A 55,371-nucleotide genomic window follows, 5' to 3' on the forward strand; every position below is an offset into this window, starting at 1 on the left:
AGTTAAAATAAAGAAATCCTTAACAAAAAGAACTTATCGTGAGAAGGTTATTGCATCTGGTGGAAAAGATCCCATGAGGTGCTCTTGTTGTGATAACTTTTATGAGCTGCGTCAAAATGATTCGCTTTCCGCAGGCACGGCGCGGGCTTCCCCAAACGCACTCCCGTTCGTTTGGCGTGATTTTCAGCTCGTGCTGTTCTGCGACGATCTGGACGATCTAGTGTCGGCGTTGGCCACAGGACGTGGCCGACCTTAGCCGACCAGGAGTCTTGCATTTTGACTACGCTAACAACACTCAATATTCGTTTATAGAAAAGCTATATTACTTTTGTTCTAACCTCTTTTATATTTGTGGAAACAAAGACTTTTATGGCTACCAGATAGCACGCCAATATCAGATATTAAGCCTACCAACGAGCTTTATGGTCTTCTGCCCAGCCAAATATCTTATTAACTTCAATACTGTGGCCCAGATCGGTTTCAATGGTTCCATGATAATAACCAAACATCTGGTGGACTTCTGATTGTATAATCAAGGCATTGGTTCTCGAAACGCGTTCAAAAATCGGTTCGAACATGAGTTTTACTTGATGACTATTTGGAGTTTGAATAATCCAAGGTTTCATATAGTTCTGTTGGTCATAGATCCAATCTAATTCATCATGAACTTTATGTAATCGATGATCGATGGTTATACCATTTTCTGTTTGCCCAGTACCTTCAGTCCACTGGCCACCAAGGTTCAATCCAACTTTATGATTATCTGAGTAACCTGAAGCGGCTCCCCAATTCCAAGTTGAACGGTAAGGCCATTTGCCTCTGCCGAAATCTAGCGTTGCAAATGACTGATTAGAATTAAAAACATATTCTCCTTGTGACCAATTTACTTTACCTTGTACGGGCAGTCCCACTTGTTTTGACGTGAATTGAAACTGATTTTTGCCCCAAGGTATGACGACGTTTAACGATTCTTGCTCGGGTTCTTTTTTAATCGAAAATTGGGCCTGTAATGGCTTGCTTTCATAAAAATTCGGCCAGTATACGTTTATATTGGTATCTTGAAGACTCACGCGAATTCCTTTATGTTCAACGTAAATAGGATCATTAACATTATCTGGCATATTAACAAAACGTCCAAAAGGGATTAGGACGGATTGCTCATTAAACTTCATCGTTTTAAGGTCAAATACATAAACAAATATAACGGCTACATAGTCTAGGTGTGAAACGGTAATGGAAAATAACGCATCCGGACTTGTCATACACCAATAATTCCATTTCTTTTTACGTAAAAAGCTTCCTTGAACATTACAATAAACGATGGGATGACGAGCCCATCCAATGCTGTTAGAGTTTAACTCACCATTCCCATCACAAAGCTTTACCACTTTAGTTAACTCTCTACCTCGCATGAGCAGCATCTCCTTTATATTAAATATACGAGATAGAACGTCAAACATCCTTCAATTGAATAGAATGGTAGAATAGAGATAAGTAGACGAGGAGGGGTTTTATGGCGAAGAATCCAATATACGTTGAAATTCCTATTAAGTCAGAGATGGACAAGCTTTGGCGCGTGACGCAAACACCTGACGAGCATGAGAAATGGGATTTAAGATTTTCTTCAATAACCTATTTACCTAAACAAGATGACAAACCGCAACTCTTTACATATAAGACGAATATAGGATTTGGCCTTGCTATAAAAGGGTGGGGGAAGAGTATTGGAACACATGATGCAGATGCAAAAGATGGCTCCAAAACATCTTCACTACATTTCGGAACGAAGCAAAAGTTATCATTGATCAAGGAAGGAAGAGGCTACTGGAAGTACAATCCTCAGCCTAATGGAACAATCCAATTTTTAACTCAGTATCAGTACAGCACAAACTGGGGAAAAGTAGGTAACTTAATTGATTTATTCTTTCGCCCTATGATGGGCTGGGCAACAGCACTTAGCTTTGACGTAGCCCGGCGATGGCTTGAAACAGGAGAAACACCTTCAGTACAGTATGTTCGGTTTTTTAGTACATGGCTTATTGCTATTTTATTTTTTATCGTCTGGACGTATCACGGGCTTGTCCCTAAAATCTTATTCATGCACCCAACAGAGGTCTCAATGACAACAGGTGCTTTGCCGATATCAGAATCTCAGGCGATTTGGTTAAATTATGTTGTCGGCGCTGGTGAAATAATTATCGGGTTAAGTTGGCTGTTCTATCCTAAAAAAGAACATTTATTAAAGTTGCAATTAATCGTTTTTCCTTTACTGGCTTTATCAGCTGCCATTGCAGAACCAGCTAACTTAATACATCCGTTTAATCCGCTGACGTTTAATTTCGCTTTAGTTGTCTTTTCTGCCATTGGGTTATTAGTCAGTAAAGATGTACCAACAGCAAAGAATTGCAAAAGAAAACCGGATTGAGGAGTCCATATGTCGATTTATAAGCAAGTTTTAGGAGATGAATTTAATCAGCTTCACTCTATGCTACAAAAAAGATATGCCTTGATGTCTACGAAACCTGTGACTGGTAAAGGAGTTATGCTTGACATCAAAGGAGCGCCATGGTTTTTAAAACCTATGATGAAGCTCTTAACAAAGCGCAAGCTTCTTTTCCCTGAACAAGGTAGTCAAGTTCCGTTTATGATTAACAATACACCACGCTCAAACGGTAAGCAGATTTACTGGGAGCGGGCATTTTATTTTCCTCATCAGACAAGGTATTTTAACGCGCTGATGAGCCTCGATGAAGAACGTCTTGTAATTAAGGATTATTTGGGGGAACCACCTTTGATGTATTCTGATTTAGTCTTTAGTGTTGAAGATGGAGCGTTACTCATCCGTTCATTAAAACAACGACTCGTCATAGGATCCATTGAGGTTCCATTACCGAAATGGTTTCAAGGGGTGGCAACTGTCAAAGAAGATTATCATGATGAAAAAGAGAAGTTTGGGATCTCCGTTCAGGTAAATAACCCAATCCTTGGACAACTTTTTCATTATAAAGGGGAATTTACAAGTGAAGACCTTACATAAATTAGGACTCATCAATATTGTTGTGTTGGGAGTTATCGCCCTGATCACACCACATGAGTGGTATTATTTAATCCTAACAACAGCTCAGCTAGTATTTGTGCCAATCGTTCTTGCATCAATCGGACAATCTAGCAAAATCGTTATTTGGATAGCGATGCTTGCGTATTTATCCGTTATACTCATTCAGGTCACACCTGATACTCATTGGCACGCATTTTTGGCGGCAGTTTACTTATTGTATACTATTTTAATTGCTTTCAAGGGCTTCAATCGATTTTTACATAGAGGATTTACTCATATTGAAGAAATTTTAATAGATGTCGCCATGGTGTTTCTTGCGATTGGAGGTATATGGTTTTTAGCTTATGAAGCGGGAATTAATACTGGTTTTAGTCCAATCATTACTTGGTTAACAGCTATTCACTTTCACTATGCTGGATTTCTACTTCCTATTTTTACGGGGCTATTAGGCAGGTTGGGTAAGCCTAAGTTATATAAGTGGGCAGCATGGTCGGTCATAGTAGCCATTGTATTAGTCGCTCTAGGTATTACGTTTTCAACAACACTTGAGCTTTTATCTGTTTTAGTTTATATCTTTGCGATTTATAGTTTAATAGGTCTTACTTTTTTTATAAAATTTATAGGACCAGCTCAAAAGTGGCTTTTTCGGATCACGTTTATCGCAATTGGCGTGTCGATTATCTTTTCTCTTTTATATGCGTACGGGAATTGGTCAGGCAATTCAACGGTTACGATTGACTTTATGCTTAAATTTCATGGTGTGACGAATGCCGTATTATTTGCAGGTGCTGGCACAATTATGACATCAATGTTTACGCCAAAGCAAGCTGATCAAAAGTCCAGGTTTCCAGTGAGTGAACTTCGCGGGGAATTTATGATAGGAGAAGACTTTTTAAAGGGGAAAATCACAAGTGAGTCATCAGTTAATGGTCTTGTAGATCATATGGATATTTACCAACTAAACCTTGCTCCTACGATTAAAGATTTTTATGAAAATACATCAGATTACCGGCTTTGGGCTAAAGTTAAATGGCATTCTTGGTTTAAACCATTTGCAGCGATTTATAAGATGCTAAGCCGTCACACACAACAAATCAATTTACCTCTATCTAGTAAAAGGGTTGAGATGGATGGTGGTATTCATCTATTAAAACCTGAACTAGATTCAAGAAAACGTGTTAGGGCTTGGGTTAGAAAGATTAAAGGGGATACAACATTCGTTGCTTTATATTCAGAGCACACAGATGGTGAAAACACCTATATGAATATTGCCTTGCCACTACCTTGGTCTACCATGATTGGTATATTGAATCTTCACCAGCATGAAGGTCGCCTCATTTTATCAAGTGAAGAAGTAGGGATTTACCTCGCTTTTCGAGAATATGTTATGAAACTACCTATAAACGAACGGTTTGAAGTATGGGAAATTAAACGAGGAAAGCTTAAAGCTGTACACCGCATGTGGTTGTTTGGATTACCATTTCTAAAAATCGATTATGACATTGAAAGGAAGTAATACATGCGCAACGAAACAGAAATGATGGATTTAATTCTAGGGACAGCTCAAGAAGACGATCGAATTCGAGCGGTTTGGATGAATGGTTCACGCGTCAATCCAAATGTTAAGCGTGACATCATGCAGGACTTTGATGTCGTTTTTGCAGTAAAAGAGATCGATAGTTTTCAAGAAGATACTGACTGGATCGATCGTTTTGGTGAGAGAGTCATTATGCAAAAACCAAGCCCATCACCATGGCAAAATGAAAATCATGCCCTAACTTACTTAATGCAATTTCAAGATGGTAACAGGATTGATCTAAATCTCGTACCTACTAACAAAGTATCTGGCATTATGAAAGCGACTGAAAGTTTAACAGAAATTTTACTAGATAAGGATGGCTTGACGCCTGAACTACCACCACCATCTGATCGTGACTATCATGTTCCGAAGCCTAGTGAAAAAGAGTTTCAAGCAACTTGTAATGAATTTTGGTGGGTTACGCCTTATGTGGCCAAAGGGCTTTGGCGAGAGGAAGTACTCTATGCAAAAGGTGTTTTAGAAGGACCTCTCCGTCACGCATTAATGAACATGCTAGACTGGTCGATTGCGATTGATTACGATTTTAAGATCAGTACAGGTAAATTCAGTAAAGATCTAAAGGATTTATTAGATGAACCGACGTGGAATAGATTAATAGACACTTTTCCAAAAGCTCATTTAGAAGAGATTTGGCAAGCACTAGAAATGATGGGAGACCTGTTTCACGACACCGCTGTTTCCTGTGCAGAGCGCTTAGGTTTCATCTATAATGAAAGTGAAGAACAGCACGTGCGTGAATATATAAAACGTATTCGAAATAACGACATGTAGGAGTTGTACATATGAACTTTATTGATCTTCTTTTGATTTTTTCAGCCTTATTTATATCAGCGTTTATCGTAGAAATGATTTTAACTAAAATGTTTAAAATCGAAATACGTAAAGAACGCTTTATTAACGATCAACATAAAAAACGGTATAGACAGTTTTTAATGATATATCTAATAATTTTAGTGATTTTATTTAGTCTTTATATCGTTGGGTTTTTAATAGTATTCATTCCGATTACTCTAATCATTTTATATCCAATTTTAAGCTCGACCATTGATTTACTTATGGAATGGAAGTACGCACGGGAATCTAAACGGTTTATCGTCTCGATCTCAAATATTACTGTTTATATTACGTTTATCGTACTTTTGTTTGCTACAGACTTTTTTGGAATTTATTCATAAGGAGTGATTAGATGTCGCATATCCAAGCCGTCCATCGTTTGATTGAGGAAAAAAGTGACCTGTTCACTGACATGAGTGATCGAATTTGGGAGTTCGCGGAAACGGCTTTTTTAGAAAAGCATTCCTCAGAATACATTATCTCTAAACTCGAGGAACAAGGCTTTGAAGTTGAACGTGGTGTGTGTGGGATTGAGACTGCTTTTGTTGCCACATTTGGTAGCGCAAAACCTATTGTTGGTTTTCTAGGAGAGTATGATGCGCTTCCTAGTCTTAGCCAGGAAAAAGGAATAGCTGAATATAAACCAATTGCCTCAGGTGGAAATGGTCATGGATGTGGCCATAACTTGCTTGGAACTGGTTCGTTTGCTGCAGCGGTCGCAGTCAAAGATTATATGGAAGAAAACAATGTGATTGGTACAGTAAAATATTTCGGTTGCCCTGCTGAAGAGTTTGGGGACGGAAAAGCTTTTATGGCAAAAGCGGGCATCTTTGATGATTTAGACTTTGCATTATGTTGGCATCCAGCTCCAATTAATTCTGTTTTTAAGATGGATGTATTAGCTATAAATCAAGTTTATTTTAGATTTAAAGGCCGATCGGCTCATGCTGCAGCGAGCCCGCATTTAGGAAGAAGTGCGCTTGATGCCGTTGAGCTTATGAATATCGGGGTGAATTATCTTAGAGAGCATATTATTCCTGAAGCTCGCGTTCACTATGCTGTAACAAACACAGGTGGTGATGCGCCGAACGTCGTTCAATCTAACGCTGAGGTTCTTTATTTAATTAGAGCACCAAGAGTTTCTCAAGTTCAGAGTATTTACGAACGCGTATGTAAAATCGCTGAAGGTGCAGCATTAATGACTGAAACGGAACTAGAGATTGTTTTTGATAGTGGCTCTTCAGACATGATAGAGAATCATACATTAGATGCAGTGTTAGATGAAAACCTGCGCAAACTAGATCCACCGAAGTTTTCTAAAGATGAGACAGCTTTTGCGGTAGCAATCCGTCAAACGTTATCCGAAGAAGAGAAGAACACCTTATGGGCGAAAGGGATTGAAGGATTAGCATTAACAGATGAGGTTATCGGTCTAGAAGATCAAGATTCTTCAACAGGATCGACAGATGTATCGGACGTCAGCTGGATTGCCCCAACCACTCAAGTTTTAACGACATGCTTTGCTAATGGAACGGCACTTCATTCTTGGCAAGCCGTATCTCAAGTGGGCACTTCAATTGGTCATAAAGGGATGTTGTATGCAGGTAAAATTATGGCAGCCACAGCACTAGATGTTATGAAGGATCCAGAGCTTTTAAAAAAGGCAAAAGAAGAACACGGCAAAATCGCGGGAAAAGAAAAATATGTGAGTCCAATACCTGATGGAGTACAACCAGGATTGACAGAATAAACTAGGGTGAAAAGAACCAATTCAATGGGATTGGTTCTTTTTTTATTAGCTAGACTTGTATTTTCCTTTATATCAGTTTAGTCGGCCCAGTGTTTTCTCACGGATGCGGACAGTTTTCTCTCGAATGCGAACACTTCAGCTTCGAATGCGGACAGTTCGTCGGCTGACGCGAACAAATCCCCCTCGGATGCGAACACTTTGGCTTCAAATATGAACAGTAAGGCTTCGAATACGAACAAATTGCACTCGGATATGAACAGTTCACCAGCTGAGGCATTATTTTATACAATATATCTTCCCTTATCTACATAATATATATTGGAAATAGTTTAAGATTGCTTTATATGGAAAAGCGTTGTAAGATTAACTCGCCAGAACAAACTCTTAGTAGTTTAACCTGAACCTGATAGATAGAGAGAAAAGGGAGGGTTTTACGATGAGAATGAATCAAACGATCGCTTATGGCATGGTGGTACTAGGTGCGTCATTTTGGGGATTAACTGGATTGTTCGTGCAAAATCTATATGCCTTTGGTTTTTCTCCTTGGCAAGTCGTCACCCTACGCTTAACTATGTCGAGTCTCATCTTATTGATCTTGTTGTGGACCATGGCAAGAAGTTATTTAAAGATTAGACTAATAGACTTACCTTATTTTATAGGTTTGGGTCTCTTTAGTATCAGCTTCTTCAATTGGTTCTATTTTCAAGTCATGGAATTATCATCACTTTCAGTTGCAGTCGTCTTTGTCTACACCTCTCCAGTCTTCGCAGCTATCATCGCAAAAATTCTTTTCAAAGAATCTTTAACTCTAGCTAAAATTTCAGCGATTATACTAACTATCATAGGAAGTGCATTTGCAATCAAATTCATACCGCTTGGTGAATTTTCCTTAACATTAAAAACAGTTATGTTCGGGTTGTTAGCTGGCTTTTTCTGTTCAACTTATAGTTTGTTAGGGAAAAATGTAAGCAGGTGGTATCATCCGTTTACGATTACGTTTTATGCGATGCTATGTGGGAGCGTATTTTTACTGCCAACTAGTCAAATTTGGCAGCACAAGCATCAATTCTTAAATGGAGACGTTTGGTTGAATTTATTTGGTATTGTGATTATTTCAACAGTACTTGCTTATTTGATTTACACAATTGGTTTATCCTATATTGAATCAAGTAAAGCAACGATCCTGTCTTCTATTGAAATTGTAGTTGCGGTATTAGTTGGAGTGGTCGTATTCGAGGAGGCTCTAACTGGATGGCAAACATTAGGCTTTGGACTAGTGTTTGTATCATTGTTTTTAACCGTTTTCTCATTTAAAAAAAGAGAACATTTAAAGAGGTGAGATGACCTCGAGCTACCGATTTATTTCGGTAGCTTTTTTTATGTTAACTACTTAACAATCATAACTGGACATTTTGCGCGCTTTGCCACTTTGTGACTGACACTACCCAAAACCATTTCTTGTAGCACGTTTAAGCCACGGCTTCCGATAATAACTAAATCAAAATTATGTTCGTTAGCAAACTTTACAATCGTAGGTCCAGGTTCCCCTTTTGTTATTTCAACTTCATAGTCAACGTGCGCTTGCTCTAAAATATCCTCGATCGGTTTTAAACGGCTTTGTCTTTTTGCTTCAACAGTTTGTTGATCACCGACCTCTAACACATCATGTTTAGAAGTATCACTATCAATCACGTAAATAACGGTGATTTGAGCTTTTTCTTGTAAACTAGCTAATTCAACTGCATGTTTTGCCGTTCGGATCGAGTGTTCTGAACCATCAGCGGCTAATAGTATTTGCTTGTACACTTTCATGTCCCCTTTTTATTTATTGTCTTTATTTTATCATTCTAAAGATATATAGGTATACGTTTATATTAATATCTTAAATTGGGTAGTAAATAGTAGAATATTAAAGTAAATAGGAGTATTTCAATAAAGCATACGCTTACATGCGATTATGATTACAATCAATCACGTGGTATAATCACTTTCGTTCTTGTCGTAAGCACTGTTATGGACAGTGCACAAGTTTTAGAATAATAGAAAAGAGGTGCACGATTGAACATCCAAACAATCAAAAATAATTGGTTTGGAAACGTGAAGAATGATGTATTAGCAGGGATGGTTGTTGCCATGGCATTAATCCCTGAAGCCATTGCATTCTCAATTATTGCGGGTGTTGACCCGATGGTTGGGCTTTACGCTTCCTTTTGTATAGCTGTGGTCATTGCATTTTTAGGCGGACGTCCCGGTATGATCTCCGCTGCCACAGGCGCCATGGCGTTATTAATGGTGACGTTAGTCGCTGAATACGGTTTGCAGTATTTATTAGCGGCCACGATTTTAACGGGTATCTTGCAAATCATATTAGGTTATTTAAAAGTCGGCCAAATTATGAAGTTTATTCCCCGTTCGGTTATGTTAGGCTTTGTGAACGCGCTTGCGATTTTAATTTTCACATCACAGCTGACGCACTTTTCAGGCGAAAGTTGGCCGATGTATTTATTAGTGATTGGGTCACTGGCGATTATTTATCTATTCCCGCGCATCACTCGCGCCGTACCAGCGCCTTTAGTCGCTATTGTTGTCATGACCATCATTGTGATGACAACAGGTCTTAATGTTAAAACAGTAGGAGATATGGGAGAGCTTACGAGCACGTTACCAATCTTCTTAATTCCTGATATTCCGTTAACATTTGAAACCTTACAAATCATCTTCCCGGTATCTTTAGCGTTAGCTTTTGTAGGACTACTTGAATCATTACTCACAAGTCAAATCGTTGATGATATGACGGATACACCTAGTGATAAAAATAAGGAAGCGCGCGGACAAGGGATGGCTAATGTTGTCTCAGGATTTTTCGGTGGAATGGCTGGTTGTGCCATGATTGGTCAGTCTGTCATTAACGTTAAATCAGGTGGACGAGGAAGGTTATCAGCACTTACAGCTGGTGTGTTCCTAATGTTACTGATCATTGTTTTTCAAGACTTGCTTGTACAGATTCCAATGGCTGTACTGGTTGGTGTGATGATCATGGTTTCAATTGGAACATTTGACTGGGCTTCACTTAAGAATATCCATGTCATGCCAAAAACAGACGCAGCGGTCATGATCGTCACTGTCGTTACAGTGGTTAAAACCCATGATTTATCTAAAGGTGTCTTAGCAGGTGTTATATTAAGTGCTATATTCTTTGTTGCCAAAATTTCTTCTATAAAAGTAGAGAAATTTATTAATGAAGAAACGGAAACATTAGTCTACCGAATTAAAGGTCAAGTGTTCTTTGCCTCTGTAGAAAATCTTTTAAAGCAAGTTGATTACAAAGCAGATGTTAAGAACGTTCAAATTGATTTTACTCAGGCTCATATTTGGGACGATTCTGCTGTTGCCACTATAGATAAAATAGTGTTGAAGCATCGAGAACATGGTAAACAAGTAGATATTACTGGTCTTAACGAGGATAGTTCAAAGCTTGTTGAGCGATTAGCTGTTCATAATAAACCTAATGCGAGTCTATCGAATCATTAATAGATTAACCTAGAAAGTCCAAATAAGGACTTTCTTTTTTTATTATAAGTAAATCTATTACTAATATTTCCATGTTACAATATCTCTTAGAATACAAATTTTAGTGATACAAAAGTAGGGATTTGATGCGAGGAATTTGGTGGTTATTAATCTTATTGTTAGGATTTATGGGCTGTGCTGAAGATGAAGGGGCTATTACGTTTCAAGACGATACGAAAGTCACGTCATGGTTAGACGATTTAACCTTAAGGTTATACATAGAAAACCATACAAACGAACCGATTATGGCTGAATTTGAAGTTGATATACATAATGAGTGGCTTGCAAATCAAATAGATGGTGAACCAACTATTTATGGGGGCTACCCTGGTAGTGATGAAGTAGCAAAGGAGTTTGTTGAAATAGATCATCAGGCTGAAAGCTTTTATTCAGTTTCATATCAACTAAAAAGTACTATTGATAAACAACAATTTATTACAGCCATTGATCAAGGTGCTGTTGAAGTAAAACTACATTCTGAATCAGGTAAATTGCTAGCTAATGATACTATAGATAATCTATATATTTATGACCTGGATCGAATCAGAAATGGGAATCAGCTGTTTATTTTTATCTTCATAGTCACTGTCATTGGGATTGTGCTGATTGATAAATTCGTGAGGTATTGGACGGGGATACCTAAAGTTGAACGAGAAGAATTACCCAAGCCTTATAAAATTATGACGAATGTCTTAAGTGTGGGCGTAACTATTTTTACGACTTTTTTTATGCAGAGCATTTCTTTAGGAGATTTTTGGAAAGTTTTAGCTTTATTCGTTTTATTCTATTTCCTAGCACAAATCATTCTACAATTCATCTATTTAAGAAGTGCGAAAGAGTATCGGGTTTCCTTAATTAACCTTGTAATCATTCTATTAACGATTACCGTTTTATCTTATCAATTCCCTTACCCGCTTCATTAAAAGCTACTCACTCGTCGATATGTTAGAATAGTTAGTAAATATGAAGATGGGGATGTTATTTTGGATATTGCAATTAGGCAAGAGCACCCGAATGACTATATGGAAACTGAAAATGTCGTAAAAGATGCATTTCTTGATGCAGAAAATAGTGATCATGATGAACATGAACTCGTTAATCGTTTGCGTAAATCGAATGCTTTTGTACCAGAACTATCTCTGGTAGCAATCGATCAGAAGCTTAATAAAATAGTAGGTCATATCCTTTTTACAAAAGTCAAAATAAAAGGGAAACAGGAACATGATTCGCTAGCTTTGGCACCAGTGTCCGTATTACCTGATTATCAGAAAAACGGAATAGGCAATCAATTGTGTCTTGAAGGACTAAGGTTGTCCAAAGCCCACGGTTATAAATCGGTCATTGTTCTAGGGCACCCAGAGTATTACCCTAAATTTGGCTTTGAAAAAGCATCTGACTATGAGATATATCCACCGTTTGATGTGCCTGACGAGGCGTTCATGGTATTAGAGTTAGAAGAAGGAGCATTAACGAATGTATCAGGTGTTGTGGAGTATTCAAATGCTTTTAATGGTTAATTGAATTCAACTTGTTAAAATAGAAGAAAAGTGATGAAGGAGTTAGTGCCATGAAATTTGATGGGAAGAAAATGGTGTTTCTCATTATAATCATTATCGCTATTATGGCGGTTGTAACGTATGCGATATTTACATTTATGGATCGTAATCAATATATTGAAGATATGAGTTTAAGTTTACTCAAAGGAGTGATATGAAATGGATATTAAACGTGATGATCAAGGCTTTTATGTAGGAACTGCAGACAGTAAAGATGCTATGATAACGTTTGAAGACAAAGGTAATCAGACAATTGATATTGACCATACTGAGGTATCGGAAAAATTAAGAGGGACAGGCATGGCAGGGAAACTTGTTAAAGCAGTCGTGGAATATGCACGTGAAAACGACCTTAAGGTCACTGCTTCATGTCCCTATGCGAAGAAAAAACTTAGCAGTAAAGAAGAGTATCAAGACGTTTATGTAGGTGAATAAAATATAGGAGGTCTTCTTCATGGCATATGAACTGAAGACGAAACAAAATGATAATAGTGTTATTGAGTTTATTGAAAGCGTAGATCAACCTAAAAAACGCGAAGATGCATACAAGTTATTGGACTTGTTTAGTGAGACAACTGGATATGAAGCTAAAATGTGGGGAAGCAGCATTATTGGATTTGGAAAGTATCAGTATAAATACAAATCAGGCCACGAAGGCGAATGGATGCTAGTAGGATTTTCCCCTCGCAAACAAAATTTCAGTCTATATTTAATGTCAGGAATAGAAAAAATGGAAGACCTCTTAGAGAAATTTGGAAAGTATAAAACGGGAAAAGCTTGTATTTACATCAATAAATTAGATGATGTTGATGAAGCTGTTCTACGTGACATGATTCAACGATCGATTAACGAGCTAACGAAATAGGGGGCGGTTTGGATGGAACATGAGAAGTATTTAAGCCAGGCAATTGAGTTAGCACAAAATAATGTTAAAAATGGTGGGAGACCATTTGGAGCTGTCTTAGTAAAAGATGGCGAGGTCATCTCTACAGGTGTAAATGAGACGAATGAAACATGTGACATTACAGCCCATGCAGAATTGCTAGTCATTAGACGAGCTAATGAGAAACTTAAATCACCATTTTTAGAAGGAACCGTTATGTACGCAAGTGGACAACCTTGCCCAATGTGTATGGCGGCTATGCATTCAGCGAAAATAGACAAGATTTATTTTGCCTATTCATATGAACAAGGGCAGCCGTATGGATTATCGTCCACTGACATACTTGAAGAGCTTAAGAAACCCATTGAAGATCAGTCAATCGAGATTAAACATATAACGCCAGATGGAATTGACCAACATCCGTACGAAATGTGGTCTAATCAAAATTGATAGATTGGCTTAATTAAAATAGCCCGTATTATGATTTCAAAAGAATCATAATACGGGTGTTTTAAATTCCTTATAATGATGCTTGCCAACCACCATCAACATAGATGGTATGTCCATTGACATAATTTGATGCGTCCGAAGCTAAATAAATGGCTGTTCCAATTAACTCTTCTGGAACTCCCCAGCGTTGTAATGGGACTTCGCTTTTCACCCACTGATTAAAGTCTGGATCTTGTACAAGTTTTTCAGTCATATCCGTTTGGAAATATCCTGGACCAATGGCATTTGTTTGAATGTTATACGGTCCCCATTCTGTCGCCATTGATTTTGTTAACATTTTAAGTCCGCCTTTCGCGGCAGAATAGTTTGCAATATTTGGCCTTGCTTTCTCTGCATTTAGAGAAGTTATATTAATAATTTTACCGTGGTTACGTTCCTTCATATAAGGAAAGACGGCTTGCGAAAGATTAAATGCTGATGTTAGATTCACATCTAAAACTGTTTGCCAATCATCCAAGCTTAGCTCCTCAAGTGGATTGCGTCTATGTATTCCAGCGTTATTAATTAGAACGCTAATAGGTCCAACCTCACTTTCGATTTTATTAACATTATTTATGACATCTTCTTTTGCCGTAACATCGAAAGCATACCCCTTAGCTTGATTTCCCTGTTCTTTAAGTTCATGAACAACTGAATCAACATCACTTTGTTTCCGTCCATTAATAATAACTATAGCGCCGTTGTCAGCGAAGCCTTGAGCGACACTTAAACCTAATCCTCTAGTTGAACCGGAAATTAAAACTACTTTGTCTTTAACATTAAATAAGTCCATTTAATCACTTCCTATCTCTGTAGTCTTCATAAACTTATCAAAGATTTAGAAAAATTAAAAGCTACTATTTTGGAATAGAATGTGTAATTATAAACAGGCTATTTGATAATGAGTTAATTCAAGCGTTATAATTATCTTGAATTCAAGATAAATTGAAAGGAGTCATCCTTATGACAGATAAACATACAGCTGGCGTGCATCATATTACCGCGATTGCTGGTCCATCCCAAGAGAATATTGACTTTTATGTAGGGGTCCTTGGCTTAAGATTAGTGAAGAAAACGGTAAACTTTGATGATCCTGGCACATACCATTTTTACTTTGGTGATGAACGAGGGAACCCTGGTACGATTTTGACATTTTTCCCTTGGAAGAACATCCCACAAGGGCGAGTTGGTTCTGGTCAAGTTGGATATACCACATTCGCTATTCCAAAAGGGGCTATGCCATTTTGGGAAAAGCGCTTTAACCAGTTTCATATAGAAACTGAGAAAGAAACACGGTTCAATGAAGAATATTTAAAATTTGAAGATCCACATGGTCTTAAATTAGAGCTAGTTGAAAGAGAAGAAGGCCCGTTAAATACATTTGAATTTAATGGTGTAACGAAAGATGTTGCCATAAAAGGTTTTGGAGGGGCTGTTCTATACTCAGGTTCACCTCGTAAAACAGCTGATCTTTTAGAGTCAGGTTTAGGTTTTGAAAAGATAGCTGAGGAGGATATGTACTTAAGGTACCGTTCAAAAAGTGATATTGGTAATAAAATCGACGTTCCTGTTAAAGCTTTTCCGAGAGGTGAGATGGGAGCTGGCACTGTTCACCATATCGCTTTTCGTGCTGATGACTACGATGATCAGCAAGACTGGCGGACTTATATTTCAGATAAAGGGCTTCAGCCGACTGATATTTTAGACCGTCAGTATTTTACATCGATTTACTTCCGTGAATGGGGCGGTATTTTGTTTGAAATAGCTACAGATGTCCCAGGGTTTGATACTGATGAATCACTTGAACACCTTGGAGAGGAATTAAAACTCCCTAATTGGTTAGAACAGCATCGTAATCAAATTGAGCAAATAGTTGATCCTATTGAAGTAAGGGAAGTAAAACCTAAATAGCATTGTAGGCCTCACTATCCAAGTTAGTGGGGTTTTTCTTATTAATTTTTAAAAACGTTAATAGATTATTTAAAAAAGTAGTTTAAATCCTAAAACTTGTGCAAAACAATAGTATACAAAAAAATAGAAGAAGGTGTATGCAGATGAGCAGTTCCTACAGAAGAGTGAAATTAATTACAGCTCCAGGGTTTGCGAATGAGGTTATATGTGAATTAGAGGACGAACTGCCTTCTTTATTAAAGCAATATGTTAATGATCAGTGGGAGTGGGAAGTTGAACAGGAAGAAGATGCATTGACAGGTTCGACTGGTGATACTCGAGAAATTTTGGAGACAATCCTAAGTAATATTAAAGAAAGCGATGTTGACTACCTAATTTGTCTCACCGATTTACCTTTATTTCATGATGGTAGAGTGGTTGTTTCGGAAGCATATGAAGAAGAAAATGTGGCGATTATTAGTATTCCTGGACTTGGGTCTACTCCTATGAGGAAAAGAATTAAATCCTCCATTATTCAATTAGTGAATGAAATGTATTATGAAAGCTCTGAGGAAGGTTATGAGAGGCTTAGAGATAAAATAAAAGAAGCTGGTAAAGATGGTTTAAGAGTCATTGATGGCCGGATCTTAGTAGGCCGGAAAGGTTTTGAGAAGTTTTCGCCTATAAAAAGGGAAGTTCCTAAAGATGGTGAACATAACATTGATGTTCGTTTCACAGTCCCTTCTAAAATTTGGGGTGGCGTTAGAATATTAACAGGTATGGTTCGAGCGAATCAACCATGGAGAATGTTCCCTGCATTTGTAAAAGTTTTAGTTGTGGCTTTCGCAACAGGTGCATATGCACTCGTTTTCCCGACTTTATGGACTTTAACAAGTGATTATGAAATTTGGCGGTTAGCGATGTTAAGTGTTGTTTCGATTTTTGCCATGGTTACTTGGATTATGTTAGCGCATAATCTTTGGGAATCACCTAGACATGACACACATAACCGAAAAAGATGGCTTTACAATATAGCAACAGCATTCACCTTATTAATTTCTGTTACATTATTTTATATAAACTTATATTTGATGTTTTTAATCTCAGTGTTCATATTTATACCATTACCATCATTAGAATCTCAGGTAGGATCTAGCTCATCTTATGTTGACTACTTTTTCATAGCTTGGCTTATCTCTAGTTTTGCTACTATTATCGGAGCACTTGGAACTGCTTTAGAAAGTGAAGAAACAATCTTATCAGCAACTTATGGTTATAGACAGAAGCAACGTTACGAACAATTAAAGAAAAGAAAAGAGGAAGAAAAACAAGAAGAGAAATCATGAAACTCGGTGTAATCCGGGTTTTTTATTTGAAACTTATAATGTTTTGGTTATGTCTTTTCCTAGAAATAGCTTGCAAGCTATCAGAATGTTAATGTATAAAGTATTTTCTCTTTAGTTAAATTAAACTTGTTACAATTTAGTTAAATCCTTCGACTTACGAAAGAATTTTTGCTAAGATAGAATGTTGCGACTGAAAAATAGAAAGAAGGATTTAGTATGGCAAAAAATTATGAACAACGAGGAAGCAATATAAAAAGAGGGCCGTTAATGCTTGTCTTAATCTCGGGAGCATTTGTGGCAATATTAAACCAAACATTATTAGGAACTGCGCTGCCTAGAATTGCGGAAGCACTAGAAATCAATTATGCGTCTGCTCAATGGTTACAATCGATCTTTATGTTAGTTAACGGAATTATGATCCCGATTACCGCATTTCTGATCGGTCGATTTACATCTCGAGGGTTGTTTTTAACCGCTATGGGATCTTTTGCTGTTGGAACATTAATTTGTGCGATTTCTCCAAACTTTGAGATTCTGATGGTTGGACGTGTCCTGCAGGCAGCAGGGGCTGGTATTATGCTACCGCTTATGCAGACAATTATGTTTTTAGTCTATCCACTTGAAAAACGTGGATCTGCCATGGGGATGTTTGGTTTAGTAATTGCGTTTGCGCCAGCGATTGGACCTACACTCTCAGGTTATTTAGTAGAGCACTTCGTTTGGAGAAGTGTGTTCTATGTGGTGTTACCAATTGCTATTATAGATATACTTGTCGCTTATTTCATATTGAAGAATGTGACTGAACGTACATTCCCTAAACTTGACATGCTATCCATCATTTTATCTACATTAGGTTTTGGTGGTTTACTATACGGATTTAGTATTGCGGGAAATCCAGAGACAGGGTTTGCGAGTCAGAATGTCATTATTTCTTTAATTATAGGTGCCATTACGTTAACTTGGTTTATTTTAAGACAATTAAAATTAGACACGCCAATTTTAGAGTTTAGAATCTTTAAATACAGTATTTTTACTCTTACAACGGCAATTGGTATGATTGCATTTATGTCTATGATTGGTGGGGCTGTTATTTTACCAATTATGATGCAAGACATGTTAGGCTTTTCAGCGTTAGAATCTGGTCTTATGTTACTACCTGGAGCAGCTTTGATGGGCTTTATGAACCCAATTACAGGACGGTTATTTGATAAATTCGGAGCACGCTATTTATCCATTATTGGGTTGTTTACACTTGTTGTGACCACATTTATGTTCTCGAATTTAACACCAGAGACAAGTTTTCTTTATTTAGCTGTTGTAAATGCAGCACGTATGTTAGGAATTGCGATGGTGATGATGCCTGTTACAACAGCAGGTTTAAATCAGCTTCCTAACAGTTTAATGCCTCATGGTACTGCGATGAACAATACGATGCGTCAAATGTCAGGTGCAGTTGGTACTGCCTTACTTGTCTCCATTATGACAAGTCAGACTATACCGGATGAGGGAGTTCAAGGAGCCCTACATGGTGTAAATGTGTCATTCTTTGTTGCAGGTGTATTATCTATTGCTGGCTGGGTTTTAGCATTCTTTATTAAGAAAACCAGCCCAAGAGAAGAAGCAGCTCAAGTTACAGAATAATAATCACTTAAAAACCCGCTTGACCTTAGTCAAGCGGGTTTAGCTATGTTTAAAATAACATATGAGCAATTAATATAATAATTGGTAATGTGATCAGTGTTCGTAATAAGAAAATGATTACTAATCTCCAGAAATTCACAGGCACTTTTGAAGCAAGAAGTACGCCCCCAACTTCAGATAAATAGACAAGCTGAGTGACACTTAATGCAGCGATGATGAAGCGGGTCATCTCACTAGTTACATCTGTGATCATGAGCGCTGGTAAAAACATATCCGTAAATCCAACTAAAATAGTTTCGGCTGCTGCTTGCGCTTCAGGAATCTGCAAGAATTCTAAAATAGGAACAAATGGTGCCCCTATCCAAGTGAAAAACAATGTTTCCTCAGCTACTATTAGACCAAGTGTACCAATCGCCATAACAACTGGTAAAACTCCAAACCACATATCCATTGCATTTTTAGTACCTTCTTTAAGGAAACCACTTACACCTGGTGACTTTTCAGCTCGTTCAACGGCTTGTTTATAGCCCCAAGTAAAAGAATTGTAACCTTCAGGAATCGATTCATCGAAACCTTTCTCATCAGTGTAATACGTATCCGGAATCTTCGATAATGGCGGGATACGCGGCATGATAATCGCAGCAACTAAACCAGCTGCTAAGATGGTTAAATACATGGGTAAAAACATGTGCATTAATTCAACTTGTTCCACCACAACAATCGTAAACGTAATGGAAACGACAGAGAAGGTTGTACCGATGACGGCCGCTTCACGCTTAGTATAATAACCTTCTTCGTATTGACGGCTCGTTAATAGAACCCCGATTGTTCCGTCACCTAACCATGAAGCTAAATTATCAACAGTTGAGCGTCCTGGTAAAGTAAATATAGGGCGCATGATTTTCTTAAATAAAGAACCAATGAACTCTAATAAACCGTAGTTTAATAATAATGGTAATAAGAATGATGCAATTAAGAAGACGGCAACTAGAGAGGGCATTAAGTCGCCTAGAATCATGCCTCCTGTTGCACCTGAGTAAACTTGTTCTAAACCAATTTCATATGCTGCAAAAATGATAAAAATCATCCCAGCCATTCTTACGATTGTCCAAAACCAAGATACATTAAAGACTGAACCTAAAAAGGAGTCTTCTGAAAACTTGGTTGGTAGTAATTTTGCCACAATCGACATAATGGCTGAAATAGACACGATGATCACAGCTACTAGAGTAATAGAATCACCTAGTGCGTTCTTAAATAAATCAGCTAGTATGGCAACAGGAATTGTCGTTTCGTCTTTATACTGAATTGGAACCATAAAGAAAAATAAACCAATGAATGATAATATAATAAACTTTAGCTTTGCCAAAAGTTAAACCTCCTATATTTATAAATATACAATAAGTTGAATTGACAATACGTACCTTATCATGATTGAGAACACAAATAAAGGGCTACTCAAAAATTTTAGTGAGTAATTTTTTACAATACTGCTGGTTTCAAAATCATAAGGACAAAGATGAGAACTCCCATAGATGACGCAATCCAAAACCACTGGTTAGCACGATTAAATATACTTTGATACTCTTTTGGAAGCGCATCCAATTTTGTACGGTTTGGATCTGATAAATAGGTTCTTAGTTTTCTTGTATACCTCCCAATAAATCCGATCATAAGTACTTGAATAAGAATATATAAAACTAATGAACCAAGTAGCCATAATTGCGTAATTTCTCCCCAATCACCTACAAAATATAAGATGATTCCAGTGATAACGGCTAATGAACCACCGATTTTAGGGAAGAACTCAAGCTTTTTAAATGTTTTAAGTGATATGCTTAACTCCGCGACACTTTGTTCTTTTTTAAATAAAACATGAGCAAAAAACGTCGGTCCCACTCCAATAATTGCTGACAGTACGTGAATTAACACTAATACTTTATACATGTTCGTCCTCCTCTTGTCGTTTATGACAGTGTTCCCCATTAGATTATATGGGTGTGTGGAGGCTAACATGCTATATATAATTTATCATACCTTCAATTAAAATTGATGATTTTTCTGAAAAATATTGATATGAACCTAATGCTGTTGATTAAGGCACTAGTTTAACCAATTTGTCGTTAATGCTAGATAACAGTTAATGAAATAGAATTAACTTTTGGAATAACCAATGACGGCAATAACTAAGCATGCCATACTTAAGGCCCAGAATAGTCCGGCCAGACCTATTTGTAATGAAATGTTTTCAGAAGACATAGGATGGTTTGGATCCATTTTTATAGCATTAATGGCATAAAGAATGGCTACAGATAGGACAGCTAAGTGAATTAAAGTAAATAAGTATCCGATGTGATGAGACTTCTTAAACCACCAAAATAAAGCTGTCACTAATGCTGTCACTCCTATGACGACAATAAATCCAATAGTTAATAAAGATATAACCTCTTGTTCTAAAGCCATTAGTATGCCTCCTATACTGAACTTATAAATTGTTCAACATCGTTAAATACAGCTTCTCGCTCAGGCCCTACCGTGATAATATGTCCTGATGCTTCATACCATTTTAGTTCTTTGTGGTTTGTTTGTACCTGATCATAAATTTCTTTGGCACTTTGAAGGTACATCGATTCGTCTTTAAGACCTTGCAGCACACAAGTAGGGACGTTAATGGATACCAGCTTCCCCTTTACCTCAATAATGAACTGCTGAAGGTCAGTGAGAAACGGTTTGGGTTTTTGCTTAAATTGGTTAAGTTCCTTTTCAATAAGCTCAGATGATTTTCCTTCAATCCTTTTAAAGTTGTACGCATAATCATAAATTCTTTGTGAAAGATCCCCAATGCTTTTAGCATGCATGGGTGCACTCATGGTGATCACAGCTTTAACGGGTAGCTCTAATGCCATCTTTAAGGCAAATACACCACCCATGGAAACGCCAGCTACAATGATGGATTCATAGCCTTGCGCCATAAGAGTTTGATAACCGTCCAGTGCATCTTGCCACCACTGAACAGGGCCTGTCTGTGTTAGTTCATCAGGTCCAACTCCATGACCTCGGTAAAGTGGTGCGTGAACGGTGTATCCCATTTTATGTAAGTGGCGACCAAGCTTCCTGACATCAGCTGTCGTTCCTGTAAAGCCATGCAGTAGAAGAACAGCTTGATTGCCAGCTTCATAGGTAAAAGACTTTGGTGCAACAAACTTCATATTGAATTACTCCTTCTGAACTCTATGATTCTCAAACCGGCTATTCTCTTCAACACTAGTATATAACGACCTACCTAGATAAAGCGGAATAGATAGATTCTCAAAGTTAGGTAAGCCATTATCTAAGAATTTAGCCTTGTCCATATGGAACTGAACGATGTCTCCTACAAACCAGTCATGATCACCGTAACTGTTACAGTCAATCGTCTTGCATTCATAAGCTACATAGGCATCATCTAAAATAGGGTTTCCGGTATGAGGGCCAGGATTATATGACATATAACCCTTTTTAAATTTATTTAAATCAGCGCCCGAGAGTGTTCCGACTTCTTGAATGAACTTAGCTTTTTCTAAGGGTAAAAAGTTAATCGCAAAGGTTCCTTCATTTTTTACAAGTTGGTAGGTATGACGTTCAGGGCCAATTGCGACTCCGTAAATCGGAGGTGTAAACGAGATGTATGAATGCCACCCAGCTGCCATCACATTGTCTTCACCATTATGTGATACCGTCACGATGGCGACCATTCCTGGGTAGCAGTGCATGATTTTGTGGGCAATTGCTTTAAGCATGAAAAAATCCTCCTGTGTGATCTTATTGGTTATTATGTTATCACAAAGGAGTTTTTTTGATTTGTTTTATGGTTAATAGTCTTTAGGCTTTTCCTTCAGTAGTCTTAATCTATAGGCATTCATAGCGGTTTCGCCTAAGTGATCAAGTAAATTGTAGTTGGCATAAGCACCTACAAAGGCCCCAAGACCTGGTATAAGCTGAAGCATTTTGACAAAATCAATATAATCCCGATACTCCTGCTGGAAAACATGCCAATCCATATCGGCTAAACGCTCTTTATGTTGATCCCAATGTTCAATGATTTCGAAGGTCTCACGCCTCATGTCATCATTCGAGAAGGCTAGCTGAAACACATGTAATATGAATAGTCGTTCTTCATACTGCCTTGTGTCGAACCCATAGACTGAAGCGGCATCAAACAAGAATTTCATTTTTACTTGTAAGAGTAAAGGGAAGTCTGCTAAGCCAAGTAAGATTCCTCCAGCACCTGTCCCGGCCCCTTCAGCTGCAGCTGTTTTTTTGTAATTAGATAGTTTCTCTTTTAAAAGTCGGTCTTTTTCACGTAACGATAAATGATGGTATTGATCTTTTTTAGTCGTTATATTTGAACCTATTAACGTGGCTTTTACCATGCCCTTTATGCCTTCTGTAATAACTTTGTGTGCTCGATCTGGAATCATGCTGTTGAATTTGTTCTGTGCCTTTTTCGTTAAGCCTTTAACGAAGCCAGATTTCTTTAGTAGCTTACTCCGCCAAGATTGTATTTCATCGTAAACATACAGTTCATATTCATTCATTTGCATCACCTATTAATAGTTTACCAAATCTTATTAAAGTAAATTCTTAAAGGAAAAAATTTAATTAAGTGGAAGTTCTAGAAACAGGGAGGGATTAGATGATTTTTGAATTAACCATGCAATTAAGAGTTCCTGAGTTTGATCAAGGGCTTAAGTTTTACGAGAGGATTTTCGGCAGGAAACCAGACTTTGTTCCACACGAAGGATTTGCGGAGTGGGAGGTTGTTCCCGGTGCTTGGCTTCAAATCGGAGAAGGCGAACCTACTGATAATAGACCCATTCGATTTGGCGTACAAGATCTTGAACAAGCTAAGTCTGATATAATGGCAAAATTTCCTATTTCAGATTTTGAAGTATTCTCAAGAGAAGAAGTTCCAGTAAAGTGGGGGACATTTGAAGACCCATGGGGTAATAAAATAGGTTTCTTTGAGTATTTAGATCAGGAAGAAGAAAAATCAAGAATCCAAGAAATACTAAGCAAACATTAAAAAGTAGAGAGTCATAGGCTCTCTACTTAGTGATTGGCTGCATTTCGATAATATTTAGTGCATGTCCATCTGGATCATAAACGTCAAATAAAACGTGGTGATTGTATTCAGATGTCCAGTTTTCAACTTCGGTTACATTAAAATCAGAATCTATTAATGCTGTGTGCATGGCAATGGCATCATCCGTAACTAAGTTGAAAACAGGTTCTTTAAGGACTTGTACCTCATCTTGTTCAATTAATGTTAAGAAAAGGTTTTGTTCCGTTGTTTTTAAATTAGCCTCAGGTGTCCCGTCCCATTCTTCAGTAAATGCAACTTCCATTCCTAAGAAATTCGTATAAAACTCCAGTGATTTCTCTAAGTTTGTCACTCTTAAGAATACACCGCCAACTTTTCTAATCGACATGTTCACTCACCTCTCTCCTCACTAATACTATTCGTCATATTAAGACAAATCCCTTTTAAAGTAGTTATTCAAACAGTAAATTTAGTATAATAGAATCAAATAAACTAAATCGTGTGGAGGGGTGCACCATGTTATTAAGTATTAATTGGTATGATTGGATTACACCTACAAACCCTACAGCAGCCGTTGTAATTGGAATCACGTTCTCAATTCTTATTGCGTTCATGGTTTGGTATGAGTCACGTGAGTGGAAAGTCTTTTTTGCATTCGCAGGAATCGGAGTTGGTGTTTCACTTATTGCGACTGGTATTCTTGATGTCGTTGGGTTTTTCAATTAATAATCTTTAACTAGAATGTTAGAATTCTTAACTAATAACGTATTGATAAACGTTTCTTGATCTTTTGGTGAAATAATGGCGACTCTGAAGTCATGAGCATATGAAATGGCAAGGCGATCAATGGACAATGCAGGAGCTGACCAAGGTGAGCGAGTTTTGTTGATTTTACGTATACTAGATATATCTACGGTTCGTTTAAAAGGGCCGTAATGGATGTAAAGAGTTTGCCCGTCAATTCGATATCCGGTTGTAAACCACAGCCATAATAATGCTACTGCTAAAATTATTGAGAAGATCAAGCCCTCTGTTGAATTAGTGCGAATAGCTTCAAAAATGGTTACCAAAGGCAGTCCGAAAAAAATCACTCCTAACCACCAGTCTCGCTTTGAAGGGAAATACATTACCACATAAGCTCCTCTTTATTAGATAGTTTCATAAAAAATGGAATGACGGCAAGGTATGAAAGACTTGCTAATAGAATGATGACTATGGTGATCGTCCAAGAATCAAACAAGCTGACAATCGGTAAGGCTAATAAAGGTGCCATTCCAACTAGGCTAGTACGTTTCTGTGAATCCGATGTTTGATACTGTGTGACTCCACAATATGGGCATTTCATTCCTTTTTTAAATTGAAACATCGCTTTCTGACTATCTTTCCAGCTCCATTGTTTTTGACAGTTTTGACAAGTAGGCATTCAATCACTCCTAGTTCAATCTAACTTTCATTATATCACGTTTTTCCAATAAATTTCAGTTTGAAAATCTGTACCTAAGCAGACGAATATGTTAATATAAGCTAGTTGAAATTTAACTTAAAAGGTGACGATCATGAAGGAACTTTCTTATTCTATATTATTTTATCTATTTGGTATGTTAATGCTATCATTCGGAGTTACGATGCTAATTAAATCAGGACTCGGCACAGGTGCTTGGGATGCCCTATTTTATGCTTTGTACGACTTGATTGGACTAACAGTGGGTTCTTGGATTTTTATTGTCGGTATCGCGCTTATGATTATTAATAGTTTTCTGTTAAAAGCTAGAATTGATTACGCAGCTGTCATTACAATTTTCTTAATTGGTGTATTCATCGATTTCTGGCTGTTAATTGTCTTTCCTAACTTTACTATTTCATCAGCTATTATGAGCTATGTTCTTTTAGCAATCGGCATTACGGCAATGGGTAGCGGAATCGGTATGTATTTACAATTCAATTTTGCTAAAAATCCAATAGACAATTTGATGATTGCAGTACACAAACGAACTGGGCTAAGTTTAGCTATGTCCAAATCTTCATTAGAGATTTTAATTATGATTATAGCCTTTATTCTTGGTGGACCGATTGGTATTGGAACCATTATAATCGCATTTGGCATTGGACCGTTTGTTCAATTTTTCTTTAAACGTTTTCAAAAATTAAAGACTTTATTAATCAATGGTAAGCAAGCAGCTCCTCAGACCTAAGACGCGATGTTAGTCGCGTTTTTTCTTTTGTAAATAAATGTGATAAAATCGAGAAAATTATCATTTTACTGAAAGGATTTAAATCATGATTAGACAAGCAAGAATCCACGATGTAGAGGCCATTCAAACTATTTATAATGAAGCAATATTAAAAACGACAGCTGTCTACGATTATGAACCCTATACATATGAAAATCGTAAAGAGTGGTATCTTGAAAAGATTGAAGCAGGGTACCCTGTTTTAGTTTACGAAGAGAACAACCAAGTCATCGGGTTCGCGACCTATGGACCTTTCCGTCCGCGCCCAGCATATCAGTACACCGTTGAGCATTCAGTTTATGTTAGTAAGAAGAGTTCTGGCAAGGGAACTGGTTCAGCATTACTTAGGAAGATCATTGAACTAGCAGAAGCGAATGAATATAAAATGATGATTGGTGTCATTGATGCGGCTAATAATGGTAGCATCAAACTTCATGAAAAGTTGGGGTTCGAACATGCAGGAACCATTAAAAATGCTGGTTATAAATTCGGTAAATGGCTTGATTTAGCGTTTTATCAGAAAGAACTATCTGGGCCAGGGCGCCTTGCTTAAAAGTCCTAAAGGTTCAAGGTGGTTCATATCCATATTTTAAGGGGGGATTGGATGGATCACTATTGGGTAGATGAAGAAGTGTCCATTGGTAAATGGGTCTTTATTTTAATTCTTGTGGCAATTCCAATTGTTAATATTATTACGTTACTTGTGTTAGCTATGGGTAAACATAATGAAAGCCTGAAGAATTTTGCGAAAGCCTCATTAATTTTAGCAGTGATTGGAATTATACTTGGGTTATTGTTTTCTTTTTAAAATTCAATTATCCCCATAATAAATGCATAGGGTCGTCCCTATGCATTTATTTCATTTGGTAAATTTGGCAGTAACATAATCCGATTAACATGAGGGTGCGAACCGGGTCATCAGGTATGGTTATGTAAAATCCTTCACCCCCTACATTGGGCTCATCACCATAAACAACTAAAGAGCGTTTCCGTATTGAATATTGAAGGTCCTTCTCTAAATCTTCAACGACAAAATCAATTCCACTAGATGCTCCAGTCATTTTTAGAATTAGCTCGCCTTTTGTGTTCATAAAGTTAATATTTTTGTAGGTCCAGCCAGTCTGAACATCACCGAGATGCTCTTTGTCTTCATTGAATATGTGGAAATTTTTTGGCCGGATTCCAGATGGTTTACGAATATATCCTATAATCTCTTCATCATGATTTACAATTTCTAAGTCAACCGCAACTCCAGTTGGGTAATTGGCTAAATGGTATAAAACGTTTTGTATGTAATGCGGACTTCCTTTTCGCTTGCGAAATCTGCCAATTTCCTGGTCATTAGCTAAAATTTTATTCGCATAGATAAAAATTTCTTTGTACTTCGATAGCAATTGAGCACCTCCCTTTAAACCATATTATACCAAATAAAAACACCACCTATCTGAAGGTGGTGTTACTTACAATGAATAGAGCACTCAAATTGATCGTATTCTTCTTTTAACCGCTTCATAGCAATCTCTGCATTTCGAAAGCGAATCCAACCTCCATCTCTCTTAAGTCTCCCAACACCTTTGTAAGGAGTCTCGCAAATTCGATTTGTGTAGGTGCACTCTCTGTGTAACACATATCGTTTAGTCGGCAGATCAATGTTCACCCAGACAGGATGATGACCAAACATAGCTCAGCTCCTTTGTCATTTAGTATTTATAGTTTATGTGACTAAAATGGTAAAATATGCATGCTTAAGCTAGATTATGACGCATGTTATACTAAGGAATGACATATTAGTTTCATAGAGAATATGAGCTAATATGTTTTTTTATTTTATTACATAAATTTTGGGGGATATATAGATGTTTGTTAATAAAAAATGGTTCTTACCCATATTGTTAATGGTGTTGATTACAGCTTGCAGTCCAGAATCGACTGAACCAGAAGCTGAAGATACTAGCTCGTCTCAAGAAGAAACTGATGAGACAGCAATAGAAGAAGATCAAGAAACAAAGGAAGACAATCAAGAATCTAAGCAGGAAGAAACTGAAGTTCAAGAAGAGGATCAGAATCAAGAGAAAAGTCAGAAAGCCGAGCAAGAATCGAATTCTAAAAATCAACAAAAAGGAGATTCAGCTACAGTAACAAGAGTAGTTGATGGTGATACACTAGAAGTTCAGATGAACGGTCAAAAGGAGGATGTCAGGTTATTACTCGTTGATACGCCTGAGACTAAGCACCCTTCTAAACCCGTTGAACCTTTTGGGCCTGAAGCTTCTGAATTTGTGAAGGATAAACTGAGCGGAGAAGAAGTGCGAATCGTCCCTGGTGTTGAGAAGTATGATAAATATGACCGGTTACTTGCGTACGTTTTCATAAATGGAGAAACCATTCAAGAGAAGCTTCTTAAAAATGGTCTAGCTCGAACGGCTTATCTGTATAATGACTTAACCATGCTAGATGAGTTCCACGAAGCACAAGCGACAGCACAGGAGAAAGATATCGGGGTCTGGTCAATTGAAGGATATGCACATGCCGACCATGACCATGGATATCACTATGAAGAAAACGAAACATCGTCCAATGACAGTACTGATGAAGAGTCGTCTACCGATAATTCAGGTCATGATCACTATTCTCATATGAGTGAAGATCATGATTGTGGTGATTTTAACTCAGCAGAAGAGGCTACTGAATTTATGAATAAATCAATCCAACAAGGATATGGGAATCATCGACTAGATGGTGATGGTGACGGTGTAGCTTGTGAAGGATAGGTAAAACCTTGAGCCAAATTATGAGCTCAAGGTTTTTATTATCTTAATTGATTGACTAGACCAGTTATAAAATCTCTAAAACTAATAAGATCCTTATCGTTTAATTGCTTATCAATATGATTAATAGTTTGTGCATATCTTTTTGGGAATGCTTTTATTCCCCAGTTCATAGCTTCTTGCTTTGAAGAAATTTTCCCTTCTTTCAGATACCAATAAACTCTAATCAAATTGGGCACACAATAATCAGGTTCAACTAAAATTTGATTCAAACAATCATGGTAATCTAACATAATAGAGGAAATATAATCAGCTTTAGGAACTTGAGGGAAAACTTCACTAATTGGCTTACCTTCTAAACAAATGCCTCTATGATTTAATATGGTTATATGAGCGGCTAAATCAGCATCTGTTTTGGGATCGTTATTTAGGAAATCTTGAGTGTTATTTTTTAGATCTTGCTCATATTTCTCCCGCCAATATTCACTATAATGAAAGTCAAATGGACATGGATGAGTCCATTCATTTACTTGGTATGAATTTAAAAAACTTATTTCAATGGGAAACGGTGAATTTGATCTGTTTAAGAATAATTCAGCCAGTTCTCTTTGGTGTTCTATTGATAAAACGTCTTTTGTAATGACAATTAAATCTATATCACTTCTGTTTGGTTCAAATCCTCCCATCGCTATCGACCCGTGTAAATAAATACCTACTATGTTAGGGACAATGTTATTCATTTCTTGATTCAATGAAAATACCCATTCTCTTATATCTTTTGGACAAGTGCTCCAATTATATGTCATAGCAAACTCCTATTTCTTATATGCTACTTGAGCGATTTGTTGTTCACCATTTTTCTCGAAGACTTTATATGTTTCCATACCGATTTTTTCAGCGACTTTTTGTGACGGAACATTATTTAAGGTTGTATAAGAATAAACTCTATCATAGCCTAGTTTATTAAATGCATATTGTTTACATGCCAGAGCTGCTTCTGAAGCATAACCTTTATTCCAGTAGTCCTTATGAATGTGATAACCAATTTCAGGTACTGTTTCACCGTCGATTTCCTGCATGGTAATGCCACAGTCACCGACTAATTGATCACTATTCTTAAGTGCAACCCCCCACAACCCGTGTCCGTGATGATGGTAAGACTCCATATTCCATTGAATCCAGCCTTTAACTTTTTCTTTTGAAAAAGGTTGTGGGTAATATTGCATGGTTTCAGAATCCATTAATATTTCTGATAGATCATCTAGATCTTCTATGCTCAATTCTCTTAAATATAGACGTTTAGTTTCAATCATGTTCACGTTAAATCTCCTAACTCTGGTGATTATACTCAAATTCTATCACAATTTCGTTTCATGCTTATTATTCCTTTTGGTTTTACTTTGTTTCGGTTAGAATAAAGTTATTAGGGAGAAAATGGATGATGTATAAGCGAGTGATAAAATGAGTGAAAAGGAACGAGGAATTTTGAGTCGTATCCCAGAAGATGAACGTCATGTCTATCAAAGTATGACTCAATTAAAATCGGAAGATAAACATTTACTTTGGGAGCTTATCAAAGATACAAACAAAGAAAATGTCACTCTCTATACAGGGGATTTAGAAAAGCTTCACGAATTACTAAATAAACAGCTCATACATATTAATACCGCTTATAAAACAAGAGATAAAAAAGTCAGCCTCTTTGTTCTAAACCGTGCCCCTTACTTAATACGTTTATTAAAAAGAGAGTATTTGGACTAGTCAGGAGGAACGTTAATGGAAAGTTTAATCCCGCTCGTCTTAGGTTTCATCTTAAACCTCATCATCTACAAGATGTCTACCATCCTGAATGAAAATCAAAAGCGCTCAGTCATCATTTCCTTAATTTATGGGACAAGCACAGTCATAATTGGATTACTACTCTCACTTGAAACATTATATGAGGTCGGGTTAGGAATGCTTGTTGCAACAGTTTTTCTATTAGCCTTTGCGTTTGGGAAAAAGAAGGCAAAAGAAGCGGGGAGTTAGTTAATCACGTATTACACCGTTGAATCCATCTTAATGAATTTAAGGTGGATTTTATATTAACTCTCTTTTAGTTAGTTTTATGGAGGCATTCTATTCTAAAATAGTTGAATACCCTTCCAAGGATGAGCTTAAAGAATTTATTAAAAACAAACGTGAGTCTAAGTAATAAAGGAGTAGATCATGAGCGCAAATAGTAAGGTTATAGCCATTTCAGGTGTGTCGGGTAGTGGTAAAACCACGGTGACTAAGGCGTTGGTTCAACAATTACATAATGCTAAAACATTTTATTTTGATACCTATGATGTTGAAGGCCCTGAAGATATTGTTAAATGGGTAGAACAAGGTGCAAATTATAATGAATGGGATTTATCTCCGCTACACACAGATATTCAAAGTTCATTAGATCAGTCGTATGATTATATTATTTTAGATTACCCATTCGCTTATCAAAATGAACAAATAGCTAGATTAATAGATTGCGCGATATTTATTGATACCCCTTTAGATGTAGCTTTGGCCAGGAGAATAGTTCGAGATTCTTCAAATGAGAGCACGGATGAAATCTTAAATAGTATGAAGCATTATTTGGCTAATGGGCGTAAAGGTTATACCCAAATGCTAAACACGATAAAACCGGACTCCGATATAATAGTAGAGGGTAACCAAAGTATTGATAAAATAGTAGAATACATAAAGTCGAAAATTTGGGGGGTAAAGATTGGCTGAAATTATTCTCTTTTTAGTGAGTTTATTTATCCTTTATCTAGTCATTCAAGCTGCTGTAAGAAATGGAATTAACAACTCATTAGTTGGTAAATATCTAAGAGAAAAACACGGTATTAAAGAGGGAGAAATAATATCTCCATTTGAAGAATCTCTTGAAGACGAAGATAATAAAGGAAGTGACAGGACATGACGATTAGGAAAGCTACTGAAGATGATGCTAAAGGAATGGCCAAGGTTCACGTGGATACTTGGAGAACAACCTATACAGGAATTGTCCCAGATGAATATTTAAATAACCTTTCTTATCAAGAGCGTGAGAACATGTGGCGTCAGGCTATTCCACATGGTGGTGTATACGTGGCTGAAGTTGATGGTAAAGTTGTTGGATTTGCGAACGGTGGCAAGGAACGTAGTGGGAATTACCCAGACTATGGCAGTGAATTATATGCTATTTACATATTAAAAGAGTATCAAGGTCAAGGAATAGGGGAGAAGTTGGTCTTATCTGTAGCCAAGAATCTAGTTGATCAAGGTTATACATCCATGCTAGTCCTCGTGTTAGAAGATAACCCATCAAAGCATTTTTACGAATTAATGGGAGCAGGTTATATAGACAATGAAGAATTAGAAATTAGTGGTAAAAAACTGAAGGAACTCGTATATGGTTGGAGTGACCTTGATAGTTTAGTTAACTCCTGATCAGTAGAGACACCCAATTAATTTAGACATATATACAAAAAAATTGTGCACCTTCCTATTCCTGCCCAACCAAAATTGACTTTTAGACATAACATGGAATAGAAATCAATTAGGGAGGTGCCTCAGAATGAACAAAGGTTATGGTTACAATGACAGCTTTGTGTTAATTGTTGTATTGTTTATCCTTCTAATTATCGTTGGTGCATCTTTTTATTGCTAAGCTAGCATCATAACTACCCCATCAGAAGGGCTCCAATAAGGGGCTCTTCTTTCTTCTATAAGTGGGACAACTACTTAAATGATTTGACTTAGTGAATAATAATAAGTGCATCATTCCCAATTTATGCTAAAATGGAAACAAATTAACCAATGTAGAGGTGTTCATGTGAGAGTCATTACAGTTGATTTCGATGGCACGTTGTATCAAGGTAATTCGTTTAAAGTGATGTTTGATGTCGCGAAAAAACAGTATGGAGCAAAGCAGTGGGCAGTTGTAGGTTTTGGAACGCTTAAAGCATTAGGGAAGCTTGTAACAAGCGGTAAGGAACCTGCAAAGCATATGTTCTTTCGTTCGTTTGTTAAATCGTTTAAAGGAAAGTCGAAGTCGGAACTAGAAGGCTTTTTCTACGCATTAGCGAATGGAGATCTAGAAAGAGTCAACCGTCCTTTAGTTGAAAAGGTTAAACAGCATATTGAAAATGGGGACAAGGTTGTGATTCTTTCTGGTGCCTTGAACCCCTTTTTGACAGCTTTTAGAGAAGCGGTTGGTTTAGAAGATGCTGATATAATAGGGTCTGAGCTGTTTTATGATGAGAATAATATCGCTATTGGAAAAATGGGCGATATCGTAAATGGAGATAAGAAAGCTGAAAAGGTTCAAGAGTGGCTTAAAAATCGAGGGTTAACAGTTGATGACGTGACTTTATGGGCTTATGCAGACAGTGAGAGTGATGGGCCATTATTGGACATGGTTGATTATCCGTTTGTCGTTAACCCAGATGAAGATATGGAAAAGCTTGCGCAACAAAAAGGCTGGCCTGTATTTGGAAGTTAATATGTAAAGCATCTGTTCATATGGGCAGATGCTTTTATTATGAGCCTGTTAAAACGTTTGTATGACTTAACTGATCATCTAACTGTCTGATCTGTTTCAACTCTTCTTGATGATTAATCTGCTCATAGTGATGGGCATCATTCGGTTGTTTATCTAGCTCATCAGCTAGGTGGACGACTTCTTGTAATGGCGAACGGTTAAAATCACCTGATGGTAATGCAGATTCTGTGTGAAATAATATGGCGTGAGCGATTTCTTTAGCAGCTTGTTTATCTTCACCAAGGCGAACGAGAAGTTTATGAGCACGTTCGGCTCCTTTAATAGGATGAATATCACAGGCTTTGTATTGTTCATAATCCCATTCGCCCTTGTTATACCAAGTGTAGTGACCGATGTCATGTAAAAATCCAGCTTTAACTGCAAGTTCAGGATTAACGTTATACTTGGTCGCTAATTCGTAGGCTTTATGAGCGACCGAAATCGCATGAGCCATTCCTGAACGGCGAACATACTTTTGAACTATTGGATGAACATAGATGTCTTCTAACGTTACGCGTTTCATGTCTTGTCCTCCTTTTTAGGTTAAATTATCGATATATTAACACTACTTCTGAGTACATTGCAAGTAAATTTTGCTTATGTGTTAATTAACCGTTTTTAACCTAAACTAAACAAACGATTTGAGGCTCCTCCAATAGCGAATTGAAACTAACTGGTCGTCTCCTTCTGTATAAACTACTTTTCTATTTCTCGGAACAAAACCACGAGATTCATAGAAGGGAATCCCATATGGATTACGATCCTGAACGGATACCCACTGCTCAATAGCACCTTGATTGACTTGTTCAGAGGTTAAAGCTTGAAGTAATTTCTTACCGATTCCCTGGTAACGAAAGTCAGGATTCATGTAAAAAACGAATATTTCGCTAGTGTTAACACCGGTCATACCACCGCCTATGACACCAACAACCTTAGAGTCTATCATCGCAACATGTGTGTAAGCACCACTCTTAATATCACTCTGAATCTTGTCTATGTTATACCAATAGTCAATGTTATCTTGTTTGAAGTCTTCATTTGATAAATACTTAACGGTTTGAAGCCAGCCTTTCGAACAAATCTCGCTAATAGCTTCAGCGTGATTGAGTTCTGGCTTTTGAATGGTTAATGACATGTGATCACTTCATTTCCATTTATAATTTATGGTTATAATAACATAAAATTACAAAATCTTTAGTCTTTAAAAGGAACTAGTAAAAGTAATCTCGAAGTGTAGTAAGAGTTTAATATTTTTGGTTCGGGATAGAAGTCAGTTGAAAACAAATTTATTACAAATGAATGGACGTGGCATGGGTGGAAATAGTTAGTCAATGTGTGTTTTGCTATACAGAATTAGATCCAAGACAGAAAATCGTTTTAAGCAATGATCATTGCTACTTTCTACAACTAGACTACTTTCGGCAACATGGAGTTACACTTGAAGGGGCAGGTGTGGTTGTTCCTAAGAATCATCGGGAAACTGTTTTTGATTTAACAGAAGAGGAATGGCAATCGACTTTTGAATTATTACAGGAAGTCAAACAATATTTGGATGACAACTATCTGCCTGACGGATACAATATCGGTTGGAACTGCGGTGAAGTTGGCGGACAGTCGATCTTCCATGCACATTTACATGTATTACCCCGCTACAAAAATGAGGCACTGGCTGGAAAGGGCATTAGATATCTTCTAAAAGCAGCAGAAAATAAGCGTAAGTGATGGAATACGTATTTATAGTTAACTAAACCTAAAGGTATTAATTGAAAATTTCTTTTATAAATTAACGTCTTAATAGATAGGTATATTTGAGGGATATTTATATGACCTTAGTCGGTTTTTTGGATAAACTGTAAAAAACATAGACTTATAGAAAAACTTTCAAGTAGAATAAGGTCAAATAAATCGGTGGTTCTTATGGGGGTGGTTCAGTAAGGTTCTTATGTTTATTCATGATAACCGTGGTTTTAATGGGCTGTCAGGAGCAGGTAGATGTTTCAGAAGAGCCAATAGAACCAAATCACACTGAACCTGAAATAGACTATGAATCTGAAAAGCCAAGGCAAGTGAGCGAAGAGAAAGTAATCGGTGAAATAGAAAAATCACCAAGTGACCCTGCTGTAAGCCCTGTGATTGGCCTTAGCGAAGCCAAAACGATTGTTAACAACAACTTAGTAAATATGATGAAAACGATGCAAGAACTACAGATGAATCACTCAGAATGGTTCGGAGTTAAGCCAAAAACAGATGCTTATACAGAGGGGGTATCAACAACCAAGGATGCTTTAAAGCCATATATTGCAAAATCATTTCTTGACAAGTGGGCTGTCACTTATTTCGAAGAGTTCTTTTTGAATAACCATATGTATGAAGCGCTTCATCCCAGTGGAATGAACACTCGTTTTTATTTAAAAGAATTTACTGAAGATCAGTTTACGTTAAGTTATATTCAATTAGGGGATGAAGGTTATTTAGAGACCATGAGGTTTGATGTTTCTTATGTTAATGAAGATGATGCCTGGAAGTTTGCTGGATACAATTCAGAAACGGTAACAGAGACATTAGACTTAACAGCAGACGACTTAAAACACGCTTTTGTACATTTTGAAACGTTTAAGCGGCTGGAAGGTGAACTGGTTAAAACGCAGATATTTGAAGGGGAAGAATATCTAATCCTCGACTATGGCGATTTTAAATGTGCCATTAATTCACGTACTGGTGAAGAGAATTCAATAGTACTAGAACAATCAGAATTTTAAACGTCACAATAGAGGACGTTTTTTATGAGGTGATTTTCTTGAACATCAAAGGTCTAAACCATTTATTATTTTCCGTATCAAATTTAGAAAAATCAATTACATTTTACGAAAACGTATTTGGGGCTAAGTTGTTAGTTAAGGGGAGAACAACGGCTTATTTTGATTTAAATGGCATGTGGATCGCTCTCAATGAAGAAAAAGATATTCCGCGAAAAGAGATTGATCATTCGTATACGCATATAGCTTTTTCTATAGAAGACGAAGGTTTTGAAGAGGCAATAAAAAGATTAGAAGATCTAGGTGTCAATATACTGATGGGTCGTGCTCGAGATCCAAAAGATAAAAAGTCTATATATTTTACTGATCTCGATGGTCATAAGTTTGAGTTCCACACAGGGGATTTAAATGATCGATTAGAGTATTACAGGAATGAAAAACAGCATATGGAATTTTTTGATGATTCGGAGTGATATTTTGAATGCAAAGACAGTTGAATGGAAACCGAAATTAAAAACAGTTATATCTTTTTTTCTAATTACAATTGGCCTTTTGGGCTTATGTTATGTACTAGTTTACAATTATTCATTTATGCCAAATGGCTATGATGTAATATCTAAGGAGCATTATGAATTGACAGTTATTAAGTATAATTGGCTAGGACAAACAGATGAAATAATTACTAAAGACTTTAAAGATGAACCTAATCCTAGAGTTGCGAATTATGTGGCAAAAACGATAAATGGTTTGAAGCTAAAATATTTTCTAGCATTCTTTGTCATTACAATGTCTGCGATTCTAATGTTCTATGAAGTAAAGGTGAAGGAGAAAAAATGGTGGAAATCAATATTTTATTCGGGATTTGTTGTTAATCTATTGCAAATCATTATTATCGCTCAAGAACTTGATCGAATTCAACAGACGTTGTCTTAAAGTAAAATCGTCACACACCTAACTAATTTGGCATGAAATAGTATGAAAGAACTTTTATAAAGTTAGGTGGTCCATTATTATGGTAGAACAGGAAAGACATGACGAACGTATACTAGCTGTAATGGGAGAAGGGGTTGTTACAACAGAGCCGAACGTTGCACAAGTGGTTCTTGGAGTTGTGACTGAGGATGAGAATTTGTCAGTCGCTCAGCGCCAAAATGCTGATTTTATCAATCAGGTTATTCAAGCTCTGATGAATGAAGGAATTCCAAGAGAAGAAATTCAAACAGTCGACTATTCCATTCAGCCACTATATGACTATGTTGAAGGTGTGCAGCAATTCAGAGGTTACCAAGTTTCACATATGCTAAGTGTAACGATTGATGAAATAGGCAGTGTTGGCCAAGTAATTGATTCAGCAGTGGAGGCTGGGGCAAATCGAGTAATAGATATTCAGTTCTCTGTTAGTCACCCAGAAGTCTTTTATCAATTAGCATTAACACGTGCATTAGAGGATGCAGTGGGGAAAGCGGAAACGTTGGCAGAAGCTATGAATACAGATCTTGATTTAGTTCCTGTTAAAGTTGTGGAGTTATCAAGTGATTCACCGATTACTTATCAAACGTTTGCATTAGCTGAATCTGGTGGAGGAACGCCGATTGAGCCTGGTCAAATGGATATAAAAGCTAGAATTGAAGCTAAATTTCACTATATGTAATTTGACTCACCATAACTTATGGTGAGTTTTTAATTAAGCTAATTCTCCATCTGTTTCGTAAACATGTGAATCCATCGTATCAAGCCAGTAGTTAACTAAGGTCGTTCCATCAATAAGCTCAATATCTAATTCACTTGCGTATTCTCGAGCGGAATCCGTAAATCCACTGGTTGTAATCACATAGCCTCCTTTTGCGCCGCTTTTAATCATGTTTGAGTGAAGCACGGCAATAGGGCCTGCTCCTATATTATCTTTAAAAACATTAACTTGCCCCAAATATAACTCACCTTCTAAATAATGTTCAAAATCAATGCCATGATCATCACTTTCGGGAGTCGTGTAAATGTTACCGCCAAGGTGTTTTTTCAAAATCCGCGCGACAAAGTCTTCAAATTCTAAAGGGGTTTGTTTTAAAAATAAATCCGTGCCGCCTTCAAATACAATTTCGTCATCTTCATTTCGCGACCTGGGATAATTAAATCGATAAGCTAAGCCCATCGCTATGGTTTTCTTTATTTCTTCACTTTGTTCAATTTTTCGTGCCGCATTAGCATCCTTATCTTTTTGTTCTTTTCTTAAAAACCACATTAAAACACCGATGAGTACTAATTGTAAGACAACTAACATTAACATTTGATCACCTCAATAACAATGTGGTCAGAAAAAAATGGGAATATACTTTTAAAAATTGTTAATTGTAATAAAATGAGGGTATTTGATTTCTGTTAAGAATATTTTGTAATTATGGTAAAATAGTACTATAAACAGACAGTTAAAGGGTGTGCTTAAATGAAGCAGGCTAAGTGGCTTGTTATACCAGCAATTTTAGTTTTATTTGGTTGGTTTTGGTCTGTCATGAGTGAAGATGATGAGGTGCGAGGCTTTGGTGGTCAGTTTAATTTAACCAGTGCTCTCTCAACAGAAGATATGGTTCCACTAAATGGCCAATGGATGTATTACCCTAACCAACTAGTAGGTCCCCAAGCATCGGTTTTTGGCGGATTTGATGTTCGATTAATAGATGTCCCTCATTCTACAAAAGAATATGATTTTGGCACGTATCAAACTGATTTTAATCTCCCTCCAGATCTTGTCGGAGAGTTATTGTCACTATACATACCGAATTTAGGCCACGCTTATAAAGTTTGGATTAATGATGAATTGATGGTGGAAGAAGGTAAGGTTGACTTAGACCGTGCATCAACCATTCCAGCTAAACGCGCTCATATGCTGGATTTCACATCAAATGAACGAATGGTTACCTTGACCATTCAAGTATCCAACCATTATTTACGTACGGGTGGTTTATCACAAGAAATATTAATAGGGAAGCATGATGAAATTTCAAGGTCCTTCATGCTTGACCGAAGTTTAGCCTTAATTGTTTGTGGTAGTTTAATAATTTTATTTTTGTATTATATCTTCTCATATTTAATTCAGCGGAAAGAACGATATCATCTATTTTTCTCACTGCTTGTGCTCATTGTAATTGTTCGGTTGCTTTTGGAAGGTGACAAATTAATCTTTTATTTCTTTCCCAATTTTTCTTGGGAATGGTCTATGAAATTAGAGTATTTATCCTTCATATGGTTGTTACCATTGTTTTCGTATGTAATTTCATTCATGTATCCAAAGCAAGCGAATACGACGTTTACTCGTATATATTTTATAGGTGTGTTGGCAGTTTCTTTTGTTATATTGCTGACGCCAAGCTACGTATACACTCATTATTTATTGCTTTTCCAATTAACGTTAGTGGTTGGATTTGTTTATATTTTTAAAGTGGTTTGGCAGGCTTATCGAGCTAATGAAGCATACTCATTTATTAATATTATCGGTTTGTTCGTTTTACTAATGACAGCTGCCAACGATGTCTTTTATTACAATGAATGGATTGCAACTGAACCAATCTTATCAATCGGGTTTTTATTCTACTTGTTCATTCAGACCGTCATATTAGCCATTCAGCATGGAAGAACTGTTGAGCAATACAAACAGTCTTCAAATGAGCTAAAAGCTTTAAATACTCAGTTAGAGGAGAAGGTTCATGCAAGAACGGCTGAGCTTAAACAATCCCAAAAAGAATTGGTTGAGAAGAATCGTTTCTTAAAGAAGATTTCCTACCTTGATGAACTCACACATATTCCAAACAGGCGCTCTTTTGCGAATGTGTTAGAAAAAGATTTGGCTGAAGCAAAACAAAATAACGAATCGATATCGCTCATGTTAATTGATCTAGACTTATTCAAAAAAATTAATGATCAGTACGGACATCAAATGGGTGATGCTTGTCTAAAAATATTCGCCGAATTACTGAACCAGCATTTCTCTGAACACAGCCACTTTGTTGCTCGTTATGGCGGTGAGGAGTTTGTTGCTATTTGCCGAGGTGAAACGTTACAGGCAATTGAACAATCCGCCAATAATTTAAGAGAAAGGGTGTTGAAGCTAAAAGTGCCAGGAGTATCACAAGGGGAGTTAACAATCAGTGTAGGGATTAGTTATTCAGAAAATGCGAATATAACCGATAATGAGTTGTTTGAACAAGCGGATGCAGCTTTATATAAGGCGAAGGATCAAGGAAGAAATCAGGTGGTCGTTTACTAGACTTAATTAAGATCGGTATTAAATGCCGAGCTTTTGAACTGCCATAAAAAAAGACCCCGTTTATTAAATAAACGAGGACATTTAGGTTACTTTGTGGCACTTTTTAAGTTTCTAAATGCATTCCAGACTAAGATCGCACCAAACACCACTGAGCCAACTAGTCCTACAACGTAAAGCAAAGTGTCTAGGAAATTAGCTAACCCTTCTAATAAATCAGTACGCACGGGTATGAACATAAATCCAAATGCAGCCAGAAAACCGTAAAATAGTCGCTGATCCATAAGCTGTCTCCCTTCTGAAGTTGTCCTCCATACACATTATTCAGTAATGAATGGAAGTATGACAGGACTATAGTAGGGGTCTACTTATTCTGTTTTAGATCGTTTTTGATTTTTAGTAACCGTTCAAATTCTTCTTCAAGTTCTTCTTTGGGAGATATACTTAATTGACTTAAAACTTCGCTAATTCGAGTTTCAATCAATAATAGCTGTTCATCGGTATTTGATTGGTCTTGGGATGCCCAAAAGTCCTTTTCTGTTCCAGCTTGAATATAAACTTTCTGATTATGAAAGATGACGCTCTTTTCAGCAACATTTTCAACTAGTCTCCGGTCGTGTGAGACGAATAGAATTGTTCCGGGATATTCTTTAAGTAAATTCTCTAATGCTATTAAGGCCTCAATATCTAGAAAATTGGTAGGTTCATCTAGAATAAGAGTATTAACATCACTGACGAAAATTTTGGCTAAAGCTACTTTAACACGCTCTCCGCCACTTAGTATGTTAATTTTCTTATGAACTGAATCACGTCTGAATCCTAAACGTGCAAGAACTGTACGTATTAAAGTTTCACTTTGTGAAGAACTTTCTTTACAACTATCTAATATCGATTGGTTTACATTTAAATGCTCTAGTTGTTGGGCAAAATAACCTACTTTTAATTGAGGTGACCTTTGAACATGTTCGTCATTCAAGAGTTTATGAATTAATGTTGTTTTACCAGTCCCATTTGGACCAATTAAGGCAATTTTTTCTCCATTATGAACGTTAAAAGTTACTGGAGAGTCCCATAGTGTTTTATCTCCAATTGAACCATCTAATTGTTGGCAACTTATTAGAGTTTTATTTGTTGCAGGAATGGCAGCAGCTAATTCCATCTGAATTGGAGGTAATTCTTTTATTTTTTCTACCTTGTCAAGTTGATCGATTCTAGATTGCATTGCTTTCGCACCTTGATTAAGCTTTTTTTGTTTCTTCGCAAAATAAGGTTTTGCCCCGGTTATTTTAGCTTCTGATTTAGAAACTTTCTTTGGTTTATTAGTTGCTCGTTTTGCCTTTTGTTTCTTGGCTTTTAAAGCATTTTCAAGCTGTTTTTTCTTATTTATATACTTTTCATATTCTTTTTCATAATGTTGAAGGTGTTTTTGCTTTTGTTCTTCATAATCGGAATAGTTTCCCCTGTATTCTTTGATTTTCCCTTCTTCAATCTCCCATATCTTGGTGCATAACTGATCTAGAAACTCTCTGTCATGGGAAACTATGACAAAAGAGTAACGAGAGTCTTTCAGTTTAGCTTCTAGTTCCTGAATATTTTGTTGATCTAAGTGAGTCGTGGGCTCATCAAGTAATAGTAAATCTTTATTTAAAGAGAAAATAAGTTTAATCCACTCTTGAGTAATTTCGCCGCCGCTTTTAGTTTCTTGTTTAGGCTTTAGTTGGGGAAGGTATGCTATGGAACCGTAACGAGTAATCGAGCCGTCAGTAGGCTTCAATTCTCCTTTTAAGATTTTTAATAAAGTTGTTTTACCAGAACCGTTGTGTCCAATAAGGCCAATTCGATCATTTTTTTGAATAGATAACTCATCTATTTGAAATAATGTTCGGTCCATAAGTTCGTAATTCAAATCTTTTAAATGAAATAACATATAAACACTCCTATCTTGGTTAGATAGGATAGGCATAAAAAAAGCCTACCCCTAGAATTAAAGGATAGGAGAGCATAAAAAGACCCCTATCCTACACAAAGATAAAAGCATGACGAACTTACCCTTAACAAATAATTGCTGAGGGTCAAGCATACATACTTTTACCAATTGAGTAAGATAGAGATTAATCCATTGGCCTACAGTTCACGTCTTTCTAATTAATTTATATGTATTATAAATAATAAAAATTAATTTCGCAACTAAATTCTAAAAATTCCTACTTTAGATTGAAGGGAATAATTGTAATGAACAGAATTAATATGGTAGGAGGGTCGCTGATGAAAATAACTGATTTCTCAAAGGTGGCTAAACAATACGATCAGAATCCATTTAGACTGGATGAGTTAGATGTAGACCAAGATTTAATGAATCTAATTAGTACAAATGCTGAACTGAATGTTTTGGACTTGTCCTGTGGAACAGGTTTGTACTTAGAAAAGCAAATGAGTTTACTTCAGACTGAATCGATTCATTGGCATGGTTTAGACAAATCAATAGATATGTTAAATCAAGCTCAAAATAGAGTAAGTGGAGTAGATCTTCGTTTAGGTTCTGCTGAAGAGCTGCCTTATAATCATGAATCCTTTGATTATATTGTGAATAACTACGCGTTTCATCATTATTGCGACAAAGACAAAGCTTTAGATGAAATTGAGCGTGTATTAAAACGGTTTGGGATTTTTAAGATGCATAATATCTCTATTCATGACATGAAAGAATGGTGGGTTTATCACTATTTTCCTGAAGCATTTAATGAAGATTTAAAGAGGTTTTGGACTCAAAATCATCTCTTTAATATGTTGGAGGATAAAGGGTTCAAAGTAGAAATTAATACACATTATCAAATGCTTAAGATAAAGGTTAAGGATTACCTGTTTTATGCGGAGAATAGAGATATATCAGTACTTACTTTAATTCATGATGAACATTACAAAAAAGGTTTAGACAGGATGAGAGCTGACGTTATCAATAATCCAGAATATGAGATTGTAGTCAACTTTGCCGTAATGGATTGTAAGGCTAGAAAAAAATGAGGGCGTAATGGGTGATGGTTATGGTGGATCCCACTAAATGGGAAATTAGTACAAAACGCTTAATCATAAGACCTTATTGTAAGGCAGATTATGAACAATGGTGGCAAGGGTTTAATGGGCGGAAGCCTTCACAATATAAGTTTGATGAAGGAAGACCAAGAGATATGTCGAGGTTTACACGAAAGTGGTTTTCTAAGTGGATTTCAGGCTTTGAAGAAAAAGCTAAAAATGATGAGATGTATATCTTAGGAGTATTTCGCAAGTTGGATGGGGCAGCAATCGGAAAGGTCGAATTAGTAACGATTCTAAGGCACGATTATCAATGGGGAATGATTGGTTACTCTATTAACAATCAATATTGGAGTCGTGGGTACGGGACAGAATGCGTCAAAGCGTTTACAGAAGCAGTTCTAAATGATCTTGAGTTTCATAGAATTGAATTACATATAAATCCTGAAAATACCCCATCGGTTAGGCTTGCTCACAGGGTAGGCTATCAGTTGGAGTGTAAACGGAAAGAGTTTACAAAGGAAAACGGAGCATGGCAAGATATGTTAGTTTTCTATCAAAATAGTCATTAGATCTGTCTGAAAATCCTATTGAAGCTATGTCTAGTTAATGCTTACATTTTCTAGAAGGTTACTAGACATTGTCGTTTGTTTTAGAGTACAATTATGGTATGATAAATTTTCCAAACAAAATACATTAAGGGGGTAATGTTTGTGAAAAAGTTTAGTTTAATTCTAGTAATCTTTTTATCGCTAGGCATGCTTCTTGCTGCTTGTGGTGGCGGTAGTGAAGGTGGTAGCGAAGGAGAAAGTGGCGGAGAATCTGGTGGAAGTGACTGGGTTGAAAACGTTACGTTTCTAACTGGTGGTGAAGCAGGTACATACTTCCCGCTAGGTACAGCAATGGCTGATGTGGTTACAAATAATGTTGATGGTGTAACAGTTAACGCGCTTGTAAGTGGAGCTTCTGTTGTCAACATTAATGATATCTCTGCTGGTGAAGCGGATTTAGCTTTAGTCCAGAATGATACCGCTTTCTATGCACAAGAAGGATCTAAAATGTTTGAAGAAGTAAAGGATGGTTATAGTGGTGTATTCACCATCTATCCTGAAACCATTCAAATTGTAACAACTGCTGATAGTGGTATTGAAACAGTAGAAGATTTAGTTGGTAAGCGTGTAGCAGTAGGGGACGTTGGTTCTGGTACTGAGGCTAATGCTGAGCAAATTCTAGGTGCTCACGACATTACATTCGATGATATCAGTGCAGAACATATGGGATTCGGTGATGCATCAACTAACTTACAAGATGGTAACATTGATGCTGCCTTTGTAACATCAGGTACACCGACTGCAAGCATTCAAGAGTTAAGTGCTACAACTGATATTCGTCTAGTAAGCATTAATGAAGATAAAATCAAACAGTTAATGGATGAATATCCTTACTATGCTAAGCAAGAAATTAGTGCTGACAGTTATGAAAACTTTGACAGCACAGCTACTACTGTAGCCGTTCAAGCGATGTTAATCGCAAGCAACGATCTTCCTGAAGATCAAGTTTATGAAATGGTTAAAGCTATTTTCGAAAACAAAGGTGATATCGAGGAAGCACACGAACGTGGAAAAGAATTAACAGTTGAAACGGCTCAAGACGGTATGTCAATTGACTTACACCCAGGAGCAGAGAAATACCTAAATGAGCAAGAGTAATCGTTCAACTGAACACGACAACCAAAAGGCATTGCGTCTAAGCAATGCCTTTTTTAAGAAAAAATATTGGTTAATAACGATTATTGCCGTAACAACTGTTGTGTTATTACTTACCATTCAATCGGGCAAAAAGTTAGTTATTGAAGACCTTCAAACAGGTCATATTTTGTGGCAAGAACAAGTTGATCGTGGTGATTGGTTTTCGCATCGCTATATTCATTCAGTTGAAAAATCTCCAGTTATAGAAAAATTTAAAATTAGTGGTGATTGGAGAATTTTAACGATGGAAAGTTGGACGAAGTCATTTGGCGCTGGGTTGCCATATGAAGATAAAGGCGATGTTGAAATGAAGGATGGCTTTTTTGTCATTAAAAATTTAAACAGACCTGTATTTGGCGGGGAACTTAAATTTCAGCCATCTCATCTTTATCCTCATACTTTTAAATTTAAAGATCAAACAATAACATTTTCAGAACCTCCTTATTCTGAGACACAAATATTAGTAGAAATACAAAATGCCACCTTGTGGGATCAGCTGAAGATGCTATTCTAATTTGATGGCATAAAATAAATTTTTTATGGACGAGAGGGGTTTGACATGGATGACAAACAACAACAGCAAATGATTAGCGAGTTAGAAGGAAGTGACCGTGTACTAAGCGGTTTTTGGGCTTTATCCTTATTAGTAGTCGCTGTATTTATGTCAGCTTTTCACTTGTATGTCGCTGGCTTTGGTTTACCTGGGATCGGTTCTAAAACCTTCTTAATTTTTCATTTAACTTTAGCATTAGTGTTAATTTTCATGGCTTTTCCTATTAAAAGAAAGTTAGGGCAAAAGAAGATACCAATCTATGACATTGCTTTATCAGCATTTTCACTATATGTTGGTCTCTTTATAATTCAGCGTCAAGATGCATCTTCAATAATGTCAGGTGACCCAACCGGTTATGAGGTTTTCATAGGATTAACTCTAATTCTATTAGTCCTTGAAGCAACGCGCCGAGTTGTTGGATATCCACTTGTGATTATTGCTTTAATATTTGTTGCGTATTTCTTCTTAGGCGAATATATGCCAGGTCAATTCTATCATTCACGAGGAGATTTTGAACGTTTTATTTACGAGATTACATACCGTAATAACGGAATTTTTGGAACACCTATTTATGCATCTGCACAGTTTGTGTTTATCTTTATTTTATTCGGTGCCTTATTAGAATCAACAGGCGCTGGTAAAATGTTTATTGATTTAGCATTACGCGCATTTGGACGTTTCAAAGGTGGACCCGCTAAAGCGAGTGTTATGGCTAGTGGTATGATGGGAAGTATTTCAGGTAGTTCCACTGCAAATGCAGTTACAACCGGTACTTTTACCATTCCGCTAATGAAGAAAGTAGGGTTCAAACCGCATGTTGCAGGTGGGGTTGAAGTCGCAGCTTCATCTAGTGGACAGTTTTTACCACCAATTATGGGTGCAGCGGCATTTATTATGGTGGAGCTAACAAGCATCCCTTATTATGAGATTATTCAAAGTGCGCTCATTCCAGCTATTTTATGTTATATTGGGATTTTATTTATGGTACACTTTGAAGCATCGAAAAATGGGATCAAAGGAATGGACCGAAGTGAATTAGCTAAAGGTCGCCGCTTGCTTATGCAGCAAGGCTACTTATTAATTCCGATTTTTGTATTGTTATATTTCCTAGTGATCGAGCGCGTATCAGTTAACAACTCAGCTTTCTATTCTATTACGATTTTACTTGTCATAGCATTATTTGCGCATCGTTTTAAAGAAAGCATGGGCCGTTCATTAGTATTTGCAGCAATTTTGCTTGGAATAGCATATACATTCCACTACGTTGTAAAGCTGTTAAATTTAGGTCTATATAATTTAAATGATCTATTCGGTACTAGTTTCTTTAGTTCTGAAACGATTCGCTGGAAAGACCAAATAGCGCCAATGGTGTTGATTGGTATATTGGTCGCACTAATTTTTGCGCTTGGTCAGAAAAAATTCAAGGTTGAATCAGCACCTGTCAGATATGGCATACGCCAAATTTTATCAGGATTTGAACTGGCTGCACGTAACTCGTTATCTATTGTTGTTGCCTGTGCGACTGCAGGGATTCTCATTGGTGTCATTACAACGTCTGGATTATCGACCAAATTCACGCGAATCGTTGTCGGTTTTTCATCTGACTTAGCCGCAATGGTACCAGCATTTATGCAAACGGCAAACACAGAATTGTATTTTGCTTTAATTTTGACAGTGTTTGCATGTTTATTACTAGGCTTAGGTTTACCGACGACGGCTACTTATGTTGTATTAGCTGCAGTGGTTGCGCCAGTGTTAATTGACATGGATGTACCAGTAATTGTTGCACACTTATTCGTGCTTTATTATGGTGTGTTAGCAGATGATACACCTCCGATTAACTTGCCAGCTTATGCGACGGCAGGAATTGCGAAGGCTGGTCCAGTACGAACGGGGGTTCAAGGCTTTAAATACGACTCAGCAGCCTTATTATTACCATTTGTATTTACGATGAATCCAACCATTCTATTAATTACAGATGCTGGCTGGCTAGAAGTTATATGGGCCATTGCCACAGCGATGATTGGTATGGTCGCATTCGCTTCATTTATTCAGAATTGGTTTATTACTAATTATCACTGGATTGAGCGAATCGTGGCAGTTGCGATCGCGGTGATGTTTATCCAAAATAACGTTGCGACTGATGTTGTGGCATTAGTATTATTCGCTGGCTTAATTGGGTTTCAATTATTTAAATCAAAAAGACAGACACACACATCGACAGCTAAAGCTAGCTAAAATATGAAATCCTCGAGTAGTGACTCGAGGATTTTTTTGTGTTGAACGTCTCATATTTTGGCCTGAATGTCCCATAAACGGAATTTAATGTCCCAAATATTTATGAATCTACTAAGGCCGAGGCGCTGAACTAAAATGAATGACTATGGTAGCCAGATTTTTCTCATATAGCTACCACTCATCACATGTTAAAATAGATATTAGATTAATAGAAAGGGATGAGGATCGTGAAACTATTCCACACTGCTGATTGGCACTTAGGAAAACTCGTTCAAGGAGTTTATATGACTGAGGATCAAAAGTATGTGTTATCGCAGTTTGTTGAAGCTGTGCGTGAGGAACAACCGGATGTGGTCATTATTGCTGGAGACCTTTATGATCGTGCCGTACCACCAACGGATGCGGTCAATTTGTTAGATGATATCTTAAAGGAAATCGTCATTGACATAGGCATTCCAGTCTTAGCTATCGCTGGTAACCATGATAGCCCAGGGCGGTTGGATTTTGGATCTAAAATCATGAGAGATAACGGTCTACATATCATTGGTCAACTTACGCCGAAACTCGAACCAGTCATTAAATCGGATGAACATGGTGAGGTGTATTTCCATCTTATTCCTTACGTCGATCCAAGTGTGGTTAGGCATCTCTTCGAAGATGATGATGTTCGAAGTCACGATGAAGCGACGAAGCGTATTGTCACAGAAATTAAAGCCAATATGGACGAAGATGCGAGGCATGTCTTCATCGGCCACCAATTCGTTACGCCTTTTGGGAAACCAGAAGATAATACGAGTGATTCTGAACGGCCGCTTTCCATTGGTGGTGCCGAACATGTTAATGCTAAGCATTTTGAAAAATTTCATTACACAGCATTGGGTCATTTACACCAAGCCCACCATGTTGGAAATGAAACAATACGTTATTCAGGCTCTCCTTTAAAATACTCGGTCTCAGAAGAAAACCACCGAAAAGGCTTTTTAATCGTTGACCTTGAAGCTGATGGCTCAACGACTGTTGAAAAGCGTGAGCTTAAACCGCGACGTGATATGCGTACTATTGAAGGAACGATGGACGAGCTCTTGACTCACGAAGTAAGTGAAGACTATGTATTTGTGCGGCTTTTAGATGAAACGCCTGTATTGTATCCAATGGAAAAAATTCGCTCAGTTTATCCAAATGCGATGCATGTTGAGCGCAAACTTTTATTAAGTCCTAATAATCCGGGATCAACAGAGAAAAAAGCTGAACGTCATAAGAAGAGTGACCTTGAGCTGTTTAAAGCGTTTTATGAAGAAGTAAAGGGAGAAGAGCCGAGTGAGGAAACAGAAGAGGTTTTCAAAGAAGTACTAGATGATGTACTTAAAAAAGAACGAGAGGCACTCACGAAGTAAGGGAGGACTGTTAATGAAGCCGGTAAAATTAACGATGACTGCTTTTGGACCATACAAAGATCGTGAAGTTGTCGATTTTACAAACTTAGAAGAAAATCGTTTATTCGTTATTTCTGGAAAAACTGGAGCAGGGAAAACAACGATTTTTGACGGGATTTGTTTTGCCTTGTACGGTTCAGCAAGTGGTGAAGACCGCCAAGATTTTAAAATGTTAAGAAGTGACTTTGCGGATGACGATCTACACACAAGTGTAGAGCTTGTTTTTGAACTAAACGGTAAACAGTACCGCGTGTTACGTCAGCTTGGCCATGTAAAAAAAGGTAATAAAACGGCCACAGGGGAAAAGTATGAATTCTATCAAATAGATGACAGTGGTGAAACACCTTGTGTTGACCGCCAGATGAAATCTGAAATTGATCAAAAAGTAGAAGAGATTGTTGGTTTAACGAAAGATCAGTTCTCCCAGATCGTGATGCTTCCGCAAGGTGAATTTAGAAAACTACTGACGTCCAAAACTGAAAATAAAGAAGAGATTTTAAGACGTATTTTTCAAACGTATCCTTATCAAGAAATCACCGAACGTCTTAACAATAAACGAAAAGAAGCAGAAGAAGAGTTTTCGCGTATTGAGCAAATGAGAGATCATTACGTAGCTGAGATCCGTTCGAAATTACCAGAGCGTGAAGATTCTAAGCTTGTGAATGTGCTGTCTCAAGAGCATTTTAATATAAATCAACTAGTTGAAGCATTAGGGGAAGAAGCTGAGTATTATAGTCATCAGGTCGATAAGACATTAAAGAAAAAAGGTCAGGCGCAAAAACATGCTCAAGATGTTCAGGATCAGTATCAAGCAGCAAAAGCGTTAAATGAAAAGTTTGAAGAACTTGCCCATTTTGAGCAAAAACAGACTGAACTTGAAGCTCAAAAATCTGAGATCGATCACGTTCAAGTTTTATTAGAAAAAAGCGAGCGCGCTAGTCAGATTGAGGTAAAAGAATCTTATGTAAAAGAGCTCAGACAAGATGCAGAACAGAAAAAACGAACGAAGGCAGATGCAGAGCAAGCATTAAAAACAGCAAACGAGGCACTTACACGAGCCGAATCTCAATATAAACTAGAAGAAAGCAAACAAACTGAACGCGAACAAGTCAGCCAGTTAGTTGATCGATTAACAGAAATAAAGCCTAAAGTAGAAGATCTTAAGGCGAAGAAGAAAACAGTTGATGAGGCTGAGCGGCAAGTTAAGGAACTTCAAGCTCGCTTTCAAACGATTGAAAAACAACTTACCAACAAGCAAGAAGATCATAATAAACTAGAAACTTACATTCGTGAATCAACAGAAGCGGTTGACCATTTATCAACCAAACAAGAGAGTCTGCAGCTACTGCGTGATCAATGTAAAGAGGCTAAATCCTATATGCAAGTTAAGAAAGAGCTTGAACAAATTAAGAGCAACTTACAATCAGAGGAAAAAGTCTATAAACAAACAAAACAGGCTTTTGAGCAAAAAGAACAAGCGTGGGTTAATGGTCAAGCTGGTTTACTTGCAGAACATCTTCACGAAGGAGAACCTTGCCCTGTCTGCGGAAGTACTGAACATCCACATAAAGCCGAAATAGCGATTCATACACCAACAAAAGAAGAATTAGATCAAGCAAAATTACAGTACGATCAAGCTTATCAGTCTTATACAGAAATCGTAGCCAAATTAAAAGCCAAAGAGAGTCAAGTGAACGAAAGAGCTGAGGCACTAAAAACATATGATATAAAACCTGAAGAGGCAGAAACGGTTTATCATCAATTAGTTGAACGTGGCAAGAAGTTAAGAGAAGAAGTAGATCGATTAAGTGAACGATCTAAAGAGCTCAAAACAAAAAGAGAACAATTGAATGAATTGTCTTATGAATTGAAACAGGTAGAAGCTGATCGAGAGAATATTCGTCAGCAGCAGGACACCAAGAAGTTAGAGCTTGAACGCATTAAAACGACCTATGAACATTTACTAGAGTCTGTTCCCAAAGAAGTTCGGGAACCAGGTGAGTTAGTTCGTCAATTAAAAGAAGCTGAGGCGACTAAAGAGAAGCTACATCAAGCATGGGATGAAGCTCAAAAGAATCTAAATCAAGCTCGTGAAACCATTGCAAAAGCTAGTACACATGAGCAGAATGCAACGTATTATTTAGAAGAGTCACAAACTAAATTAAAGAATGCAGAACAGACCTTTAACCAGGCTTTAGAGCAAAGTGGTTTTACAAATGAAACTGACTATCGCAATGCCAAAAGGACTGAAGAAGAACGCAAGGCCATGAAGGACCGTATTGAATCATTTAAACAGCAACAAGCTACGGTTCAATCGAGAATTAGCGAGTTACGTGACTGGCTGTCTGAAAAAGAACGCGTTGATATAGAGGGCTTTGAAAACAAAGTAAATGAAGCACAAAAAGGTTATGAATTAGCCTTGCAGCAATATAACGCTACTGTTCAGTATCAACAAGATGTTGTTAGTTTAAAAGAACGTGTTATTGAAGCAGGAAAACAGGTTGATGAACAGGAAAAAGCGCTTAATAGAATTCAAGATTTATACGATGTCGTTAGAGGCCAAAATAATAGCAAAATCTCATTTGAACGTTATTTACAAATTGAGTACCTAGAACAAATTGTAGATGCGGCCAACGAACGGTTAAAAAGGCTTTCAAACGGACAGTTTTATCTTAAAAGAAGTGATCGTCAAGAAGCGAGAGGTCGTCAAAGTGGCTTAGGGCTTGATGTTTATGATGTCTATACTGGACAGGACCGAGACGTCAAAACGTTATCGGGTGGAGAGAAGTTTAACGCATCATTATGTCTTGCCTTAGGGATGTCTGACGTCATTCAGAGCTTCCAAGGTGGCGTGTCTATTGAAACGATGTTTATTGATGAAGGATTTGGCTCGCTTGATGATGAGTCATTAAACAAAGCAATTGACACGCTAATTGATTTGCAACGGTCAGGCCGAACCATCGGTGTTATATCACATGTGCAAGAACTGAAAACAGCCATTCCAGCAGTTTTAGAAGTTAACAAATCACGCGATGGGTATAGTGAAACTCAATTTGTATTGAAATAGCGAAAGCGTCTCAACATTTTGTTGGGGCGTTTTATTTTTAGGTTCAAAATTATGGTAAAATACAATTAATAAATAATGAAAGGTTAGATTATTAGTGAGTTCGAAACTTGTTTGGGGGAGTTAGATGAATGAAATTAGATATAAATTTTGGACGGTTGTCATGATTCAAAAAGGTGAATATGTTTTGTTATTAGACCGTAAGCATGATGATTTTAAAGGGTTTATTCCACAAGGTGGCCTTGTTGAGTTCCCTGAAAGTTTCGTAGATGGAGCAATTAGAGAAGTGAAAGAAGAGACAGGTCTTAGTGTACATAATCTAACGTTTAAAGGGATATCAGAGTTTGTAAACCCCAAAGGTCAAGCGCGCTATATCATGTTTAATTATTGGACAGATCACTTTGAAGGTGAACTTATAGAAAATCCACCAGAAGGCGAACTCAATTGGGTGAAAATTAACGATGCTAAACACCTACCTATGCAAGATGATATAAGAAGACGTTTTGATTTATTTTTTGAACCTGGAACATTTGAAATTCAAACTCATTGGGATGAAGGACCTAAAGAGGTAATAATGAAAAAAACATAAGGGTGGGTGAGACCGTGAGTGTAAATTATATTCAGCAATTGCTAGAGTCCTATAATCAGAAAGCAAGTGAACGAGACTCGAATCAAATACAAGAGTGGAAGGTTAGAGAACGAGAAAATTTTATGAAATATTTAAGTGATGAAAAGGTTACTAATTTACTAGAAATTGGTGCAGGGCCAGGTAAAGATAGTCAGTTCTTTAATCAGCAAGGGTTGGCTACTTTTAGTACAGACTTGTCACCAGAGATGGTTAAAATCTGCCGAAACAAAGGTTTGGAAGCAGAAGTGATGAACTTCTCCAACCTACAATTTGCCAATGAACAATTCGATGCTGTATGGGCATTAAACTGTTTATTACATGTTCCAAAACAGGAATTAAGAGACGTCTTATTAGAAATTAAACGTGTGATGAACCCCGGGGCTCTTTTTTATATGGGAGTGTACGGTGGCTATAATCATGAAGGGATATGGGAAGAGGATTTTTATAGACCAAAACGATTCTTTTCTTTCTTCGAGGCAAACGAGCTTAGGGAAATTCTATCAACAATATTTGAGATTGAGTATTTCAATATAATCTCGAAAGAAGTGATTGGAAGAGATCTAGAGTTTCAATCAGTTATTCTGCGAAAAGTGAACTAATTTTAGGTCATAAAAAGGGCATTGAGTCGTAACTCAATGCCCTTTATTTCTAAACTGAAACTTTCGGTTCATGTTTAAATGTGCTAATTAAATAGCCTATTATTCCACCAACGATGGCCGGGACAATCCAGCCTAATCCCACCGTGTACCAAGGTAGTATTGCTGAGAACCATTCATGAATGCCATTAACAGGTGCACCTAATAAATTTAGTTGTTCAACTAAGCTAACGATAAACGTAAATAAAATACTAAACTGATAAACCGCTGTACGCCCTTTAAAAAGTGGGTGTAAGAATGTTAGAACCATTAAACAAATAGCTAATGGATATAAGAATGATAGTACAGGTACTGAGAATTCTATAATATTATTTAGACCAAAGTTAGCTAATACAGTGCTGACAACTGTAAATACAATCGCCCACTGCTTATAAGAAAACGTTGGCATGATTTGATTAAAGTATGACGCACATGCCGTAATCAATCCGATACTTGTTGTTAAACAGGCAGCTGTTACGATAAAGGCAAGTAATACCGAGCCAAATGTTCCAAAGTAATAGTCAAAAGAACTAGCTAGGATCGCTCCACCATTATCTAAATATCCAATGCCTTCAACACTCGTTGCGCCCAGGTATGCTAATGATGAATAAATAATCCCAAGTAATACGGCTGCAATAAGAGCTACTTTTAAACCATTAGACATAATACTTCGTTTACTAGTTGAGCCACTTTCCTTAAGGAGGTTAATGACTATAATCCCGAATACAAATCCAGCTAAGACATCCATGGTCAGATAACCTTCTTGGAAACCTTTAAAGAAGCTGTTTTGAGTAAAACTTTCAACTGGTGGTTGTATCATACCAATTGGGTTAACAATCGCTGTAATGACTAAAATAGATATTAAGACTAATAAAAATGGTGATAAAAGCTTACCTATGATATCAACTAGCTTCTGAGATTGAAGTGAGAAATATAGGGTGACAGCAAAAAATACGATCGAAAAAACCATTAAAGGAATCGTTTCAGCTTGTCCGTCCATAAAAGGATTTATTCCAATCTCGTATGCCACAGTACTCGTTCTCGGAATGGCAAATAAGGGCCCAATCGTTAAATAAAGTAAGCTAGCAAACGTAATCCCGTAAATTGGGTGAACTCGGCTAGCAAGAGATTGCAAGTTGTCTTTACCTGAGAAGGCTAGTGCTAAAATAGCTAATACAGGAAGGCCGACCCCAGTAATGACAAAACCTATATTAGCTGGAAGTAAGTTCTGTCCAGCCATTTGACCTAGCATAGGTGGAAAAATTAAGTTCCCTGCTCCAAAAAATAATGCGAATAACATAAATCCAATTGCAATGATGGATGAAGTTCGTGCTGCCATAAAGAAACCTCCAAAGTTAGAAATATCTGAAATTTTTAATAATATTTTAGATAATTAAACGTCCTAAAAGAATTTAACACAGGTTATTCAAAATTGCAAAAACATTTTAATACTTAAAAAAACAAATTTGTGAACGGTTACATGACTTAGGTTTAAAAAGAAAATTATGCATAAAAAAAGCCTCCATATAGAAGGCGGTGAATTGTGTATATTTATTGTAATATTAAGAAAATTTATATTAAACGAAAGGGAAGGTGTATCCTTCCATCTTTCGTGGGTTTCAAATAATTAATTGCATTGTATGAAAAGTTACTTATTTTTGTTTCTTGTTGTATTTTTGTTCACGGATGTATTGATCACGTAAGTCTTTAATACGTGTTGTAGTTGAGTTAATATCAAACATTAAAATCCCTCCTATGGCTAATATTTCCTTAAAGCCAACAGTCA

At 37.0% G+C, this 55,371-nt stretch carries 67 protein-coding genes and 1 pseudogene; 46 read left to right on the forward strand and 22 right to left on the reverse strand.

Features of this window, described 5'->3' with window-relative positions:
- Positions 1–256, forward strand: a pseudogene (locus ACFSW4_RS02710) (hypothetical protein); the annotation flags it as partial.
- Between the two features lie 151 nt (positions 257–407).
- Here ACFSW4_RS02710 and ACFSW4_RS02715 read toward each other — a convergent pair.
- Positions 408–1,412, reverse strand: a complete 1,005-nt coding sequence (locus ACFSW4_RS02715; protein WP_054752265.1) for a DUF2804 domain-containing protein — start codon at positions 1,410–1,412, stop codon at positions 408–410.
- A 101-nt stretch (positions 1,413–1,513) separates the two neighbouring features.
- On the opposite strand from ACFSW4_RS02715, the gene ACFSW4_RS02720 reads away from it, so the two are divergent.
- The 7 genes from ACFSW4_RS02720 to ACFSW4_RS02750 all read left to right on the forward strand — a co-directional run bounded on the left by ACFSW4_RS02720 (position 1,514) and on the right by ACFSW4_RS02750 (position 8,581).
- On the forward strand, positions 1,514–2,425 hold the full coding sequence (locus ACFSW4_RS02720) for a DoxX-like family protein (protein WP_377327303.1): 912 nt from the start codon (positions 1,514–1,516) through the stop codon (positions 2,423–2,425).
- 9 nt (positions 2,426–2,434) lie between these two features.
- Positions 2,435–3,037, forward strand: coding sequence for a DUF4166 domain-containing protein (locus ACFSW4_RS02725; RefSeq protein ID WP_054752264.1), 603 nt, complete (start codon positions 2,435–2,437; stop codon positions 3,035–3,037).
- Entirely contained in the window at positions 3,021–4,574 is a 1,554-nt protein-coding gene (locus ACFSW4_RS02730) for a YndJ family protein (RefSeq protein WP_377327305.1), read from the forward strand. The genes ACFSW4_RS02725 and ACFSW4_RS02730 overlap by 17 nt, the downstream gene beginning before the upstream one ends.
- Positions 4,575–4,577: 3 nt before the next feature.
- On the forward strand, positions 4,578–5,429 hold the full coding sequence (locus ACFSW4_RS02735; protein ID WP_054752256.1) for an aminoglycoside 6-adenylyltransferase: 852 nt from the start codon (positions 4,578–4,580) through the stop codon (positions 5,427–5,429).
- Positions 5,430–5,440: 11 nt separating this feature from the next.
- Complete coding sequence (locus ACFSW4_RS02740; RefSeq protein ID WP_377327307.1) at positions 5,441–5,833, forward strand: DUF4181 domain-containing protein; 393 nt, start codon at positions 5,441–5,443, stop codon at positions 5,831–5,833.
- 11 nt (positions 5,834–5,844) lie between these two features.
- Positions 5,845–7,242 (forward strand): M20 family metallopeptidase, encoded by a 1,398-nt coding sequence (locus ACFSW4_RS02745; protein WP_377327309.1) that lies wholly within the window; start codon positions 5,845–5,847, stop codon positions 7,240–7,242.
- A 436-nt stretch (positions 7,243–7,678) separates the two neighbouring features.
- A complete protein-coding gene (locus ACFSW4_RS02750; protein WP_054752254.1) occupies positions 7,679–8,581 on the forward strand; it encodes a DMT family transporter in 903 nt (300 codons plus the stop codon).
- A 47-nt stretch (positions 8,582–8,628) separates the two neighbouring features.
- On the opposite strand, the gene ACFSW4_RS02755 is transcribed toward ACFSW4_RS02750, so the two are convergent.
- On the reverse strand, positions 8,629–9,048 hold the full coding sequence (locus ACFSW4_RS02755) for a universal stress protein (RefSeq protein WP_377327311.1): 420 nt from the start codon (positions 9,046–9,048) through the stop codon (positions 8,629–8,631).
- 252 nt (positions 9,049–9,300) lie between these two features.
- On the opposite strand from ACFSW4_RS02755, the gene ACFSW4_RS02760 reads away from it, so the two are divergent.
- The 7 genes from ACFSW4_RS02760 to ACFSW4_RS02790 all read left to right on the forward strand — a co-directional run bounded on the left by ACFSW4_RS02760 (position 9,301) and on the right by ACFSW4_RS02790 (position 13,701).
- Positions 9,301–10,773 carry a SulP family inorganic anion transporter gene (locus tag ACFSW4_RS02760; protein WP_054752252.1) on the forward strand — a complete coding sequence of 491 codons (1,473 nt, stop codon included), beginning with the start codon at positions 9,301–9,303 and terminating at the stop codon, positions 10,771–10,773.
- Between the two features lie 125 nt (positions 10,774–10,898).
- Complete coding sequence (locus tag ACFSW4_RS02765; protein ID WP_377327313.1) at positions 10,899–11,735, forward strand: hypothetical protein; 837 nt, start codon at positions 10,899–10,901, stop codon at positions 11,733–11,735.
- A gap of 60 nt (positions 11,736–11,795) precedes the next feature.
- Positions 11,796–12,329: a GNAT family N-acetyltransferase gene (locus tag ACFSW4_RS02770; RefSeq protein WP_279401337.1), complete on the forward strand. Its 534-nt coding sequence runs from the start codon at positions 11,796–11,798 to the stop codon at positions 12,327–12,329.
- Positions 12,330–12,379: 50 nt separating this feature from the next.
- Positions 12,380–12,526, forward strand: a complete 147-nt coding sequence (locus tag ACFSW4_RS02775) for a hypothetical protein (protein ID WP_279401336.1) — start codon at positions 12,380–12,382, stop codon at positions 12,524–12,526.
- Position 12,527: 1 nt separating this feature from the next.
- Complete coding sequence (locus ACFSW4_RS02780) at positions 12,528–12,803, forward strand: GNAT family N-acetyltransferase (protein WP_377327315.1); 276 nt, start codon at positions 12,528–12,530, stop codon at positions 12,801–12,803.
- Between the two features lie 19 nt (positions 12,804–12,822).
- On the forward strand, positions 12,823–13,233 hold the full coding sequence (locus ACFSW4_RS02785; RefSeq protein WP_377327317.1) for a DUF1801 domain-containing protein: 411 nt from the start codon (positions 12,823–12,825) through the stop codon (positions 13,231–13,233).
- A 12-nt stretch (positions 13,234–13,245) separates the two neighbouring features.
- Positions 13,246–13,701: a nucleoside deaminase gene (locus tag ACFSW4_RS02790; RefSeq protein ID WP_377327319.1), complete on the forward strand. Its 456-nt coding sequence runs from the start codon at positions 13,246–13,248 to the stop codon at positions 13,699–13,701.
- A 70-nt stretch (positions 13,702–13,771) separates the two neighbouring features.
- Here the strand turns inward: ACFSW4_RS02790 and ACFSW4_RS02795 are convergent, their stop codons facing one another.
- Positions 13,772–14,533, reverse strand: coding sequence for an SDR family oxidoreductase (locus tag ACFSW4_RS02795; RefSeq protein WP_054752247.1), 762 nt, complete (start codon positions 14,531–14,533; stop codon positions 13,772–13,774).
- Between the two features lie 170 nt (positions 14,534–14,703).
- On the opposite strand from ACFSW4_RS02795, the gene ACFSW4_RS02800 reads away from it, so the two are divergent.
- The 3 genes from ACFSW4_RS02800 (at position 14,704) to ACFSW4_RS02810 (ending at position 18,617) form a co-directional block, all read left to right on the forward strand.
- On the forward strand, positions 14,704–15,651 hold the full coding sequence (locus ACFSW4_RS02800; protein ID WP_377327321.1) for a ring-cleaving dioxygenase: 948 nt from the start codon (positions 14,704–14,706) through the stop codon (positions 15,649–15,651).
- A 143-nt stretch (positions 15,652–15,794) separates the two neighbouring features.
- Positions 15,795–16,976, forward strand: a complete 1,182-nt coding sequence (locus tag ACFSW4_RS02805; protein ID WP_054752245.1) for a hypothetical protein — start codon at positions 15,795–15,797, stop codon at positions 16,974–16,976.
- A gap of 216 nt (positions 16,977–17,192) precedes the next feature.
- On the forward strand, positions 17,193–18,617 hold the full coding sequence (locus tag ACFSW4_RS02810) for a DHA2 family efflux MFS transporter permease subunit (RefSeq protein WP_377327323.1): 1,425 nt from the start codon (positions 17,193–17,195) through the stop codon (positions 18,615–18,617).
- A 49-nt stretch (positions 18,618–18,666) separates the two neighbouring features.
- Here ACFSW4_RS02810 and ACFSW4_RS02815 read toward each other — a convergent pair whose 3' ends face one another.
- The 6 genes from ACFSW4_RS02815 to ACFSW4_RS02840 all read right to left on the reverse strand — a co-directional run bounded on the left by ACFSW4_RS02815 (position 18,667) and on the right by ACFSW4_RS02840 (position 23,194).
- A complete protein-coding gene (locus ACFSW4_RS02815; RefSeq protein ID WP_377327566.1) occupies positions 18,667–19,935 on the reverse strand; it encodes a YjiH family protein in 1,269 nt (422 codons plus the stop codon).
- 164 nt (positions 19,936–20,099) lie between these two features.
- On the reverse strand, positions 20,100–20,564 hold the full coding sequence (locus ACFSW4_RS02820) for a DUF2269 family protein (RefSeq protein ID WP_377327325.1): 465 nt from the start codon (positions 20,562–20,564) through the stop codon (positions 20,100–20,102).
- Between the two features lie 207 nt (positions 20,565–20,771).
- The gene (locus ACFSW4_RS02825; RefSeq protein WP_054752242.1) at positions 20,772–21,080 is read right to left on the reverse strand and encodes a hypothetical protein; all 309 of its coding nucleotides are present in this window, start codon (positions 21,078–21,080) and stop codon (positions 20,772–20,774) included.
- A gap of 11 nt (positions 21,081–21,091) precedes the next feature.
- On the reverse strand, positions 21,092–21,826 hold the full coding sequence (locus ACFSW4_RS02830; protein WP_377327327.1) for an alpha/beta hydrolase: 735 nt from the start codon (positions 21,824–21,826) through the stop codon (positions 21,092–21,094).
- A gap of 6 nt (positions 21,827–21,832) precedes the next feature.
- Entirely contained in the window at positions 21,833–22,396 is a 564-nt protein-coding gene (locus tag ACFSW4_RS02835; RefSeq protein ID WP_054752240.1) for a flavin reductase family protein, read from the reverse strand.
- A gap of 72 nt (positions 22,397–22,468) precedes the next feature.
- Positions 22,469–23,194 carry an EcsC family protein gene (locus ACFSW4_RS02840; protein ID WP_377327329.1) on the reverse strand — a complete coding sequence of 242 codons (726 nt, stop codon included), beginning with the start codon at positions 23,192–23,194 and terminating at the stop codon, positions 22,469–22,471.
- Positions 23,195–23,292: 98 nt separating this feature from the next.
- On the opposite strand from ACFSW4_RS02840, the gene ACFSW4_RS02845 reads away from it, so the two are divergent.
- Complete coding sequence (locus ACFSW4_RS02845; RefSeq protein ID WP_377327331.1) at positions 23,293–23,682, forward strand: VOC family protein; 390 nt, start codon at positions 23,293–23,295, stop codon at positions 23,680–23,682.
- Positions 23,683–23,704: 22 nt separating this feature from the next.
- Here the strand turns inward: ACFSW4_RS02845 and ACFSW4_RS02850 are convergent, their stop codons facing one another.
- Positions 23,705–24,088, reverse strand: coding sequence for a VOC family protein (locus tag ACFSW4_RS02850; RefSeq protein ID WP_377327333.1), 384 nt, complete (start codon positions 24,086–24,088; stop codon positions 23,705–23,707).
- Positions 24,089–24,216: 128 nt separating this feature from the next.
- Here ACFSW4_RS02850 and ACFSW4_RS02855 point away from each other — a divergent pair, with 128 nt between their 5' ends.
- Positions 24,217–24,426 (forward strand): hypothetical protein, encoded by a 210-nt coding sequence (locus ACFSW4_RS02855; protein ID WP_054752233.1) that lies wholly within the window; start codon positions 24,217–24,219, stop codon positions 24,424–24,426.
- On the opposite strand, the gene ACFSW4_RS02860 is transcribed toward ACFSW4_RS02855, so the two are convergent.
- Positions 24,423–24,827, reverse strand: coding sequence for a PH domain-containing protein (locus tag ACFSW4_RS02860; RefSeq protein WP_377327568.1), 405 nt, complete (start codon positions 24,825–24,827; stop codon positions 24,423–24,425). The genes ACFSW4_RS02855 and ACFSW4_RS02860 overlap by 4 nt on opposite strands.
- Positions 24,827–25,123, reverse strand: coding sequence for a TIGR04104 family putative zinc finger protein (locus ACFSW4_RS02865; RefSeq protein WP_377327335.1), 297 nt, complete (start codon positions 25,121–25,123; stop codon positions 24,827–24,829). The genes ACFSW4_RS02860 and ACFSW4_RS02865 overlap by 1 nt, the downstream gene beginning before the upstream one ends.
- Before the next feature lie 133 nt (positions 25,124–25,256).
- Here ACFSW4_RS02865 and ACFSW4_RS02870 point away from each other — a divergent pair, with 133 nt between their 5' ends.
- From ACFSW4_RS02870 to ACFSW4_RS02880, 3 genes are all read left to right on the forward strand, one after another.
- Positions 25,257–25,892 carry a YczE/YyaS/YitT family protein gene (locus tag ACFSW4_RS02870; RefSeq protein ID WP_377327337.1) on the forward strand — a complete coding sequence of 212 codons (636 nt, stop codon included), beginning with the start codon at positions 25,257–25,259 and terminating at the stop codon, positions 25,890–25,892.
- An 85-nt stretch (positions 25,893–25,977) separates the two neighbouring features.
- Entirely contained in the window at positions 25,978–26,484 is a 507-nt protein-coding gene (locus ACFSW4_RS02875) for a GNAT family N-acetyltransferase (protein WP_054752227.1), read from the forward strand.
- A gap of 51 nt (positions 26,485–26,535) precedes the next feature.
- Complete coding sequence (locus tag ACFSW4_RS02880; protein ID WP_054752225.1) at positions 26,536–26,739, forward strand: hypothetical protein; 204 nt, start codon at positions 26,536–26,538, stop codon at positions 26,737–26,739.
- A 46-nt stretch (positions 26,740–26,785) separates the two neighbouring features.
- On the opposite strand, the gene ACFSW4_RS02885 is transcribed toward ACFSW4_RS02880, so the two are convergent.
- Together ACFSW4_RS02885 and ACFSW4_RS02890 are read right to left on the reverse strand one after the other, a co-directional pair.
- Positions 26,786–27,325: a hypothetical protein gene (locus tag ACFSW4_RS02885; RefSeq protein WP_054752223.1), complete on the reverse strand. Its 540-nt coding sequence runs from the start codon at positions 27,323–27,325 to the stop codon at positions 26,786–26,788.
- A 62-nt stretch (positions 27,326–27,387) separates the two neighbouring features.
- Entirely contained in the window at positions 27,388–27,612 is a 225-nt protein-coding gene (locus tag ACFSW4_RS02890) for a hypothetical protein (RefSeq protein ID WP_054752221.1), read from the reverse strand.
- A gap of 175 nt (positions 27,613–27,787) precedes the next feature.
- Here ACFSW4_RS02890 and ACFSW4_RS02895 point away from each other — a divergent pair, with 175 nt between their 5' ends.
- Positions 27,788–28,702 carry a thermonuclease family protein gene (locus ACFSW4_RS02895; protein ID WP_377327340.1) on the forward strand — a complete coding sequence of 305 codons (915 nt, stop codon included), beginning with the start codon at positions 27,788–27,790 and terminating at the stop codon, positions 28,700–28,702.
- 38 nt (positions 28,703–28,740) lie between these two features.
- Here the strand turns inward: ACFSW4_RS02895 and ACFSW4_RS02900 are convergent, their stop codons facing one another.
- Positions 28,741–29,505, reverse strand: a complete 765-nt coding sequence (locus ACFSW4_RS02900) for an aminoglycoside adenylyltransferase domain-containing protein (RefSeq protein ID WP_377327342.1) — start codon at positions 29,503–29,505, stop codon at positions 28,741–28,743.
- A 9-nt stretch (positions 29,506–29,514) separates the two neighbouring features.
- Positions 29,515–30,018: a GNAT family N-acetyltransferase gene (locus tag ACFSW4_RS02905; protein WP_377327344.1), complete on the reverse strand. Its 504-nt coding sequence runs from the start codon at positions 30,016–30,018 to the stop codon at positions 29,515–29,517.
- 142 nt (positions 30,019–30,160) lie between these two features.
- Here ACFSW4_RS02905 and ACFSW4_RS02910 point away from each other — a divergent pair, with 142 nt between their 5' ends.
- From ACFSW4_RS02910 to ACFSW4_RS02940, 7 genes are all read left to right on the forward strand, one after another.
- Positions 30,161–30,460, forward strand: coding sequence for a hypothetical protein (locus tag ACFSW4_RS02910; protein ID WP_054752212.1), 300 nt, complete (start codon positions 30,161–30,163; stop codon positions 30,458–30,460).
- Positions 30,461–30,475: 15 nt separating this feature from the next.
- A complete protein-coding gene (locus tag ACFSW4_RS02915) occupies positions 30,476–30,727 on the forward strand; it encodes a hypothetical protein (RefSeq protein WP_054752209.1) in 252 nt (83 codons plus the stop codon).
- Between the two features lie 180 nt (positions 30,728–30,907).
- Positions 30,908–31,453, forward strand: coding sequence for an AAA family ATPase (locus ACFSW4_RS02920; RefSeq protein WP_054752206.1), 546 nt, complete (start codon positions 30,908–30,910; stop codon positions 31,451–31,453).
- Entirely contained in the window at positions 31,446–31,643 is a 198-nt protein-coding gene (locus ACFSW4_RS02925; RefSeq protein ID WP_054752204.1) for a hypothetical protein, read from the forward strand. The genes ACFSW4_RS02920 and ACFSW4_RS02925 overlap by 8 nt, the downstream gene beginning before the upstream one ends.
- On the forward strand, positions 31,640–32,152 hold the full coding sequence (locus ACFSW4_RS02930; protein ID WP_054752201.1) for a GNAT family N-acetyltransferase: 513 nt from the start codon (positions 31,640–31,642) through the stop codon (positions 32,150–32,152). Before ACFSW4_RS02925 ends, ACFSW4_RS02930 begins: the two co-directional genes overlap by 4 nt.
- 127 nt (positions 32,153–32,279) lie before the next feature.
- The gene (locus tag ACFSW4_RS02935; RefSeq protein WP_279401330.1) at positions 32,280–32,372 is read left to right on the forward strand and encodes a YjcZ family sporulation protein; all 93 of its coding nucleotides are present in this window, start codon (positions 32,280–32,282) and stop codon (positions 32,370–32,372) included.
- A gap of 165 nt (positions 32,373–32,537) precedes the next feature.
- Positions 32,538–33,206 (forward strand): HAD family hydrolase, encoded by a 669-nt coding sequence (locus ACFSW4_RS02940; protein WP_377327347.1) that lies wholly within the window; start codon positions 32,538–32,540, stop codon positions 33,204–33,206.
- A gap of 37 nt (positions 33,207–33,243) precedes the next feature.
- Here the strand turns inward: ACFSW4_RS02940 and ACFSW4_RS02945 are convergent, their stop codons facing one another.
- Together ACFSW4_RS02945 and ACFSW4_RS02950 are read right to left on the reverse strand one after the other, a co-directional pair.
- Positions 33,244–33,768: an HD domain-containing protein gene (locus tag ACFSW4_RS02945; RefSeq protein ID WP_377327349.1), complete on the reverse strand. Its 525-nt coding sequence runs from the start codon at positions 33,766–33,768 to the stop codon at positions 33,244–33,246.
- Between the two features lie 105 nt (positions 33,769–33,873).
- Positions 33,874–34,380, reverse strand: coding sequence for a GNAT family N-acetyltransferase (locus ACFSW4_RS02950; protein WP_054752195.1), 507 nt, complete (start codon positions 34,378–34,380; stop codon positions 33,874–33,876).
- A 164-nt stretch (positions 34,381–34,544) separates the two neighbouring features.
- Here ACFSW4_RS02950 and ACFSW4_RS02955 point away from each other — a divergent pair, with 164 nt between their 5' ends.
- The 5 genes from ACFSW4_RS02955 (at position 34,545) to ACFSW4_RS02975 (ending at position 37,652) form a co-directional block, all read left to right on the forward strand.
- Positions 34,545–34,967, forward strand: a complete 423-nt coding sequence (locus ACFSW4_RS02955) for an HIT family protein (protein WP_054752193.1) — start codon at positions 34,545–34,547, stop codon at positions 34,965–34,967.
- Positions 34,968–35,197: 230 nt separating this feature from the next.
- Positions 35,198–36,004 carry a hypothetical protein gene (locus tag ACFSW4_RS02960; protein WP_054752191.1) on the forward strand — a complete coding sequence of 269 codons (807 nt, stop codon included), beginning with the start codon at positions 35,198–35,200 and terminating at the stop codon, positions 36,002–36,004.
- Positions 36,005–36,042: 38 nt separating this feature from the next.
- A complete protein-coding gene (gene fosB / locus ACFSW4_RS02965; protein WP_377327351.1) occupies positions 36,043–36,474 on the forward strand; it encodes a metallothiol transferase FosB in 432 nt (143 codons plus the stop codon).
- A 4-nt stretch (positions 36,475–36,478) separates the two neighbouring features.
- The gene (locus tag ACFSW4_RS02970; protein WP_054752189.1) at positions 36,479–36,934 is read left to right on the forward strand and encodes a hypothetical protein; all 456 of its coding nucleotides are present in this window, start codon (positions 36,479–36,481) and stop codon (positions 36,932–36,934) included.
- A 79-nt stretch (positions 36,935–37,013) separates the two neighbouring features.
- A complete protein-coding gene (locus tag ACFSW4_RS02975; RefSeq protein ID WP_054752187.1) occupies positions 37,014–37,652 on the forward strand; it encodes an SIMPL domain-containing protein in 639 nt (212 codons plus the stop codon).
- A 33-nt stretch (positions 37,653–37,685) separates the two neighbouring features.
- Here the strand turns inward: ACFSW4_RS02975 and ACFSW4_RS02980 are convergent, their stop codons facing one another.
- Complete coding sequence (locus tag ACFSW4_RS02980) at positions 37,686–38,285, reverse strand: restriction endonuclease (protein ID WP_279401329.1); 600 nt, start codon at positions 38,283–38,285, stop codon at positions 37,686–37,688.
- A gap of 156 nt (positions 38,286–38,441) precedes the next feature.
- Here ACFSW4_RS02980 and ACFSW4_RS02985 point away from each other — a divergent pair, with 156 nt between their 5' ends.
- Positions 38,442–40,259: a diguanylate cyclase gene (locus ACFSW4_RS02985; protein ID WP_377327353.1), complete on the forward strand. Its 1,818-nt coding sequence runs from the start codon at positions 38,442–38,444 to the stop codon at positions 40,257–40,259.
- Positions 40,260–40,345: 86 nt separating this feature from the next.
- On the opposite strand, the gene ACFSW4_RS02990 is transcribed toward ACFSW4_RS02985, so the two are convergent.
- Together ACFSW4_RS02990 and abc-f are read right to left on the reverse strand one after the other, a co-directional pair.
- Positions 40,346–40,540 carry a hypothetical protein gene (locus ACFSW4_RS02990; RefSeq protein WP_054752178.1) on the reverse strand — a complete coding sequence of 65 codons (195 nt, stop codon included), beginning with the start codon at positions 40,538–40,540 and terminating at the stop codon, positions 40,346–40,348.
- Positions 40,541–40,620: 80 nt separating this feature from the next.
- On the reverse strand, positions 40,621–42,183 hold the full coding sequence (gene abc-f / locus ACFSW4_RS02995; protein ID WP_377327355.1) for a ribosomal protection-like ABC-F family protein: 1,563 nt from the start codon (positions 42,181–42,183) through the stop codon (positions 40,621–40,623).
- Positions 42,184–42,521: 338 nt separating this feature from the next.
- Here abc-f and ACFSW4_RS03000 point away from each other — a divergent pair, with 338 nt between their 5' ends.
- The 9 genes from ACFSW4_RS03000 to ACFSW4_RS03040 all read left to right on the forward strand — a co-directional run bounded on the left by ACFSW4_RS03000 (position 42,522) and on the right by ACFSW4_RS03040 (position 53,549).
- Positions 42,522–43,277, forward strand: a complete 756-nt coding sequence (locus ACFSW4_RS03000) for a class I SAM-dependent methyltransferase (protein WP_377327357.1) — start codon at positions 42,522–42,524, stop codon at positions 43,275–43,277.
- A 20-nt stretch (positions 43,278–43,297) separates the two neighbouring features.
- The gene (locus ACFSW4_RS03005; RefSeq protein WP_054752271.1) at positions 43,298–43,858 is read left to right on the forward strand and encodes a GNAT family N-acetyltransferase; all 561 of its coding nucleotides are present in this window, start codon (positions 43,298–43,300) and stop codon (positions 43,856–43,858) included.
- A 135-nt stretch (positions 43,859–43,993) separates the two neighbouring features.
- Entirely contained in the window at positions 43,994–44,995 is a 1,002-nt protein-coding gene (locus ACFSW4_RS03010) for a TAXI family TRAP transporter solute-binding subunit (RefSeq protein ID WP_377327359.1), read from the forward strand.
- A complete protein-coding gene (locus ACFSW4_RS03015; protein WP_377327361.1) occupies positions 44,982–45,548 on the forward strand; it encodes a DUF1850 domain-containing protein in 567 nt (188 codons plus the stop codon). Before ACFSW4_RS03010 ends, ACFSW4_RS03015 begins: the two co-directional genes overlap by 14 nt.
- 45 nt (positions 45,549–45,593) lie before the next feature.
- Complete coding sequence (locus ACFSW4_RS03020) at positions 45,594–47,825, forward strand: TRAP transporter permease (RefSeq protein WP_377327363.1); 2,232 nt, start codon at positions 45,594–45,596, stop codon at positions 47,823–47,825.
- A gap of 227 nt (positions 47,826–48,052) precedes the next feature.
- On the forward strand, positions 48,053–49,219 hold the full coding sequence (locus tag ACFSW4_RS03025) for an exonuclease SbcCD subunit D (protein WP_054752174.1): 1,167 nt from the start codon (positions 48,053–48,055) through the stop codon (positions 49,217–49,219).
- A 13-nt stretch (positions 49,220–49,232) separates the two neighbouring features.
- Positions 49,233–52,325: an AAA family ATPase gene (locus ACFSW4_RS03030; RefSeq protein ID WP_377327365.1), complete on the forward strand. Its 3,093-nt coding sequence runs from the start codon at positions 49,233–49,235 to the stop codon at positions 52,323–52,325.
- Positions 52,326–52,449: 124 nt separating this feature from the next.
- Positions 52,450–52,911, forward strand: coding sequence for an 8-oxo-dGTP diphosphatase (locus ACFSW4_RS03035; RefSeq protein ID WP_377327367.1), 462 nt, complete (start codon positions 52,450–52,452; stop codon positions 52,909–52,911).
- A 14-nt stretch (positions 52,912–52,925) separates the two neighbouring features.
- Complete coding sequence (locus tag ACFSW4_RS03040) at positions 52,926–53,549, forward strand: class I SAM-dependent methyltransferase (RefSeq protein WP_054752270.1); 624 nt, start codon at positions 52,926–52,928, stop codon at positions 53,547–53,549.
- 49 nt (positions 53,550–53,598) lie between these two features.
- Here ACFSW4_RS03040 and brnQ read toward each other — a convergent pair whose 3' ends face one another.
- Entirely contained in the window at positions 53,599–54,924 is a 1,326-nt protein-coding gene (gene brnQ, locus ACFSW4_RS03045) for a branched-chain amino acid transport system II carrier protein (protein WP_054752160.1), read from the reverse strand.
- Positions 54,925–55,371 lie beyond the last annotated feature (447 nt).

Source organism: Piscibacillus salipiscarius (assembly GCF_042685285.1).
Taxonomy (GTDB): Bacteria; Bacillota; Bacilli; order Bacillales; family Alkalibacillaceae; genus Piscibacillus; species Piscibacillus salipiscarius.

What these genes read in the sequence shown, in the direction of transcription:
- ACFSW4_RS02870 (WP_377327337.1), top strand. Translation starts at nt 25,257, where the DNA reads ATGAAGGAACTTTCTTATTCTATATTATTTTATCTATTTGGTATGTTA.
- ACFSW4_RS03015 (WP_377327361.1), top strand. Translation starts at nt 44,982, where the DNA reads ATGAGCAAGAGTAATCGTTCAACTGAACACGACAACCAAAAGGCATTG.
- ACFSW4_RS02855 (WP_054752233.1), top strand. Translation starts at nt 24,217, where the DNA reads ATGTTATTAAGTATTAATTGGTATGATTGGATTACACCTACAAACCCT.
- ACFSW4_RS02720 (WP_377327303.1), top strand. Translation starts at nt 1,514, where the DNA reads ATGGCGAAGAATCCAATATACGTTGAAATTCCTATTAAGTCAGAGATG.
- ACFSW4_RS02845 (WP_377327331.1), top strand. Translation starts at nt 23,293, where the DNA reads ATGATTTTTGAATTAACCATGCAATTAAGAGTTCCTGAGTTTGATCAA.
- ACFSW4_RS03020 (WP_377327363.1), top strand. Translation starts at nt 45,594, where the DNA reads ATGGATGACAAACAACAACAGCAAATGATTAGCGAGTTAGAAGGAAGT.
- ACFSW4_RS02765 (WP_377327313.1), top strand. Translation starts at nt 10,899, where the DNA reads ATGCGAGGAATTTGGTGGTTATTAATCTTATTGTTAGGATTTATGGGC.
- ACFSW4_RS02790 (WP_377327319.1), top strand. Translation starts at nt 13,246, where the DNA reads ATGGAACATGAGAAGTATTTAAGCCAGGCAATTGAGTTAGCACAAAAT.
- ACFSW4_RS02875 (WP_054752227.1), top strand. Translation starts at nt 25,978, where the DNA reads ATGATTAGACAAGCAAGAATCCACGATGTAGAGGCCATTCAAACTATT.
- ACFSW4_RS02820 (WP_377327325.1), bottom strand. Translation starts at nt 20,564, where the DNA reads ATGTATAAAGTATTAGTGTTAATTCACGTACTGTCAGCAATTATTGGA.
- ACFSW4_RS02955 (WP_054752193.1), top strand. Translation starts at nt 34,545, where the DNA reads ATGGACGTGGCATGGGTGGAAATAGTTAGTCAATGTGTGTTTTGCTAT.
- ACFSW4_RS02930 (WP_054752201.1), top strand. Translation starts at nt 31,640, where the DNA reads ATGACGATTAGGAAAGCTACTGAAGATGATGCTAAAGGAATGGCCAAG.
- ACFSW4_RS02910 (WP_054752212.1), top strand. Translation starts at nt 30,161, where the DNA reads ATGAGTGAAAAGGAACGAGGAATTTTGAGTCGTATCCCAGAAGATGAA.
- ACFSW4_RS02935 (WP_279401330.1), top strand. Translation starts at nt 32,280, where the DNA reads ATGAACAAAGGTTATGGTTACAATGACAGCTTTGTGTTAATTGTTGTA.
- ACFSW4_RS02775 (WP_279401336.1), top strand. Translation starts at nt 12,380, where the DNA reads ATGAAATTTGATGGGAAGAAAATGGTGTTTCTCATTATAATCATTATC.
- ACFSW4_RS02815 (WP_377327566.1), bottom strand. Translation starts at nt 19,935, where the DNA reads ATGGTTCCAATTCAGTATAAAGACGAAACGACAATTCCTGTTGCCATA.
- ACFSW4_RS03010 (WP_377327359.1), top strand. Translation starts at nt 43,994, where the DNA reads ATGTTTGTGAAAAAGTTTAGTTTAATTCTAGTAATCTTTTTATCGCTA.
- ACFSW4_RS02825 (WP_054752242.1), bottom strand. Translation starts at nt 21,080, where the DNA reads ATGGCTTTAGAACAAGAGGTTATATCTTTATTAACTATTGGATTTATT.
- ACFSW4_RS02835 (WP_054752240.1), bottom strand. Translation starts at nt 22,396, where the DNA reads ATGCTTAAAGCAATTGCCCACAAAATCATGCACTGCTACCCAGGAATG.
- ACFSW4_RS02985 (WP_377327353.1), top strand. Translation starts at nt 38,442, where the DNA reads ATGAAGCAGGCTAAGTGGCTTGTTATACCAGCAATTTTAGTTTTATTT.
- ACFSW4_RS02840 (WP_377327329.1), bottom strand. Translation starts at nt 23,194, where the DNA reads ATGAATGAATATGAACTGTATGTTTACGATGAAATACAATCTTGGCGG.
- ACFSW4_RS02725 (WP_054752264.1), top strand. Translation starts at nt 2,435, where the DNA reads ATGTCGATTTATAAGCAAGTTTTAGGAGATGAATTTAATCAGCTTCAC.
- ACFSW4_RS02740 (WP_377327307.1), top strand. Translation starts at nt 5,441, where the DNA reads ATGAACTTTATTGATCTTCTTTTGATTTTTTCAGCCTTATTTATATCA.
- ACFSW4_RS02915 (WP_054752209.1), top strand. Translation starts at nt 30,476, where the DNA reads ATGGAAAGTTTAATCCCGCTCGTCTTAGGTTTCATCTTAAACCTCATC.
- ACFSW4_RS02950 (WP_054752195.1), bottom strand. Translation starts at nt 34,380, where the DNA reads ATGTCATTAACCATTCAAAAGCCAGAACTCAATCACGCTGAAGCTATT.
- ACFSW4_RS02860 (WP_377327568.1), bottom strand. Translation starts at nt 24,827, where the DNA reads ATGTATTTCCCTTCAAAGCGAGACTGGTGGTTAGGAGTGATTTTTTTC.
- ACFSW4_RS02890 (WP_054752221.1), bottom strand. Translation starts at nt 27,612, where the DNA reads ATGTTTGGTCATCATCCTGTCTGGGTGAACATTGATCTGCCGACTAAA.
- ACFSW4_RS02895 (WP_377327340.1), top strand. Translation starts at nt 27,788, where the DNA reads ATGTTTGTTAATAAAAAATGGTTCTTACCCATATTGTTAATGGTGTTG.
- ACFSW4_RS03030 (WP_377327365.1), top strand. Translation starts at nt 49,233, where the DNA reads ATGAAGCCGGTAAAATTAACGATGACTGCTTTTGGACCATACAAAGAT.
- ACFSW4_RS02735 (WP_054752256.1), top strand. Translation starts at nt 4,578, where the DNA reads ATGCGCAACGAAACAGAAATGATGGATTTAATTCTAGGGACAGCTCAA.
- ACFSW4_RS02715 (WP_054752265.1), bottom strand. Translation starts at nt 1,412, where the DNA reads ATGCGAGGTAGAGAGTTAACTAAAGTGGTAAAGCTTTGTGATGGGAAT.
- ACFSW4_RS03000 (WP_377327357.1), top strand. Translation starts at nt 42,522, where the DNA reads ATGAAAATAACTGATTTCTCAAAGGTGGCTAAACAATACGATCAGAAT.
- ACFSW4_RS02880 (WP_054752225.1), top strand. Translation starts at nt 26,536, where the DNA reads ATGGATCACTATTGGGTAGATGAAGAAGTGTCCATTGGTAAATGGGTC.
- ACFSW4_RS02980 (WP_279401329.1), bottom strand. Translation starts at nt 38,285, where the DNA reads ATGTTAATGTTAGTTGTCTTACAATTAGTACTCATCGGTGTTTTAATG.
- ACFSW4_RS02990 (WP_054752178.1), bottom strand. Translation starts at nt 40,540, where the DNA reads ATGGATCAGCGACTATTTTACGGTTTTCTGGCTGCATTTGGATTTATG.
- ACFSW4_RS03005 (WP_054752271.1), top strand. Translation starts at nt 43,298, where the DNA reads ATGGTGGATCCCACTAAATGGGAAATTAGTACAAAACGCTTAATCATA.
- ACFSW4_RS02810 (WP_377327323.1), top strand. Translation starts at nt 17,193, where the DNA reads ATGGCAAAAAATTATGAACAACGAGGAAGCAATATAAAAAGAGGGCCG.
- ACFSW4_RS02920 (WP_054752206.1), top strand. Translation starts at nt 30,908, where the DNA reads ATGAGCGCAAATAGTAAGGTTATAGCCATTTCAGGTGTGTCGGGTAGT.
- ACFSW4_RS02750 (WP_054752254.1), top strand. Translation starts at nt 7,679, where the DNA reads ATGAGAATGAATCAAACGATCGCTTATGGCATGGTGGTACTAGGTGCG.
- ACFSW4_RS02975 (WP_054752187.1), top strand. Translation starts at nt 37,014, where the DNA reads ATGGTAGAACAGGAAAGACATGACGAACGTATACTAGCTGTAATGGGA.
- brnQ (WP_054752160.1), bottom strand. Translation starts at nt 54,924, where the DNA reads ATGGCAGCACGAACTTCATCCATCATTGCAATTGGATTTATGTTATTC.
- ACFSW4_RS02865 (WP_377327335.1), bottom strand. Translation starts at nt 25,123, where the DNA reads ATGCCTACTTGTCAAAACTGTCAAAAACAATGGAGCTGGAAAGATAGT.
- ACFSW4_RS02945 (WP_377327349.1), bottom strand. Translation starts at nt 33,768, where the DNA reads ATGAAACGCGTAACGTTAGAAGACATCTATGTTCATCCAATAGTTCAA.
- ACFSW4_RS02795 (WP_054752247.1), bottom strand. Translation starts at nt 14,533, where the DNA reads ATGGACTTATTTAATGTTAAAGACAAAGTAGTTTTAATTTCCGGTTCA.
- ACFSW4_RS02745 (WP_377327309.1), top strand. Translation starts at nt 5,845, where the DNA reads ATGTCGCATATCCAAGCCGTCCATCGTTTGATTGAGGAAAAAAGTGAC.
- ACFSW4_RS02785 (WP_377327317.1), top strand. Translation starts at nt 12,823, where the DNA reads ATGGCATATGAACTGAAGACGAAACAAAATGATAATAGTGTTATTGAG.
- ACFSW4_RS02830 (WP_377327327.1), bottom strand. Translation starts at nt 21,826, where the DNA reads ATGAAGTTTGTTGCACCAAAGTCTTTTACCTATGAAGCTGGCAATCAA.
- ACFSW4_RS02780 (WP_377327315.1), top strand. Translation starts at nt 12,528, where the DNA reads ATGGATATTAAACGTGATGATCAAGGCTTTTATGTAGGAACTGCAGAC.
- ACFSW4_RS02805 (WP_054752245.1), top strand. Translation starts at nt 15,795, where the DNA reads ATGAGCAGTTCCTACAGAAGAGTGAAATTAATTACAGCTCCAGGGTTT.
- ACFSW4_RS02960 (WP_054752191.1), top strand. Translation starts at nt 35,198, where the DNA reads ATGATAACCGTGGTTTTAATGGGCTGTCAGGAGCAGGTAGATGTTTCA.
- ACFSW4_RS02850 (WP_377327333.1), bottom strand. Translation starts at nt 24,088, where the DNA reads ATGTCGATTAGAAAAGTTGGCGGTGTATTCTTAAGAGTGACAAACTTA.
- ACFSW4_RS02900 (WP_377327342.1), bottom strand. Translation starts at nt 29,505, where the DNA reads ATGACATATAATTGGAGCACTTGTCCAAAAGATATAAGAGAATGGGTA.
- ACFSW4_RS02800 (WP_377327321.1), top strand. Translation starts at nt 14,704, where the DNA reads ATGACAGATAAACATACAGCTGGCGTGCATCATATTACCGCGATTGCT.
- ACFSW4_RS03035 (WP_377327367.1), top strand. Translation starts at nt 52,450, where the DNA reads ATGAATGAAATTAGATATAAATTTTGGACGGTTGTCATGATTCAAAAA.
- abc-f (WP_377327355.1), bottom strand. Translation starts at nt 42,183, where the DNA reads ATGTTATTTCATTTAAAAGATTTGAATTACGAACTTATGGACCGAACA.